The sequence below is a fragment of the Saccharothrix sp. CB00851 genome (assembly GCF_001905065.1).
Taxonomy (GTDB): Bacteria; Actinomycetota; Actinomycetes; order Mycobacteriales; family Pseudonocardiaceae; genus Actinosynnema.
Genome location: NZ_LWLC01000044.1, coordinates 1 through 51,705 on the forward strand (window position 1 = coordinate 1; position 51,705 = coordinate 51,705).

The following is a 51,705-nucleotide window of genomic DNA, read 5'->3' on the forward strand; positions in this document are numbered from 1 at the left end:
CAGCCTCCCAGCCACTGGCATCACAACTAAGCAGCGACACGCTACTAGAAGCGTTATTCAGAAGTGGGTTCACCAGCCGAGGCTCCGACGACGAGCACGTCGGACACCGCGGTCACGCCCGGTCCGCCAGCGTGATCGCCGCCGCCGGGCACACCTCGGCGGCCTCGCGGACCGCGGCGTGCAGGTGCGCGGCCGGTTCCGGGTCGAGCAGCACCACGACGCCGTCCTCGTCGCGCTGGTCGAACACGTCCGGCGCGGCCAGCACGCAGGAGCCCGCCCCGCAGCACTTGTCCTCGTCCACGGAGACCTTCATCTGTCGCACTCCTCCACTCGTCGGGCGGTCGGTCACCAGCGGACGGGCAGTTCCCGCAGCCCGCCGACGATCAGGCCGTCCACTCGCGCCAACTCCGCCGCGGGCACGGCCAGTTCCAGCGTCGGCAGGCGGCGCAGCAGCACGTCCAGCACGGCTTGCAGCTCGGTGCGGGCCAGCGACTGCCCCAGGCACGAGTGCCCGCCCGCGCCGAACGCCAGGTGGGCGTTCGCGGTGCGGGCCAGGTCCAGCCGGTCGGCGTCGGCGAAGGCGGTCTCGTCCCGGTTGGCGGCGGCCAGGTTGCACACCACGGTCGTGCCGCGCGGGATCACCGTGCCGCCGACCTCGGCGTCCTCGGTGATGTAGCGCGGGATGCCGAACCCGGGGTTGGCGTCGGCCCGCAACGCCTCCTCGACCGCCGTGCGCACCAGGGACGGGTCGGCGAGCAGCGCCTCCCACCGCGTGCGGTCGGCCAGCAGCATCCCGACCATCTTGCCGATCATGTTGGCCGTGGTCTCGTGCCCGGCGACCAGCAGGCCCTGCGAGGTGGCCAGCAGCGCCTCGTCCGGCATGACGTGCCCGGCGCCCGCCGCGGCGGTGATCAACTCGCTGATCAGGTCGTCACCGAGGTTCTCCCTGGTCACGGCGATGTGGGCGCTCATGTAGGCGGCGAACTCGGCCTGCGCGGCGTCGATCTCGGCCTGCGTGTAGCGGGTGAGGCTGAGCAGCGTGTTCGACCAGTAGGCGAACTTGTCCCGGTCGCTCTCGGGCACGCCGAGCATGTCGCAGATGACCCACACCGGCAGCGGGAACCCGAGCGCGGCCTTCAGGTCGGCGGGCGCGCCGTTCGCCACCATCTCGTCAATCAACCGCTCCGTCATCGCCTCGATGGCCGGCCGCAGCGCCGTCATGCGCTTGGCGGTGAACCACTTGCCGACCATGCGCCGCCACTGCTGGTGGTACTCCTCGGGCAGGGCGTTGCCCAAGCCGCTGTTGAACACGCCGCCGGACTCGTTCGCCGCGATCCTGGCCGCGTCCGGGGCGTCGAGGTTGCGGGTGAACCTCGGGTCGGACAGCACCTGCTTGACGTCGTCGTAGCGGGTCAGCAGCGAGGCCTGGTCACCGCTGGGCAGGCGCACGTGGGCGACCGGGCACCCCTGCCGCAGTTCGGCCCACTCGGCGGGCGGCTCCAGCGCGGCCGGACTCGGGATCGGGTAGTCCAGCACCTGGTCGGTGTCTCCGACTGCCACCGCAACCGCCTCCTCATACTTTCAGTCAATCAACTGACTTAAGACTGCCGGCCGTCCCATCACAACGCAACGTAATGGCTCGGGTGCGCAGCGAGAGGGTGAACTACTTGCTGCGTTCAGCTGTCCAGAGGCCGGTGATGGCGTCGATCAGGCTGGTGGCGGCCTCGTCCCAGGTGGCACTCGGCGTCGCCGTCCCCTCGGCGAGGGCGCGCTCCCGCTCGGCGCAGACTTGCACGATGAGGTGACCGACCATCGCGGCACGGTCCTCGCGCACGTCGGCGGGCAGGTCGGGCAGCAGCCGGACCATGGTGTCCACCACGTGCCGCAGCGACCGTTCCGCCAACGCCTCCTCGACCATGATCACCCGGAACGCGGGGTCGGTCATGACCTGCGCGCTGAACCGGGCGAACCAGGTGGGGTCGCCCAGCGAGGCCAGGTACGTGGTCACCGGGCGCACCAGGCACGCCACCCAGTCCCGCACGTCCCGCGACCCGGCCGCGGCGGTCACCGCGTCCTGCCGCAACTGCTCGATGCGGGACGTGTGCCGGCGCATGATCGCCCGGACCAGGTCGGCCTTGGTGCCGAAGTGGTAGCCGACCGCGGTGTTGTTGCCCTGTCCGGCGGCGGCGCTGATCTGCCGGTTGGACACCGCGTTCAGGCCCTGCTCGGCGAACAGCCGTTCCGCCGTGGTGAGGATCTGCCGCCGCGTCGCCCCGACCTGCTCGGCCCGCGAGGCCCTGCCGACGTCCGCCACCACGATCGACACGGTACCCGTCAGTCGACGGGATCGGCTCCGGTCGGCCGTTGGAACAGGGTGTAGAGGAACACCAGGGAGGGCACGAGCACGACCGCGCCGACGCCGAGCGCGACGAGCAGCGCCGTCATCGTGGTACGGCCCTGCGCGGCCTGCTCGATGGTGAGGCCGGGCAGCAGCACGTACGGGTACTGGCCCACGGCCCACCCGACCAGGATCGCCGCCACGGCCAGCGCCGACACGACCCGGGCCAGGGCGTACCGGCGGACGGCCAGCAGCACGATCGCCGCCACCCCCGCGGCCGCCGACAGCAGCACCACCGGCAGGCCGCGGCCCATGAGCCCGGCGTAGAGCAGCGGTGCGTCGGCCCGCAGCACCAGGATGCCCCCGAGGCCGACGGTGCCCGTGACGGCGGCGGTCACGAACGCGCGGAGGCGGAACGCCTCGGCCAGGTCCGCCTCACCGGCGCGGCGGGCGTCGGCGCACAGGAACACCGCCGCCAGGTACGCGCACACCAGCACCGCCAACGTGCCGCCGAGGAACGACGTGGGGTTCACCCAACTGGTGATCACGTCACCGGCCGCGATGCCCGGCGGCACCCGCCCCGACGCCACCCCGCCCACGACCGCTCCGAAGAAGAACGGCGTGAGCAGCGACGACAGCGCGAACGACGCGCCGAAGAACCGGCGCATGCCAGGGGTGCTCACGCTCTTGCGGTACGCGAACGCCGCTCCCCTGGCGATCATCCCGAACGCCGCCAGCGTCAGCGGGAGGTACAGGGTGGTGACGGCGGCGGCGAACGCGCCGGAGAACCCCGTCCACAGCACGACCAGCACGAAGATCAGCCACACGTGGTTGGCCTCCCACACCGGCCCGATGGAGCGCTCGACCAGCGCCCGCACCCGCCGTCCGCGCTCGGTGCCGCCGGCCAGCAGGTCCCACACCCCGCCGCCGAAGTCGGCGCCGCCGAACAACGCGTACGCGACCAGGCCGAGGAACGCCGCGCCGAGCACCACCTCCGCGAGCGTCACGACGCCTCCACGCGTTCCTGCGGCGCGAGCGTGTCGTGGCCGCGGGCCAACCGGCGCAGCACCACCACCGTGAACGCGGTCAGCACGGTGTAGACCACGACCACCGCGACCAGGCCGTACCCGAGACCGGGCGCCGGGCTGACCGCGTCGGCCGTGCGCAGGATCCCGTAGACGATCCACGGCTGCCTGCCGACCTCCGTGGTGATCCACCCGGCCTCCATCGCCACCGCCGCGGCCACCCCCGACACCGCGACCGCGCGCAGGAACCACCGCGTGTGCGGTATCCGGCGGCGACGCCACCACACGAGCCCGAACCACCCGGCGAGCAGCAACAACGCCGAGCCGATGCCGACCATCGCGTTGTAGGCGAGGTGCACGACGTTGACCGGGGGCCGTTCGTCGGCGGGCACCTCCGCCAGCCCCGGCACCACCCCGTCCGGGTCGTGGTGGATCAGCAGCGACAACCCGTACGGGATCTCCACCGCGTACCGCAGCTCGCCGTCCACGTAGATGCCACCCAACGACAGCGGGACACCGGCGGAGGTCTCGTGGTGCGCCTCCATCGCCGCCAGCTTCGTCGGCTGGTTGTCGGCGACCACGTTCGCGATCCAGTCGCCGACACCGATCTGCACGGGCGTCACCACGGCGGCGACCGTCAACGGGATGAGCAGGCCCAGCCGGTGGTAGCGGTCGCGCCGCCCGCGCAGCATCCCGACCGCGTACACCGAGGCGACCAGGAACCCGGTCACCATGAACGCCGCCAGCCACATGTGCACGAACTGCGGCCACGTCGACGGCCCGAACATCGCCGCCCACGGCCGCGCGTCCACCACGTTGCCCTGCTCGTCGAGCCGGAACCCGGTCGGGTTGTTCATCCACGCGTTCGCCGACACCACGAAGAACGCCCCGGCGACCCCGGCGACCACCATGGGTATCGCGCTGAGCACGTGCGCCCGCGGCGACAGCCGGTTCCACCCGAACAGGTACACGCCGACGAAGATCGCCTCCACGAAGAACGCGAACCCCTCCAGCACGAACGGGAAGCCGAACACCTCGCCGAACCGGTCCATCAGCCCCGGCCACAGGATCCCCAGCTCGAACGACAGCAGCGTGCCCGACACCGCGCCCGCCGCGAACAGCACGCCCATCGCCTTGGCCCACGTGTGCGCCAGCTCGGTGAGCACGGGGTCGCCGCGCCGGTGCCCGCGCCACTCGGTGAACACCACGATCGCCGGGAACGCGATGCCGAAGCAGGCGAAGACGATGTGCCAGCCCAGCGACAGCGCCATCTGCGTCCGGGCGGGCAGCAGGTTCTCCACCGCACCGGCGGCGACCAAGTCCAGCGCGGTCACACGACCTCCCAGGTAGCCGGGCCACTGCCGGCCACCCGTGTACCCCGGCACCCCGGTCCAGCGAACATCAGACCAGCGATCACCCGCCCCCGCGACCGGAGGACCGCCGACCGGCGCCGGCACCCGACTCGCACACACGTCGCCCCAGCCGGCTTCACCCGCCCCCAAGGCCCCGGGCCGCAGCCGAAACGCAGGCCACCCGCGGAGGCAGCGGACCAGCCCCGGACCACCCGTCCCGGCTCGAACCCCGGCCTAGCGGGACAGCGCGGCGGCCACCTCGCCGATCATCCCCGGACCCACCTGGCAGCAGCCGCCGACCAAACGGGCGCCACCCCCCACCCAGGCCGCCACCCGCCCCGGTTCGAACGCCGGGGTACCGGTCCAGCTCCTGGTGGCGGCGTCCCAGCTCTCCCCGCTGTTCGGGTACACGACGACGGGCTTGCCGGTGACCCGCCGCGCGATCGCCACGGCCTCGTCCACGTCACCCGGGTCGCAGCAGTTGACCCCCACCGCGACCACCTCGTCCACCCCGCGCGCCACCTCGAACGCCGAGGCCAGCGGCTGGCCGGCGCACGTCCGCGGGCCCCGCGCGCCGTACGACAGCCACACCGGGACGCCCGACCCGGCGACCACCCGCAGCACCGCCTCCGCCTCGTCGACGTCCGGGATCGTCTCCACCGCCAGCACGTCGGCACCCGCCCCGGCCAGCACCTCGACCCTCGGCCGGTGGAACGCCTCCAGCTCCCCCACCGACAACCCGTACCGCCCCCGGTACTCCGAGCCGTCGGCCCGCATCGCCCCGTACGGGCCGACCGACGCCGCCACCCACCGCGCTCCGTCCACTTCGGACGCGGCACGGCGCGCGAGCGTGACGCTGTCGCGCAGCAAGCCGGCCGTCTCGGACCGGCTGAGCCCGCGCTCGGCGAAGCCTTCGAACGTGGCCTGGTAACTGGACGTGATCACGACCTCGGCGCCGGCCCGGTAGTAGGCCAGGTGAGCGGCCCGGATCGCGTCCGGGTCGGTCAGCAGCAGCCGCGCCGACCACAGCGAGTCGGACAGGTCGTGCCCCGCCGCGGTGAGCGCGGTCGACAGTCCCCCGTCCAGCACCACCGCGCGGCGCGCCAGCACCTCGGGCAGCCCGGACATCAGGCCCCGCGCGCGGCGGCGACGAACTCGCGCATCAGCCCGTGGTCCTTCACCCCGCGGCTCGCCTCGATGCCGCTCGACACGTCCACACCCCACGGCCGGGCCTGCGCGACGGCTTCGGCGACGTTGTCCACGCCGAGACCGCCCGCCAGCAGCCACTGCCCCTCCGGTCGGGCGCCGTCGAGCGCGGCGAGGTCCCACCGGTGCCCCGACCCCGCCTGGGGCGAGTCGAGCAGCAGCATCCGCTCACCGTAGGCACCCACCCGCACGTCGGTGTCCGCCGTCAACGAGACCGCCCGCACCAGCGGCACCCCGGACGCGCCCACCTCGTCGAACGCCGCACGCGGGTAGTCGCCGTGCAGCTGGACCGCGCCGACACCGGACTCCTCGGCCAGCCGCCGCACGTCCGCCGCCGCCACCCCGCTGAACACGCCGATCGACAGCACGTGCGGCGGCACCTCGCGCACCAGCCGCCGCGCGGTGTCGACGTCCACCTGGCGCACGCTCGCGCTCAGCACGAAGCCGACCGCGTCGGCGCCCGCGTCCACGGCGGCGGCGACGTCGGCCGGGGTGCGCAGCCCGCACAACTTCACGTACATGCCGCAGACACTAGCGTCGGGCCACCCGCCGCCCGCTCTTGTGGTGATGTGGACTCGCGCTGCGTCCCCCGCGGCGGGGAGGTGGCGGCGGAGACCGAGGTGCTCGACCGCGCCCGGACGGGCACCGCGTGCCTCGTCGTGTCCGGTGAGGCGGCATCGGCAAGACCACCTTGTGGGAGCACGTGCCGCGGGACAAGGCACCGGCCCCTGCCTCTCAGGGTGCCGGGACCAGGCCCTCGTGCCGCACGGTCCACCGGTCGGGTGGGAAACCCGGCGTCGGCGGGCTTCCGTCCCAGCCCGCGGCCATCAGCGCGACCGCCGCCAGCAGCCCGCCGTTGCCCGGCAGGTACACCGGCAGCAGGTCGGACTGCCGGTTGTGGCCGTTGGGCAGGTAGGTGTTCTTCGGCGTGTCCAGCAGCAGCACGTCCACCGCGGTGGCGGGTTCGCCCAGGCGGGTGGCGGTCATCGCCATCGCCGGGAAGTCCCAGCCCCACGCGCTCGGCCAGTCCCAGTCCGCCAGCACGTGGTGCAGCGTGGCCCGCATGACCCCGTGGTCGATGACACCGGTCTCGGGGACGAACCCCAGCGCGTACAACATCGACGGGTGGTCCTCGCGCACGGTCCAGGGCGGCGTGCCGATCGCCGCGTACCGGCCGTCCCGCACGGTCGGCCGGACCAGGCCGTCCGCCACCGCCGTCCACAACGGGTCCTCCGCCGACCCCGACCACACCCGCCACCGCTGCGCCACCCGCAACGCCCACGCCCAGTACGCCAGCTCGAACGTCGGGTTCACCACCCGCGCCCGCTCCCGGTAGTACGACTCCTGCGCGGGCACGAGCGGCGGCCCGAGCGCGTACCCCGCCTCGGTCGCCACCGCGAAGTCCGCCATGAACGCCGCCGTCTCCAGCACGCACTCGCCGTAACGCGCCACCGCACCCCGGTCACCCGACCGGCGCACCAACTCCGCCAGGTGGATCAGGTGCGGCTGCTGCCACACCAGGAACGTGCCGATCGGGCTCGGGCTCTCCCGCCCGTCCGGCCCCACCTGCTTCGGCCACCGCGCGCCCCGGTACCCCTGAGCCCGCGCCGTCGCACGGGCCACGTCCAACGTCCTCGCGTACCAGTCCAGGCTCCTGACCAGCAACGGCGCCCGACCCCACAACGGGAGGTGAGCGCCGTGCCACCAGTGCATCTCCAGGTGGAACCGGCCGCGCCAGCTGTTCGCCGTCAGCCCCGTCTCGGCAGGCGGCAGCGAGCCCGCGCACTGGATCGCGGTCAGGTACTGCGACAGCACGATCCGCCGCTGGAGCTCCGGCGCGCGGGCGTCCGCGCTGGAGTCCACCTCGACCACCCCGCCGGACGACCAGAACCGCGGCCACCACCGCTCGCTCGCCAGCAACGCCTCGGTGAACGTCACCGGATCGGGATCGACGCCGAACCGCACCCCCAGTTCCAGCACCCCCGCCCCGGTCTCCACCAGGAACTCGTGCGGCCCGGTCCGCCGCACCGTCGCACCCGCGTTGACGTGGACGCGCACCGCGAACCGGGCCTCGTCCAGCCGCCGGTCGATCCGCGCGCCGTCCGCCGGCACGTGCAGCACGCTCTCGTGCCGGTCGGGGCTGTCCCAGTCGGCGGCGTCGTGCCACGACTCCGAGCCGTAGGGGAAGGCCAGCCGCACGGCGAACCGCCCCGGCGACGCCACTCGGAAGCCGAGGGCGTCGACCTCGGGGTGGCAGCACGTCGTCACCCGGAACGGCGTCCCCGCCAGCAGGAACGCGCTGGTGATCGTCCCGGTCCACAGGTCGAGCCGTTGCCGCGCCTCGCGCAGGTCGACCGGATCGGGTGAGGTCCCGTCGACCACCAGGCCGATCCGCGCCAGGTCCAGCCGGTGCGGGTTGGCGCGCAGCCACCGCTGGCCGGGCGTGGCCGCGTCGAAGTCGGCGAGGTCGACGTACGGCACGGGACCGCGTGGGGTGTCGTACCGGCGGACGCCGTCGGCCAGGGTCGGCGCCGGGTCGGGCGGCGGCGTGCTGTGCCAGCCCCACTGCGCCATCGTGCCGAGGTCGTAGAGCCGCGGGAACGTCTGCAGCCCCGTCACGTCGACCGTGCAGCACAGCTCACCGTTGCCCACCGACAGCGGCGAGCGCGGGTCGACCTCGGTCACCTCGACGGCGTAGCGGTCCACCAGCGCCCGGCGGTCGATCGGCGCCATCACCCGATCGCCGCCGCGACCTCGTCCACGAACCGCCGTGCCGCGTCCGGTGGGCCGATCCGGTCGAACAGCACGTCGGAGTTGACCCGCTGGAGGATCTGCGAGGTGTCGGTGGACCCGACCGGCCCCTGCACCAGCTCGTCGGTGACCTTGCCGCTCACCTCCTCGATGAACGCCACCTCGACCTCCTGGTGCTCGTTGAGCGAACCGGCGAGGCCCGCGCGGATCTCCCGGTTCGCCGGGATGCCCCGGTCCGTGCCGATGGCCGCACCCGCCGCCGGGTCGTCGACCAGGAACGAGATCAGCTTCGCCGCCGCCTCGGGGTGCTTCGTGGCGGCGTTGACGGTGTAGAGCTGCGAGGCCTGCAACCACATGCCCACCTGCCCGCCCGCGGTCTCCCCCGGCGCGCGCAGCATCACCAGCGGCTGGGCGGACGCGGTGCGCAGCGCGGTCAGCCGGTTGCTCCAGTCGAACCGCATACCGGCCAGCCCGCGCCCCATCAGGGTCTGCTCGGGAGCGGACAGGGCCGCCTGCTCGATGGTCACGGTCGCCTGCGGCGTGCTGCCCGCGTCACGCAGCCGCGTCGTCATCCGGAACCACTCCTCGACGCTGCCGGTGCTGATGCCCACCTCGCCGTCGGGCGTGTAGAGGCCCTCGCCGCGCTGCTTGGAGAAGATCTCCAACGTCTCCGGCGCGGTCGGGTCCTCCACGCCGACCGCGCCCTCCGGCGCCCGGTCGGCCAGCTCGCCCGCGATCCGCTCGAAGTCCTCCCACGTCCACTTGTCGTCGTCGGGCAGCGGCACGTCCGCGGCCTCGAAGATCGCCGGGTTGACCACGATCCCGTACGTGTTCACCCCGGTGGGCACGCCGTACTGGACGCCGTCGAACCTGCCGTTGGCCACCGCGGGCCCGTCGAGCCCGCCCAGGTCGAGCACACCGCCCACCTCGGCCAGGTCGAGCAACGCGCCCCGACCGCCGTACTCGCGCGGGTACACACCGCCCATCGTGATCACGTCCGGCGCGTCGTCCGCCGCGACTTGGGTGGCGATCCGGTCGAAGTAGGCGTTGAAGTCGGCGTACTCGCCCTTCACCGCGATGCCGGGGTTCGCGGCTTCGAAGGCGTCGATCGCCTTCTGGGTGGCCTGGGCGCGCTGCTCGTTGCCCCACCACGAGAAGCGCAGCTCGACCGGTCCCCCGGTGTCGCCGCCGGAACCCGACGAGCAGCCGGACAGGGTCAACGCCGCGACACCGACCAAGCACAGCACGAGCCTCGTCATGACCGTCTCCTCACTTGATGCCCGTCGTCGCGATCCCCTGGGTCAGGTAGCGCTGCCCGGCCAGGAAGAAGCCGAAGATCGGCGCCAGGCCGATCACCGACATGGCGAACAGCGGCCCCCACGAGCTGCGGCCCTGTCCGTCCACGAAGGTGCGCAGCGCCACCGGGACGGTGTGCAGGTCCCGGTCGGTCAGGAAGATCAGCTGGCTGAAGAAGTCGTTCCAGGTCCAGATGAACGTGAACACCGCCGTGGTGGCCAGCGCGGGCGTGCACAGCGGCATCACGATCCGCCAGAAGATCCGCCAGTGGCCGCAGCCGTCGATGCGAGCGGCCTCGTCCAGCTCGGTCGGCAACGACCGGATGAACTGCACCATCAGGAAGATGAAGAACGCGTCCGTGGCCAGGAACTTCGGCACGATCAGCGGCAGGTAGGTGTTGATCCAGCCCAGTTCGGAGAACAGCACGTACCGGGGCACGATCAGCACGTGGACCGGCAGCATGATCGTGGCCAGCATCAGCGCGAACAGGGCCTTCTTGCCGCGGAACTCCAGCCGGGCGAACGCGTACGCGGCCAGCGAGCACGACAGCAGGTTGCCCACCACCGAGGCCACCGCGATGACCGCCGAGTTGGCCAGGTACCGGTGGAACGGCGCGCCGAGCGCGGTCCAGCCCTCGACGTAGTTGGCCAGCGAGAACTCGCCCGGCCACAGCGACGGGTCGCGGAAGATCGTGTCGGTCGGCTTGAACGAGCTCGACAGCAGCCACAGCAGCGGGTACAGCATCACCACGCCGAGCACGACCAGCAGGCCGTGCCGCAGGGGCGCCGGCAGTCGGCGTTCGCGCGCGAACGGGTCAGTCACCGTAGAACACCCATCGCTTGGCCAGCAGGAAGTTCGCCGCGGTCAGCGCCGCGACGATCACCAGCAGCAGCCAGGCCAGCGCCGAGGCGTAGCCCATCTGGAACGAGCCGAAACCGCGCTGGTAGAGGTAGAGCGTGGAGAACAGGGTCTCGTCCGACGGACCGCCCGTGCCGCCGCTGACCACGAACGCCTGGGTGAACGTCTGGAACGCGCCGATCATCTGCAGCACCAGGTTGAAGAAGATGATCGGGGTCAGCAGCGGCACGGTGACGTGCCGGAACCGGGCCCAGCGCCCCGCACCGTCCACTGTGGCCGCTTCGTAGTACATCGCCGGTATCTGCCGCAGCCCGGCCAGGAAGATCACCATCGGCGCGCCGAACGTCCACACGTTCAGCAGCACCAGCGTGCCCAGCGCGAAGTCGGGGTGCGCGATCCAGCCGACACCTCGCACGCCGACCAGGGCGAGCAGGTCGTTGACCAGCCCGTCGGTGCCGAACATCTGCCGCCACAGGATCGCGATCGACACGCTGCCCGCCAGCAGCGACGGCAGGTAGTAGACCGAGCGGTAGAACGCCAGGCCGCGCAACCCGCGGTTGAGCAGCAGCGCCAAGCCCAGCGCCACGGCCAACTGCAGCGGCACGGAGACGAACACGTACCGGAACGTCACGCCGAGCGAGTTCACCAGCCGTTCGTCGCCGAACATCCGGGTGTAGTTCGCCAGGCCCGTCCACTTCGGCGGGCGCAGCAGCGAGTAGTTCGTGAACGACAGGTAGAGCGAGGCCAGGATCGGGCCGATGGTGATGGTGACCATGCCGACGATCCACGGCGCCAGGAACAGGTAGGCCGCCCGACCGTCACGGCGGCGCGAGCCACCCTTGGCCCGGGACCCGGCCATGCGCCCTCCTCGGCGACCTCACGCGCCGGGCACCCCGGCACCGCCTGTCGGGAAACCGCTTCCTGCGAATCTTGTCTACCATCCGAAAGGTATTCCTCCGCTCAGCTTCGATAATTTGCGCAAGTTTAAGAAAAGGGAGACGGTGGCCGGATGCGTGAATTGCCCTGGTTGCGGGTCGATGGCACCCGGTTGGTCGATGATTCCGGTGCGGCGGTGACGCTCACCGGCTACGGGCTCGGTGGGTGGATGAACATGGAGAACTTCATCACCGGCTACCCGAGCACCGAATCGTCGCAGCGGACGGCGTTGCGGTCGGCGTTGGGAGAGGAGGGGTACCGGCGCTTCTTCGACCGGTTCCTGGACGACTTCTTCGGCCCCGACGACGCCCGCTACCTCTCCTCGCTCGGCCTGAACGCGCTGCGCGTGCCGTTGAACTACCGCCACTTCGAGTCCGACGACCGGCCGTTCGAGATCCACGACGCCGGGTTCGCGCCGCTGGACCGGCTGCTCGAGCGGTGCGCCGACCAGGGGATCTACACGATCCTCGACCTGCACGCGCTGCCCGGTGCGCAGAACCAGCACTGGCACAGCGACAACCCGACCCACCGCGCGCAGTTCTGGGTGCACCGGCACTTCCAGGACCGGGTCGTGCACCTCTGGGAGGTGATCGCGGCCCGGTACGCCGACCGGCCGGAGGTGGCGGGGTACAACCCCGTCAACGAGCCGGCCGACCCGTCCGGTGAGGTGATCGGCCCGTTCTACCGGCGGTTGGAGCGGGCGATCCGGGCGGTGGACCCGCGGCACGTGCTGTTCCTCGACGGCAACCGCTATTCGACTGATTTCTCGGTTTTCGACCACCCTTTCGACAATGTGGTGTACAGCGCGCACGACTACGCGCTGCCCAGTATCGCGCGGGACGGCCGATACCCGGGCACGACGCGCGGCGAGTTCTTCGACCGCGGCGTGGTCGAGCGGACCTTCCTGCGGCGCACAGAGTTCATGCGGCGCACCGGCACGCCGATCTGGATCGGCGAGTTCGGCCCGATCTTCACCGGTGACGAGTCGGTCGACGCCTCGCGGTACCAGCTGCTGCGCGACCAGCTGGAGATCTACCACGAGCACGGTGCCGGGTGGAGCTTGTGGACGTACAAGGACACCGGCTTGCAGGGCCTGGTCCACACCCGACCCGACTGCGCCTACCTGCGACGCATCGCGCCCGTGTTGGCGAAGAAGGCACGGCTGGGTGCCGACGCCTGGGGTGGCGACGACCGCGGCATCCGCCACGTCCTCGACCCGATCGAGGCACTGTTCGACCGGGAGTTTTCCGCTTTCGACCCGTACCCGTGGGGCCGCCGGGCGTGGGTCGACACCCTCGTCCGCACCATCCTCCTCGCCGAGCCCCTGGTCGACGACTTCGAACGCTGTTTCACCGGCGTGACCCCCGACCAGGCCGAAGCCCTGGCCGGCGACTTCGCCTTCACCGCGTGCACCCCACGCGAACCACTCGCCGAGGTCCTACGACAACGCCCCGACTACCACCTCCCTTCCTGAACACGACCCGCCGAGGCCCCTTCGCCACCCCGTGGTCACCTCTTGCCGCCGTGACGACCGCCACCGAGGTCGCCGCGACACCGGTCCGCTCGCGATACTGGGTGCGTGACCGCGCGAGAGCCCCGCCTGGAGATCGAGTACTGCACGCAGTGCCGGTGGCTGCTGCGCGCCGGCTGGACGGCGCAGGAACTGCTGACCACCTTCACCACCGAACTGGGCGAGGTCGCGCTCGTCCCCGGCACGGGTGGCGTGTTCGACGTCCGGCTGGGCGCCGAGACGCTGTGGTCGCGCAAGGAGCAGGGCGGTTTTCCCGACCTGGCCGTGCTGAAGCAGCTCGTCCGCGACCGGATCGCCCCCGACCGCGACCTCGGGCACTCCGACCGGCACCGCAAGGCCTCGCCGGAGTAGGGCGTGTCCGCCGGGTCATGGTTGTGTTCTGTCGGGTTTGGCGCGGATCCAGTCGGTGGTCTCCACGATGTCGTTGGTGGCCTGCCAGTGCGGGGCGAGCTTGTCGTAGCGGGTCGCGACTGCGCGGAACCGCTTGCGGCGGTTGAACCCCCGCTCGACCTGGTTGCGCCGCTTGGAGGCGTCGGCGTCGAAGGACGGGGCCGCCCGCCGGCCGATCCCGTGCGCAGCCGGTTGGCGACCTGATCCCGCCGCCGGGGAATCACCGCCTTGATCTTCCGGCGGCGCAGCGAGGCCCGGTTCGCCCTGCTGCCGTAGGCCTTGTCCGCGGTCAGCGAGTCCGGGCGCTTGCGGGGCCGGCCCACGCCACCGGGCCGGGCACGGCGACGCCCTCCAGCAGCGCCTCCCACCGCTTCGTGCCCGCGGCCTGGCCGGGGGGTGACGTGGGTGGACAGCGAACGGCCCCGGCCGTCCGCGATCCCGGCGGACACGCCCTAGGTCACGGGCGCGGTAAGTAGGCGGCCACCTCGGCCAGGGCGTCCAAGGTCTCCCGGTCGACGTGGCCGGCGGCGGGTTCGGCCTCGGCGATCGTGATGGTGGTGCCGTTGACGTCGGTGCCGTAGTTGTCGCCGGTGAACCTGATGTCCGCCAGGCCGAGCAGCGACGCGCCCAGCGGGTGGATGTCGCCGCTGCCGTGCCGGTCCTCGATCCGCTTGAACGCACGCAGGTCCCGGGTGGTGCGGAAGCCGACCCACGCCACCGACACGACGGCGTTGTTGCCGGCACCGTCGCCCACCGCGATCACCACCCGGTCCAACGACGTGCACGGCGTGTGCGCGAAGAACTCCCTGACCTCGCCGTGCGACACCGACAGGCACTCGACCTGCCGCTGCCACCGGTCGTCCAGCCGCCGCATCCCCAGCCGCTGCCACGCGCCGTCGCGGTCGCCCCGCTTCGCCGCCTTCTGCCCGTCCAGCTTGCGCGCCGTCACGCCCGACGACCCCGCCGAACCGCCCGCGCTCGACCCGAACACCCCTCCCCCACCGGCCGCGCCCGCGGAACCGACCAGGCCCAGCACCAGCACCCCGGCCGCCACCACGGTTCCCGCACCTCCCTTCTTTCCGTTGATCGGGATGACCCGCCCGTTCTTGGTGATGAACCCGGTCGCCATGTCTGCTCCCCCTGATCGGTTCGTACTCCTGATCGGCAAGCTAGCGACGGGCACCGACAATTCCGGCCCCTTCCGCCGACCGGTCACCCGATCGAGCGACCAAAGAGAAAACGGGGAAACGGGGCCCCGCGCGTCGCCGCGGGGCCCCGTCCTCTGTGGAGCGTGGGTCAGCTGGTCGGGAAGTTGTCCGTGGTGCTGATCCGGCTCTTGAGCAGCGCACCCGACTCCGTCAGCACACCGCTGCTGGAGTAGTCACCGCCGTTGCACGTGCCCGGCCGCAACGCCGCACTGCTCTCGTTGGCGTCCGAGTACGTCCAGTTCGCGTAACCGATCTTGAGCGAGTCCAGCAGGTCCAGCCAGGCCACCGTGCTCGCCCGGTCGAACGTGCCGCCACCCGTCGCCAGCACCGTGCCGAACTCGGTCACGAACAGCGGCAGGCGCTGCGCCGCCCGGCTGACCGTGGCGCGGTAGTTGTCCTTGTGGGACGCGGCGTAGAAGTGGAACGCGTACATGATGTTGGTGGCGTTGACCGGGTTGTTGATGACCTCGGTCTCGTTGGAGCCCTCCGACACGCCCAGCGAGGACCACGCACGCGTGCCGACGATGACCACGGCGTCCGGGTCGGCGGCGCGGATCACCGGGATGACCTGCTCGGCGTAGCTCTTGATCGCCGCCCAGCTCACGCCGTTCGGCTCGTTCGCGATCTCGTAGATCACGTTCTTCTTGGCCGCGTTGCGCTGCGCCACGGCCGCGAAGAAGGTCTTCGCCCGGTCGATGTTGTAGTTCGGGTCACCCGGCGTGAGGATGTGGAAGTCGATCATCGCGTACATGCCGCGCGCCTCGGCCATGTCGACCAGGCTGTTCACCCGGCTGGTGAACCCGGACGGGTTCGTCTCGTAGCCCTGCTCCTGCACGTACATCGCGATGCGGAACAGGTCGGACTTCCAGTCGTTCGCCAGCGCGTTCAACGAGTTGGTGTTGTAGCACTTGTCGAACCACTGGATGCCGTGCGTGCTCATGCCGCGCAGCTGGATCGGGCGGTTGTACTGGTTGCACAGGTTCACGCCGCAGACCCGCAGCTGCCCGTTGATCTCGACCGGCGTGCGGCCGACGGGCGGGTTCGTGGTCGTCGTCGTGGTGGTGGTCGTCGTCGACGTGCTGGTCGACGTCGTGGACCCCGTGCAGACCACGCCGTTGAGCGCGAACGACGTGGGCGTCGGGTTGCTGCCCGAGTACGAGCCGACGAACCCGAGGTCCGCGGACCCGCCGGTGCCCAGCGTCCGGTTCCAGTCGACGTTGGTCGCGGTGGCCGTGGAGCCCGACTGGGTCCACGTCGCGTTCCAACCCTGGGTCACCCGCTGCGAGGTGTTCGGGAAGGCGATGGTGAGCGACCAGCCGGAGATCGAGTCACCGAGGTTGGTGACCTTCACGCCCGCCTGGAACCCACCGGACCACTGGCTGGCGACGGTGTAGTCAACCTTGCAGCCCTGAGCGGCGGCCACGGCGTTCGGCAACGTGATCGTCGCCGCGGAACCGAGGGCCACCGCGCAAGCCGCAAGAACTGCGGTGGAGCGCTTCACTGAGCCCCTCCTCATCTGGGTACATGTCTGGGAGCGCTCCCAGACCCGCCGCGAAACGTACACCGATCGATGCGTTCACGTATAGAGCCTGTCTCGCAGAGTGACACGGCGCGTGACGGTCCGTGTCGGTTCAGCGAGGTCAGGCCGAGGTCGGGCTGGGGTCGGGCCGTGGTCAACCGGACCGCGGCACCCAGTGGTAGTCCATCTGGCGTGCCGTGGCGACGGCCAGGTCAACGGTGGTCAATCGGCCGACCAGGTGCAGCGACAGGTCGAGGCCGGCGCTGATCCCGGCACTGGTGGCCAGGTCGCCGTGGTCGAGGAACCGGACCTCCTCGCGCACGTCCAGGTCCGGCCACCGGCGGCGCAGGTCGGCGACGTCCTCCCAGTGCGTGGTGACCGGGCGTTCGTCCAGCAGACCGGCGGCGGCCAGCACGAACACCCCCGTGCACACCGAGGCGACGACCTCGGCGTGCGGACGTGCCCGGCGCAGCCAGGCGGACACCTCCGGCATCGCCTCGACCTCGTCCACCACGCCGCCGGGCACCAGGACCACGTCGCACGCGGGCGCGTCCGCGAGACCGACGTCGGGCACCATCCGCAGGCCACCCCTGGCGCGCACCGGCCGCGCGCCGGCGGCGCCGATCGTCACGACCTCGAACGGCGCGGCCGAACCCTGGCGCGCGGCGACGCGGTTGGCCACGGAGAACACCTCGAACGGCCCGCCCGCGTCCAACACCTCGACCTCGTCGAACAGCAGCAACCCGACGCGCCTGGTCATCAATTCCCCTCCCCGGCACGCACGCACCGGCGGCACTCGCGGGCCGATGCGGCGACCACCCCGTGCGCCGCGATGGCGAGCACACCGGCGAACGCGGTCAACGGCCAGTCGGTCGACAGGGCCGAGGTGACACCCAGCGCGACGGCGGCGAGCGCCATGCCCACCGCGGCGGCGGACGCCGTCCACGCCACCGCCGACGGCAGCCGGTGCGGCGTGGGCAGCAGGCGGGTGAGCGGGCCGGTGACCACCAGCGCCGTCACGGCGAGCAGGCCGGACGCGGTCGCCACCGCGGCCAGGTGGACGGCGAGCGCGCCCAGTCGCCAGTCCGGGTCACGGGCGACGACGTGCACCAGGAGTTGGCACACCACCAGGACCGGCACGGTGACGGCGGCGACCCGGGCGGTGCGGCGGGTCTGGGCGATGGTCAGCTCCCGCTGGAACGACGGCGCGATCTCGTCCGCCGCGCCGAAGTCCAGCACCGCGCGGCGGGCCGCCTGGGCGCGCGGCACGCCGAAGCGGGTCTGCGCCTCCACCGCGTCGACCAGGCCGTCGCGCACCTCGCGCATCATGGCGGCCTTGGCCCGCGCCGGGCCGTGCAGGGAGGTCGTCAGCGTCGCCAGGTAGTCCTCGACCGGGTCGACGCGCCGCGCGGTGCTCACGTCACCCGCCTCGCCGACGCGGTCAGGCCGAGCACGGCGTCGATCGCGGCGGTGAACTCCTGCCACGTCGACCGCGCGCCCGCCAGATCGCGCCGGCCCGCCTCGGTGAGCTCGTAGCACCGCCGGAGCCGGTCGGACACCGGCTGCCGGCGGCTGCGCAGCAAACCCAGCCGCTCCAACCGGTTCAGCGCCGGGTAGACGGTGCCGGTGCGCAGTTCGAGCACGCCACCGCTGCGCCGCTGGACCGCGGTGATGACCGCGTACCCGTGCAGCGGCCCCGGTTCGAGCACCGCCAGCAGCATCGCGTCCAGGTGCCCGCGCACCGCGTCCGCCTTCATGGGTTGGCAGCCTACACAACGACTACGTAGGTGTGGTACCTATTGGCAGTCGACATATGTTGGCTGTCTACGCAACAAGGAGTCACCCGGTGACCAAGCTGCTGCTCTCGGTCCACGTCATCGCCGCGATCCTGGCCGTCGGGCCGATCGCCGTGGCCGCCTCGCTGTTCCCCCGCTTCGCGCGCGAGTCGCCGACCGGGACAGCGGTGTTCTTGCACCGCACGTGCCGCACCTACACCGTCGTGGGCGTCGCCGTGCCGGTCTTCGGCGTCGCCACCGGCGCGAGCCTGGGCGTGCTCGGTGACGCGTGGCTGCTGGTGTCGGTGCTGTTGACGGCGGTCGCGGCGGGACTGCTGGCGCTGGCGATCCTGCCCGCGCAGCGGCGGATGCTCGACGGCGCGACCGCGCTGGGCAAGCGACTGGCCATGACGACCGGCGTGTTCAACCTGCTGTGGGCGGTCGTGGTCGTGCTGATGATCGTGCGCCCCGGTTCGACGACGGGGGCGTGACGTGCGCGCGTTGCGGATCGCGGCCGGGGTCGAACTGCTGTCACTGGCGGTCCTGCTCTGGTCAACCTGGTGACCGTGCACGCGAGGCCGGTGACGTCGCTGACGGGGCCGGTGCACGGCACGGCCTACCTCGTCGTCATCACGGTCACCGCACTGCTCCCGGGCGTGTCCGCCGGTATACCCGGTGGCGTTCGGTGGTCCCGGGCGTCGGCGGGCTGCTCGTACTGCGCCGCCTGCCGCGGCGTCCGGGTCGCGACGGGGACGCACAAAGCCGACCGCCTGGTGCGGGGACGCGGTGTCCCCGCACCAGGCGGCCGTTGACTACTCGATCAGCTGGCGGCGCAGGTCGGCGAAAGACCCGCCGCCGAACCCGTGCCCTGGAAGCCGAACTCGGTCGACATCCCGGCCGCGATGCGGCCGTTGTAGCTGACGTTGCGCCACTGCACGGCACCGGAGTTGCCGCTGCGGTCGGCGTTCCACGCGTTGGTGACCGACACGCCGGACGGCAGGTTGGTCGTGACCGTCCACCCGCTGATCGCCGACGAACCGGCGGTCACCTTCACCGTCGCCACGAACCCGCCGTTCCAGGAGTTCAGCGACACCGAAGCGGTGCAGCCACCCGGACCGTTGGTCGTGGTCGTCGTGGTGGTGGTCGTGGTGTCGGTCGTCGTCGTGGTCGACGTGGTCGACGTGGGCACGCTGTTGAGGGCGTTCAGCGTCGAGGTGTACGCGGCCTTCTTGTTGCCCGAGCCGTCGAACAGCAGCGGGGTGCCCGAGGCACGCCACGAGTCGGTGTCCCGGATGCCCCACACCGTGATGCCGGTGCAGCGCGTCACCGCGAGGCACGCCCTGACGACGCGGTCGTAGTTCTGCGCCTGCGCGGTGCCCGAACCCTCGATGTCGAGCTCGGTGATCTGCACGTCCACGCCGAGGTTCGCGAAGTTCTGCAGCGTGGTCTGGTAGTTGGACGGCACCGGGCTCTGGCTGTTGAAGTGCGACTGCAGGCCGACGCAGTCGATCGGCACGCCGCGCTGCTTGAAGTCCTGGACCATCCGGTAGACGGCCTGGGTCTTGGCGTGCGTCCAGTCGTCGGTGTTGTAGTCGTTGTAGCAGAGCTTCGCGCCCGGGTCGGCCGCCCGCGCCGCGCGGAACGCCGCCTCGATCCAGTCGTTGCCCGTGCGCTGCAGGTTCGAGTCACGACGCGCGCCGGTGGAACCGTCGGCGAACGCCTCGTTCACCACGTCCCAGGAGTGGATCTTGCCCCGGTAGTAGGTGGCCACCTGCGTGACGTGGTTCAGCATCGCGCTGCGCAGCGCCGTGCCGGACATGTTCTGCATCCAGCCGGGCTGCTGCGAGTGCCACGCCAGCGCGTGCCCGCGAACCCGCATGCCCTGGCTGCGGGCGTGGTTGACGATCCGGTCCGCGTTGCCGTAGCTGAACTGGTTCTGCTGCGGCTCCGTCGCGTCCATCTTCATCTCGTTCTCAGCCGTGACCATGTCGAACTCACGGTTGAGGATCCCGACGTAGGTCGAGTCGCTGAGCTTGTTCGCGGCGACCGCCGTGCCGAAGTAGCGGCCGCTCTGCTGGGCCGCCGCGGCGAGCGTGGACGCGGCGCCGCTGGCTGGTGACGCCACCAGGACCGCGGCGCCCGCGGCGGCGGCGACCAACGTCGACACGAGCGCTACTCGTGCGACTGACTTCGCTGTCAGCGTCATGTTTGCACCTTCTGGGAGCACCTGCGGGTTCGGCAGGTGGTGGGTTGGTTCCTCGGGCGACCCGGACCGCCAGGGCGGGGTGGTCCGGATCCGCACACTTGACCTCGGAGGGCCCGGTGCCACGAGACACCTCCGCGCCAACGACAAGTCCTCTGAGTCCTCCAGAGCGTGCGCAACGCAGGCGGAAACCGTCGGGGGTGGCACCCGACCGCGTCCGGCCTGAAACTTTTAGAAGTATTAACCGAAACAGATCGGTCTGGCAAGCACTGAAGTTCCGCGCCGTTGCGGACTCGCGGAGAGCGCTATCCAGACCCTCGGTCCGCTAGGCTTACCCGATTCCCCCACGTCACACGGCGCTCGCACTATCAAAAAGCCTGCTGAGCCGCCTTGGCATCACCACCTGAACCGATACCGGATTCGACCGAATGGCCGCCGCGACCACTCTCGGCCACCTTCGAAAGTATTCGAAACAAAGTTCGCAACTTTATCGCGGGTTGTGGTCCGAATACCGGTAGGCGGAGTAGGCCGATCGCCATTCAGCCCATCGGCCAGCCCGTGTACGCCTCCGCCAGGTGCGTGGCGGCGGCCGTGCTGGAGGTGACCAGCTCCAGTTCGCCGAGCTGCCGCTTGAGGTCGAACGGCGACCCGGCCGGGTCGGTGTGCAGCATGGACGTCATCCACCACGAGAAGTGCTGCGCCCGCCACACCCGGCGGGACGCGGTCGGGCCGTAGGCGTCCAGCGGCTCGGTTGCCCCGGTGGCGAAGTGCTCCTCCAGCGCACGGGCCAGCACGACCACGTCCGCCACCGCGAGGTTGAGCCCTTTCGCGCCGGTCGGCGGCACGACGTGCGCGGCGTCGCCGGCCAGGAACAGCCTGCCGTGCCGCATCGGCTCGCACACGTAGCTGCGCATCGGGATCACGCCGCGGTCGAAGATCGGGCCCTCCGCCAGGCTGAAGCCGTCGCCCGCGACCCGGGCGTTCAGCTCGGCCCAGATCCGGTCGTCGCTCCAGTCGTCGGCGCGTTCGCCCGGATCGCACTGGAAGTACATCCGCTGCACTTGGGGCGTCCGCGTGCTGATGAGCGCGAACCCCCGTTCGGAGTGCGCGTAGATCAGCTCCTTCGAGGACGGTGGCGCCTCGGCCAGGATGCCGAACCACCCGAACGGGTAGGCGCGGAAGTAGTCGGTGCGCACGCCGTCGGGGATGGCGCGCCTGCTGATGCCCGAGGATCCGTCGCAGCCGGCGATCACGTCGCAGCGCAGCTCCACCGGCGTGCCGTCGGCGTCGGTGAACGAGATGACCGGCGCGTCGGAGGTGACGCCGTGCAGCGCCACGTCGGTCGCACCGAACCTGATGTCCGCGCCGCCCGCGAGCCGTGCCGCGATCAGGTCCTTGAGCACCTCGTGCTGCGGGTAGAGCCAGACCGCCCGGCCGGTGAGCCCGGTGAAGTCGATCCGGTGGCCGCGTTCGCCGAACCGCAGCTCGATCCCCTCGTGCCGCGCGCCCTCGGCCAACGCCCGCGCGCCGACGCCCATCGCGGTCAGCAGCTCCACCGTGCCCTGCTCCAGCACGCCGGCGCGGATCGTCTGCTCGATCGCCGCACGACTTCGCGTCTCGACGACCACGGAGTCGATGCCGCGTTCGGCCAGCAAGTGGGACAGCACCAGTCCGGCGGGACCGGCGCCGACGATTCCGACTTTCGTTCGCATGGGCCAAGCCAAGGGCGGTGTGCGGCCGTTCGCCAGGCCGGACTTCCACTGCGTGGAAGTGGCGGCGATTTCGGCACGGCACCGCGGTTACGTTCGGCACCCGGCCCCCGGTGCCGGGCGTTCGGAGGAGAACCCGCATGGCGGTCAACGGTGACGCACCCCGGCGGTCGATGGCCGGCCGGGCGCTGGCGCTGCTGGGTGTGTTCGACCCGGCCCACCCCCGGCTCAGGCTCACCGAGCTCGCGCGGCGGGCGGACCTGCCCCTGGCGACCGTGCACCGGCTGACCGGCGAGCTGGTGTCGTGGGGTGCGCTGGAACGTGACGCGGACGGGTACTACAGCATCGGCCTGCGGCTGTGGGAGGCGGCGACGTTGGCGCCGGTGGCCGGTCGGCTGCGGGAGGTCGCGCTGCCGTTCATGCAGGACCTCTACGAGGCGACCCGGGAGAACATCCACCTGGCCGTGCACGACGGCTTCGACGCGCTGTACGTGGAGAAGCTGTCCGGCCACCGTTCGGTGCCCGTCATCTCGCGGATCGGCGCACGGCTGCCGCTGCACTCGACGGGGGTCGGCAAGGCCCTGCTCGCCCGTGCCGGCGCGGAGTTCCTGCGCGCCTACGTGGAACGCCCGCTGCCGCGCTTCACCCGTTACACGATCACGGAGCGGGCACGGCTGGTGCGCGAGGTGCGTGCGACGGCTCGACGCGGGTACGCGTTGACCAACGAGGAGATGACGCTCGGCTCGTGCTCGGTCGCCGTGCCGATCCCGGCCGACGGGCAGGAGCCGGCCGGTGCGCTGGGCATCGTGGTCCGCTCCGTGCGCACGGACCTGCACCGGCTCGTACCCGACCTGCGTGCCGCCGCGGACGCGATCGCGCGGCGGCTGGACGACCGCGTCGGTGGGGTGTTGGCGTAGCGGCTTGAGGGCTAGTGGCGGAGGGCGGGTTTGTGCACCTTGCCCGAGGCGGTCCGGGGTAGGTGGTCGACGATGTCGATGTGGACCGGGACCTTGTACTTCGCCAGCCGGGTCAGCAGGAACGCCCGCAGTTGCGCCGGGGACGGGCCGCCGACGGCACAGCGGACGAAGGCCCGGCCGACCTCGCCCCACCTCGGGTCCGGCACGCCGATCACCGCCGCCTCGACCACGTCCGGGTGCTCGACCAGCGCGTTCTCCACCTCGGCCGGGTAGACGTTCTCGCCGCCGGAGATGAACATGTCCTTCAGCCGGTCCACCACGAACAGGTGGCCGTCGGGGTCGAACCGCCCGATGTCACCCGTGTGGAACCACCCGTCCGGGTGGAACGCGGCGGCCGTCGCACCGGGGTCCCGCCAGTAGCCGGGCATGACGTTCGGGCCGCGCACCAGCACCTCGCCCGGCTCGTCCACCGCGGCGTCCACGCCGTCGTCGCGCACCACCCGCACGTCGCCGAAGAACACCGGCACCCCTGCCGAGCCGACCTTGCGGGCGCTCTCCCCCGCCTCCAGGAACGTCGCGCCGGGCGCGGTCTCGGTGAGGCCGTAGCCCTGGCAGAACGTCAACCCGCGCGCTTGGTAGGCGCGGATGAGCGAGTCGGGCACGGCCGCGCCGCCGCACAGCAGGTGCCGCAACGACGACAGGTCCGCGGTGTCCCAGCGCGGTGACGCGGCCAGGTCGGCGTACATCGTGGCGACGCCGAACGCGTACGTGATCCGCTCGCGCTCGATCACCTCGTACACCCGGTCGACCTCCCACGAAGAGGTGATCACCACTCGGCCGCCCTTGATGAACGTGGGCAGCAACGTCTGCGCGAGCGCGGCGACGTGGAACAGCGGCGCGGACACCAGGGTGCGCTCCGAGCTGGTGATGTCCATGCCGACCAGCAGGTTGTAGGTGTTCCAGATCAGGTTGGCGTGGGTGAGCACCGCGCCTTTCGGCCGACCGGTCGTGCCGGACGTGTAGAGGATGAGAGCGTCGTCGTCGACGTCCACCACCTCGTCGATCGGATCGGCGGGTCCCTCGGCCAACCACTGCTCGTAGTCCGCGTCCACCGCGACGACCACACCGGTGAAGCCCGACCCCCGCACCAGGTCCGCGTACCACGGCGCGTGCACCAGCACTGACGGCCCCGAGTCCGCCAGCACGTGCTCGACCTCGGGCGCGGTGAGCCGGAAGTTCACCGGCACGAAGATCGCGCCCAGCACGTGCGCGGCGAACATCGCCTCCACGAACGACGGGTGGTTGGGCCCCAGGTAGGCGACCCGGTCACCCGAGCCGACGCCCGTCGCGCGCAGCCGGTGCGCCAGGCGCGTGACGCGCACGGCGAACTCCGCGTAAGTGACGTGTCCGGAGTGGACGACCGCGACCCGGTCCGGCGACATCCGCGCCCGCCGGTAGGGCCAGCTCCCGAGCCCCGCGTTCCGCACTTCGGTCCTCCTGTCAGGGAAGGGCGACCGGTTGGAGGTCGCGGGCGCTGGTCTCCTTCAACGCCAGCACGCACACGACCGTGAGCAGGCAGAACCCGGCGACCGTGGCCGAGATGAGCGTCAGCCCCTGTCCGCCACTGGCCCGCTGGATCCCGGCGAACAGCAACGGCGCGAGGCCCGCGCCCAGACCGGCGATCTGATAGCCCAGGGACGCGCCCGTGTAACGGTTCTCCGTGCTGAACAGCTCGCTGTACAGAGCCGCCAGCGGCCCGTACATCATCGGGTGGATGACACCCTGGCCGAGCACCAGCGCGAGCGTCAGCAACACCGTGTCACCGCTGTCCACCAACGGGAACAGCACGAACGCGTACACCGCCATCGCGACCGCGCCCGCCACCACGACCGGCCGCCTGCCGAACCGGTCCGACGCCGCCGACCACGCGAGGATGCCCACGACCGCGCACGCCGAGGCGAGGGTGAGCGCGTTGAGCACGGTCTGCCGGGCGTGGCCGGCCGCCACGCCGTGCGCCACGACGAACGTCGTCAACGTCGACTGCGCGACGAACGCGGCCAGCCCCACGCCGATGCCCAGCAGCAGCACGCGCGGGTGGTCGCGCAGCACGTCCAGCAGCGGCACCCGCCGCTTGCCGCCCTCCTGCCGCACCGCCCGGAACGCCGGTGTCTCCTCGACCCGGTGCCGCACGAACAGCCCGAGCCCGAGCAGCACGACGCTGATCAGGAACGGGATCCGCCAGCCCCACTCCAGGAACGCCCGCTCGCCCACCGCGGCGGCGGTCGCGGTGAGCGCCAGCGTCGACAGCACCAACCCGCACGGCGCGCCCGCGTTGGTGAACCCCGCCCACAGCCCGCGCCTGCGGGTGGCGTGCTCGGCGGACATCAGCACCGCACCGCCCCACTCGCCGCCGACCGCGATGCCCTGCACCACGCGCAGCACGACCAGGCCGACCGGCGCGAGCCCGCCCACCTGGGCGTAGGTCGGCAGCAACCCGATGAGGAAGCTGGCCACCCCCATCAGCGCCATGGTCAGCACGAGCATCCGCTTGCGGCCGAGCAGGTCGCCGAAGTGCCCGAACAGGACTCCGCCCAGCGGTCGGGCCAGGTAGCCGGTGGCGAACGTGCCGAAGCTCGCGATGGTGGCCACGAGCGGGTCGAGGTTGGAGAAGAAGACCTTGTTGAACACCACGGCGGACGCGGTGGCGTAGAGCAGGAAGTCGTAGTACTCGATCACGCTGCCGAGGAAGCTCGACGCGACGGCGCGACGCAACTGGACGTTCGGCGTGTTCGACATGGTGGCCTTCAGGTGTAGTGCCGGTACACGGCGCGCGCGACGCACGCCGGTTTGTCCGAGCCGTCGACCTCGACGGTGAAGTCCAGTACCAGCGCGACGCCGCCGCCCTCGACCTCGTCGGCCGAGACGACGCGGCCCCTGAGCCTGATCTTGTCGCCGACGCGCACCGGGCTGGGGAAGCGGACCTTGTCCAGGCCGTAGTTGACGCTCATCCGGACGCCCTCGACGGCCAGCAGCTCGGAGAACATCGGGATGATCAGCGACAACGTGAGGTAGCCGTGCGCGATGGTGGTGCCGAACGGCCCGGCGGCGGCCCGCTCGGGGTCGACGTGGATCCACTGGTGGTCGTCGGCGGCGTCGGCGAAGGTGTCGATCCGGTCCTGGGTGATCTCGCGCCACCCGGTGTGCCCGAGGTCCCGCCCGGCCAGGGCGAGGAGTTCGGCCGATCCGGTCACGGTGGTGGTCATGTGCGCTCCGCGTCGTCGGTGGCGAGGCCGAGCAGCCTGGCCGCGTTGTGCTTGAGGATCTTGGGGCGGACGGCCGGCTTGAGGTCGAGCTCGGCGAAGTCGGCCAGCCAGCGGTCCGGGGTGATCACCGGGTAGTCCGAGCCGAACAGCACCTTGTCCTGCAACAGGGAATCGGCGTAGCGGACCAGCTGCGGCGGGAAGTACTTCGGCGACCACCCGGACAGGTCGATGTGGACGTGCGGCTTGTGCGTGGCCACCGCCAGCGCCTCGTCCTGCCACGGGAACGACGGGTGCGCCAGCACGATCCGCAGTTCCGGGAAGTCCACCGCCACGTCGTCCACCAGCATCGGGTCGGAGTGCTTCAGGCGGATGCCGCCGCCGCCGGGCACGCCCGCGCCGATCCCGGTCTGCCCGGTGTGGAACAGCGCGGGCACGCCGAGTTCCTCGATGACCTCGTACAGCGGGTAGGCCATCGGGTCGTTGGGCGCGAAGCCCTGCAGGCTCGGGTGGAACTTGAAGCCGCGCACGCCGTGCCGCTCGACCAGCCGGCGCACCTCCCGTGCGCCCGCACGCCCCTTCCACGGGTCGACGCTGCCGAACGGGATCAGCACGTCCGCGTGCTCGGCGCAGTTCGCCGCGACCTCTTCGTTCGGGATGCGCGGGTGGCCGGTGGCGTGCTCCGCGTCGATGGTGAAGACCACGGCCGCCATCCGCCGTTCCCGGTAGTGGGCGGCGATCTCGTCGACGGTCGGCCTGCGGTGGCCGTGCGCGCCGAAGTACTTCTCGGAGGCCGCCATCAGCACCGGGCTCAGCGACGGGTGCCCGTCCCTGGACACCTCGGCGTGGGTGTGGAAGTCGATGGCGACCAGCTCGTCCAACGCGATCTCCACGTCACACCGCCGGTGGTGTCGGTGCGGGAATCCCGTAGGTCTCCGGTTCCGCGCCGACACCGGTGGCCCACGACTCCGCGATGGCCGCCGCGGTCCACCCGCCGTCGGCGAACGCCACCGCCTTCTCGCCGGGGTGCGACCAGAGCGACAACCGGTCGCCGCCGATGCCGATGGCCTGGCCGGTGATGTGCCGGGCCGCGTCGGAGGCCAGGAACACGATCAGCGACGCGACGTCCTCGACCGTGCCGAGCCCTTCGTCCTTGCGCAGCCGGTCCGGGAACGGCGCCCCGGTGCGTTCGGCCTCCTCGATGACGGGCGCGAACGCGGGGATCGTCCTGGTCATGTCGGTCGCCGCGACCGGCACGACGGCGTTGACCGCGATGTCGGCGCGCGCCAGTTCCAGCGCCCAGGTGCGGGCCATGGCGACGATGCCCGCCTTCGCCGCCGCGTAGTTGGTCTGCCCGAAGTTGCCCCGCTGCCCCGCCGGTGACGAGATCAGCACCAGGCTGCCGCCGCGACCCTGCTCCCGCATCCGCACCGCCGCCGCGCGGGCGCACGTGAACGTGCCGCGCAGGTGCACGTCGACCACGGCGTCGAAGTCCTCGTCGGACATCTTCCACAGCACCTTGTCGCGCAGGATGCCCGCGTTGGTCACCAGCACGTCGAGCCCGCCGAACTCCTCGACGGCGGTCGCCACCAACCGGTCGGCGACCTCGGCCGGGCCGACCGGCGCGACCACGGCGACCGCCCGCCCGTCGTCCGCCTCGATCGCCTTCACGACCGCGCCCGCCGCCTCCGCGTCCACGTCGTTGACCACGACCGCCGCACCGGCCCGCGCCAGGGCTTCCGCGTACGCCCGGCCCAGCCCCCGGCCACTGCCGGTGACCACCGCGACCTTCCCTCGCAAGTCCATGACGGCGAAGCTACGGCACTTTTATGACGACCGTCCAGAGTCTGCCCGATATCGAATCGCCCCGACCGCCCCACCGCCGACACCCTCGGGCCCTCGAGCCGACAGGCCGTCGCGGGGGCCGTGCCACCGCTCAGCGCCCCGGGGTGGTCCTTTCGGCGAGGAACTCGGTGGGTGTGCAACCGGTGAGCGCGCGGAAGTCCCGGTTGAGGTGGGACTGGTCGGCGTAACCGCACGCCTGCGCGACGTCCGCCCACGCGGGCGGCGCGGCCCTGGTCATCAGGGACACGGCGTGGTGCAGCCGGGCGACGCGGGCGATGGCTTTGGGAGGCAGGCCGATCTGCTCGCGGAACCGGGCCGCGAGGTGGTGGCGGGTCCAGCCGACCTCGTCCGCGAGCGCATCGACGCGCAGGCGACCCGCCGACGCGGTGAGCCGCTGCCACGCGCCGTGCACCTGCCTGGTCAGGACGGGGCCGTGGCGCACGCGCGCGGCCAGGTGGTCGTCCAGCAGCCGGAACCGGGCCGGCCAGTCAGGAGCTTCGGCGATCCGCTCGGTCAGCAGCCGCGCCCGCGCGCCGAGCAGGTCGTCCAGCCCGACGGCCGCGTTGGCCAACTCCCGCAGGGGCAGGCCGAACAGCGCGTAGGCACCGACGGGCGTCATCGCGATGGTGATCCCCCGGGACGGTCCGGCCTGCTCCACGGTACTTCGCCGCGTACGAACGGGCGATGGCCGAGTGCCCGACGCCCGACGACGTGGTCGACGTCGAGACCCGGCACGGCACCACCCGGGTCTACCGGTTCGGCGGCGGCGACGCGCCGCCGATCGTGCTGCTGCCGGGCCTCATGGCCACGTCGGCGTGTTACGCGCACCTGATCCCGGCGTTCGCGGCGCACCACCCGGTGTACACCGTCGACACGCTGGGCGAAGCGGGCCGGAGCGTGCGAACCGCGCCGTTGCGGGACATCCCGGACCGCGCGCGGTGCCTCGACGACGTGCTCGACCGCCTGCGGCTCACCGACGTCCACCTGGTCGGCGCCTCCACCGGCGGGTGGCACGCCCTCAACCAGGCCATCCACGCGCCGGACCGGATCGCGTCGATCAGCCTGCTCGACCCGACCACGGTGACCGCGCCGTTCCGCCCCTGGGTGGCCCTGGTCGGCCTGGTCGGGGGCGTGCTCGACCAGGAGTGGCCGTGGCGGCTGTTCCTGCGCCGGTCCGCGGGCGCGGACGTCGCGAGTCGACCGGACGCGCGACTGGTGCTCACCGCGTTGCGCACCTACCGGCCGCGGGTGCCGTTCCAGACGCGTCCCGGTGACGACCGGATCCGGTCCGTGCGGCTGCCCGTGCTGGCGGTCTTCGGCGCACGCAGCGTCGTGCAGGACTCGGTCGCCGCCGCCGACCGCCTCCGGGCGCTGCTCCCCCACGCCGACGTCGACACCCTGCCGGACGCGGGCCACGACGTGACCCTGCGACCGGAGGACCGCGACCACGTCGTGGAACGGGTGCTGGACTTCGTGTCGCGCACGTCCGCGTGACCGGAACGAGCCCCGGCTCCGGTTACCATGGCCATTCGGTCAGGACGCCACGACCAGGTGGGTGGGACGTTGGCCCGCAGAACACGAGTGCTGCTCGCGCTGGGTGTGATCTCGCCGGTCGGGTACTGGCTGATCGCCCGGTACGGCGTGCCCGGGATCGGGTGGTCGGCGCTCGCCGTCGGCGCGGCCGTGGCCGTGGCGCTCCGGTTACCCGGGCCGACGACCAACCAGGTGTCCGGCCAGGTACACGGTTCCGTCGTCCAGGCCGGACGGATCGGCACGGTGGTGTTGTCCGGGCCGCCGGCCGCGCCCACCGGTCCGCACCAGGTCGTCGTCGGCGAGATACCGAAGGAACCACCGGACTTCCAGGCACGCCCGTCGGCCGGTCGCCACCTGGCCTCGCTGGCCGGGCGCAGCGGCGTCGTCGTGGTGTGCGCCATGACCGGTCAGCGGGGCGTCGGCAAGTCCCAGCTGGCCGCCGCGTACGCGCGCGACCGCATCCGCGAGGGTTTCCCGCTGGTGGCGTGGATCGCCGCGGAGACACCGGCCCTGGTCCTGGCGGGCATGGACGAGGTCGGTGTGCGGCTCGGCCTGCGCGGTCCGCAGGACGACGTGCGCAGCACCGCCGCGAGGGTCCGCTCCTGGCTGGAGAACAGGAACGAGCCCGCCTTGCTGGTGTTCGACAACGCCACGGACGCCGACGAGCTCATCCCGTTCATCCCGGCGTCCGGCGGCACGCAGGTCGTGATCACCAGCACCCACCAGTCGATGGGCAACCTCGGCGCGTTGTTCGTGCTGGACGTGTTCACCGAGGAGGAGGCGCTGGCGTTCCTCGCCTCGGCCACCCGCCGCCACGACCAGCGCGGCGCCGACGAACTCGCCCACGAGCTCGGACGGCTGCCGCTGGCACTGGCGCAGGCCGCGGCGGTCGTGCGGTCGCAGCGGCTGGACTTCCCCACCTACCTGGCCCGGTTGCGGTCCACGCCCGTCGAGCAGTACCTGGTGCGCCGTCCCGGCGAGTCCTACCCGCACGGCGCCGCCGAGGCGATCCTGCTGTCCTTGGACGAAGTCGGGTTCACCGACGGAGACCTGGCCGCGCGGATGCTGCAACTGCTGGCGGTGCTGTCACCCGACGGCGTGCCGCACGCGGTGCTGCGCCTCGGCGCCACGGCGGCCGAGGCGGACGCCGAGCTGGAACGCCTCGCCGCGGGCTCGGTGGTGACGTTCAGCGTGGACGGCGAGAACGTCATCATGCACCGCTTGGTGCAACGCGTGATCCGCGACCGGTGCGCGTTCGACGGCACGCTGGAGGCCGTCGTCGACACCGCGATCACCCGGTTGCGGGTCCTGCTGCACGACGAGTCCGAGGCGTTGCAGCGGCGCCGCGAGTCCGACGCCCTGATCCGGCAGGTCTCGGCGCTGTGGGAGCACTGCCCGGTCGACCGGGTCCGCTCCACGGGGTTGTTCGGCGAGTTGATCGAGCTGCGCACGTGGGCGGTGCGCCAGCTCATCCAGACCACCGACCTGGGTCGGGCCGAACTCGTGGCCGACGAGGTCGCCGCGGACGCCGAACGGCTGTTGCCGCCGGACGACCTGCGCCTGCACGAGGCCCGCCACGACCTGGCCACCGTCTACCTCTACTCCGGACGCGTCGAGGTCGCGATCGACCTGCGCGAGCGCACGGCGGCCGAGGTCGAGCGCCTGCTCGGCCGCGACCACGCCACCACGCTGCGGTTCCGCCGCGACCTGGCGGCGGCGTACGTGCTCACAGGCAGGTTCGACCAGGCCATCGCGCTCTACGAGAGCGTCGCCGCCGACGCCCGGCGGCTACCCGTCGACCGGGCGACGCTCGTCGCCTACCTGCACGAACTGGCCTCGGCCTACGACCGGGCGGGCAGGCTCACCGAGGCCAGAACCGCGTTCGACCACGCCCTGCACGAGGCGGAGGCCGCCTTCGGCGCCGACCACCCGTCCGCCGCGCTGATCCGGGAGAACCGGCGGTGGGTGGTGGAGTCCGAACCACCGGCCCACGCCGCGCCCGCGCACGGTGTCGCGGTCCGGCCCCGGCTGCTGGGCGCGACGGTGGGCGCCGTCCAGGAGGGCTGGGTGAGCGGTCGGGCGCACGCGGAGCTCTCCCAGTTGCGCGACCGGCTCGACCGGTTGCAGGCCCGGATACCGGACGACGACCTGGTCGTGCGGGTGCGCGGCGAGCTGGTCCGGGCCTACGTCCGGGTGGGCCGCACCGAGGAGGCGGTCGCCCTGGCCGAGCACAACCTCCGGGTCGCCGGGCGCCGGGCGAACCCGGTCGGCATCGACCTCGGCGAGGTCCGCGACGAGCTGGCCCTGACCCGCGAAGCCGCGGGCGACTTCGCGGAGGCCGCCCGCCTGTACGCCGTGACGCGGGACGAGCGGGCCGCCCGCCACGGACCCGGCAGCGCCGCCACGCTGGTGAGCGAGGACCACCTCGCCCGCGTCACGCTGGCGTCCGGGCAGGTGGAGGAGGCGGTCGAGCGGTTCCGCCGCAACCTCGCGGCGGCCCAGCGCGTCTTCGGCGCCGACGGGCGGGTGACCGCGCCCTACCACAACAACCTGGGTCGGGCGCACGAGGCGGCGGGCCGACCGGACCAGGCGTTCGACTGCTACGCCGAGGCGGCGTCGATCTCACGGGAGCGGCTGGGCATCAATCACGCGGACACCGGTTTCTACCAGTCCAACGCCGCCCGGGTCCGACCGATCAAGTCCCTCCAGCAGGCACCGAACGTCCGGGCTCCCGCACCCGGTGACAGCCCGTTCACCACGCCGCGCCTGGCCGCCCCGCCGGTCATCGGGGAGTAGGTGGCGGCCACCGCGTGACCGCCACCTCGTCACCACCTCACAAGGTCCGCTCCAGGTGCTCGGACAGCAGCCGGACGAAGCGGGACGGGTCGGGCAGGTCGCCGCCCTCGGCGAGCAGCGCCAGGCCGTGCACCAGCTCGGCCGACTCGACCAGCGACGCGTCCTCACCACCGCGGTCGGCGAAGGCCTCGTGCAGGCCGGTGATCAGCGCGTGGTCCGGGTTGAGCTCGAGGATCCGCTTGACCGGCGGCAGTTCCTGGCCCATCGCCCGGTACATCTTCTCCAGGGTCGGGGTCAGGTCGTGGGCGTCGCCGACGACGCAGGCCGGCGAGGTGGTGAGCCGCGAGGACAGCCGCACCTCCTTCACCCGGTCGGCCAGCGTCGTGGTCATCCACCCGAGGAAGTCGGCGAAGTCCTTCTGCCGCTCCTGCGCCTGGGCCTTCTCCTCGTCGGTCTCCAGGTCGACCTGGCCCTTGGCGATCGACTGGAACGTCCTGTCCTTGAACCCGGGCACCGCGTCGACCCACATCTCGTCGATCGGGTCGGTGAGGATCAGCACCTCGAAGCCCTTGGCCCGCAGTGCTTCCAGGTGCGGCGAGTTCTCCACGGTGGCCCGCGAGTCACCCGTCATGTAGTAGATGTGCCGCTGGTCGTCCTTCATCCGCTCGACGTACCCCGCGAGGGTGGTCGGCTTCCCGGCGTCGGCGGTGGAGGCGAACGAGGCGATGTCGAGGATGGTGTCCCGGTTGTCCGGGTCGCTGAGCAGGCCTTCCTTGACCGCGCCGCCGAACTCGCGCCAGAACGTCTCGTACGACTCCGGCTTGTCCGCCATCAGGCCCTTGACCGTGGACAGCACCTTCTTCACCAGCCGGCGGCGCACCAGCTGGATCTGGCGGTCCTGCTGGAGCAGCTCGCGCGACACGTTGAGCGACAGGTCCTGGGCGTCCACCACGCCCTTGACGAACCGGAGGTACTCCGGCATCAGCTCTTCGCAGTCGTCCATGATGAACACGCGCTTGACGTAGAGCTGCACGCCGCGCTTGCGCTCGCGCATGAACAGGTCCAGCGGCGCCTGGGACGGGATGAACAGCAGCGCCTGGTACTCGAACACGCCCTCGCCGTGCATGCGGATCGTCTCGAGCGGCTTGTTCCAGTCGTGGCTGACGTGCCGGTAGAACTCGGCGTACTCGTCCTCGGTGACCTCGGAGGCGGGCCGCGCCCACAGGGCCTTGCGCGAGTTGATCGTGGTCGGCTCGGCGCCGTCCTCCTCGGTCAGCCGGATCGGCCAGGTGATGAAGTCGGCATAGCGCTTGACGATCTCGGTGATCTTCGCGGTCGACGTGTAGTCGGCCAGGTGGTCCTCGGGGTCGGCCGGCTTGAGGTGGAGGGTGACGGAGGTGCCCTGCGGCGCGTCCTGGACGTCCTCGATCGTGTAGGTGCCCTCGCCGGTGGACTCCCACCGGACGCCCTCCGCGCGCGGGTGCCTGGTCACCAGCGTGACCTTGTCGGCGACCATGAACGACGAGTAGAAGCCGATGCCGAACTGGCCGATGAGGTCCTGCGAGGCGGCGGCGTCCTTCGACTCCTTCAGCTTCTGCAGGAACTCGGCGGTACCGGACTTCGCGATCGTGCCGATCAACCCGATCACGTCGTCGCGCGTCATGCCGATGCCGTTGTCCCGGATCGTGAGCGTGCGCGCCTCCCGGTCGACCTCGATGGCGACGTGGAGGTCCGACGTGTCCGCGACCAGGTCCTTGTCGCGGAACGTCTCCAGCCGGAGCTTGTCCAGCGCGTCCGAGGCGTTGGACACGAGCTCGCGCAGGAACGTGTCCTTGTTCGAGTAGACCGAGTGGATCATCAGCCGCAGGAGCTGACGCGCCTCCGACTGGAACTCGAGCGTTTCCACGTTCGTCCTTTCTCTTCCGACCTTCGTCGACCCGTCATCGTATCCACTCGCGCGGCGGGGTCGGTGCGACACCGAAAACCGGTCGATCGACCCGGCCGCGCTCCTTATCGTTCACCCGGGATCCGGGTGGTGGGAGGGGTAATGCGCACGCCGTACCCGCGCACGCCGCACCTGCCGTGGTCACCCGGCGCGTCCTCCGACGACGTGCGGGTCGCCGACCTGGACGCGTGGCGCGGCCGTGAAGTGGTGGTCACCGAGAAGCTCGACGGGGAGAACACCACGCTCTACCCGGACGGGCTGCACGCGCGGTCGGTCGATTCCGCGCACCACCCGTCGCGGTCGTGGGTCAAGGGGCTCCAGGGGCGGATCGGGTCGCGGTTGCCGCGCGGGTGGCGGATCTGCGGCGAGAACGTCTACGCACGTCACTCGATCGAGTACGCGGGGCTGGAGAGCTGGTTCTACGGGTTCTCGGTGTGGGACGGCGACCGCTGCCTCGACTGGGACCGGACGGTGCGGTTCCTGCGCGACCTGGGCGTTCCGGTGCCGCCGGTGCTGTGGCGCGGGGTGTTCGACGAGCGGGCGTTGCGGCGGCTGCGCGTGGACACGGCGCGGCAGGAGGGGTTCGTCGTGCGGACCGTCGACGGGTTCGCGCGCGACGAGTTCGGGCGGCGGGTGGCGAAGTGGGTGCGCGCGCACCACGTCCGGACCGACACGCACTGGATGACCGCGCCGGTGGTGGAGAACGGGCTCGGGTCCGCCTCGGTGCTGTGGGACGTGCGGTCCGGCGCGCCGGTCGACGTGCCCGCGCTGCTCGACGTGGTCGGAGTCGGGGGTGACGTCGAACCGGCCGCGGCGGTGGCGTCGGAGTTGGTCGGCGAGGCCCGGCTGACCGGTGTGCTGGCGGCGGCGCTGCACCGGGTCCGGCGCGGGCGGGTGATGTCGCGGCTGGCGGGGTCGGTCGGGGTGGAGGTGGCGCGGCGCGTCGGCGATCTCGTGGGGCTGCACCGGCTGCTGCACGAGCCGTTCCCGGACGAGGCGCGGCGCCCGGGGTTGCTGCGCCTGTCGACGGCGGTGGACCTCGGTGTGCTGCACGCCGTGTCGGCGGCGGTGGCGCGGGACGCGGACGCGCGTGACCACGTGGCCTGGTCCGCCCTGCACGCCGAGGACGTCGAGGCGTTCGACGGGCTGCGCTCGGGGTTGCGGGAACGGCTGTCGGGTCCGGCGGCCGAGCGGTGCTGGGCCGAGGCGCGGGACGCGAGCGTCCGGGCCGGGCGGGTGCTCGGCGTGGACGAGGCGGTCGCGGCGACGTGGCGGTGGCGGTCCGGCGACTTCCCGTCCCTCGTGCAGCTGGTGGGGCTGTCGGGCAGCGGCAAGTCGACGTTCGCCGCCGGTGTGCCCGCGGACGTCCGCGTGTCGTTGGACGACCTGCGCGAGGAGGCGGGTGACCGGGCGGACCAGCGGGTCGAGGTGCTGCGGGCCGGGCTCGACCGGCTCGACGCCGCGCTGCGCGACCGCCGGACCGCGGTGTGGGACGCGACTTCGCTGATCGAGCAGCAGCGCGCCGTGGTGCACGCGGTGGCACGGCGGCACGATGCGATGGTGACGCACGCGGTGCTGCTGGTCGACGAACGCGAGGTCGCCCGGCGCAACAGAACGCGGGCACACGCGGTGCCGGCCGCGGTGCTCGACGCGCAGGCCCGCCGGTTCAGCCCGCCGTACCCGTGGCAGGCCCACCGCACTTGGTACATCGGCGCCGGTGGTGCCGTGGACGACGACGCCGGGGAGCCGTGATGCGCACGAGCGAGGAGGTCTACCACCAGATCCGCTGGGACCCGCGGCTCGACCCGGCCCGGTTCGTGGTCGGCGTGCAGCAGCGCGGGGCGCGGCCGAAGCGGGTGGCGTTGCCCGCGTTCACGCCGGGCGGTGAGGTGCCGTGGCACCGGGTGCTGTTCGTGGAGGCGGACGGCGAGGTGGTGTGGGACCGGGCCACCGGGCTCGACCGGGTCGGTGAGTCGGGTGCGGGGCGGGTACGCGCTCCGCGCCGCCTGCGTGCGCCGTCGTTCAGCGCGAGCACGCCGCACTCCTGGGACCCGCTGCACGGCTGGGTCCCGACCCGCGAGGTCGTTCCGGTGGCGTCACTCGACACCGTGACGGTGCTGACCTGGAACGTGTTGTGGGACCGCTATGACCGCGACCGCATCGACACGGCGCGCCGCCGTCCGCTGCTGCTCGGCGAGCTGGCGGCGGCCGACGCGGACGTCATCGCGTTGCAGGAGGTCGAACCGGACCTGCTCGCGGCGCTCCTCGCCCAGCCGTGGGTGCGGGCGGGTTACACGGTCGACGTCGACCCGACCGGACCGGACGTCGACCGCACCGGGCTGGTGGTGTTGAGCCGGTTGCCCGTGGTCGAGGCCGCGCGGTTGCCGCTCGGCGCGCACAAGGCCGTGAGCGCCGTCGTGGTCGAGACCGGCGGCGGGCCGCTCGTGGTCGCGGCCACCCACCTGACCAGTGATCACACCGCGAACGGACCGGCCAAGCGGCGCGCCCAGCTGGTTCGCGTCGCGGAGGCGTTCGCCGGGGTGGAGGGCGAGGTGGCGCTGGTCGGCGACTTCAACGACGGCGGACGGCGACCGGGCACGGCCCTCGGGATGCGTGACGCGTGGCTGGAGGCGCGTGACGACGAGCCGCCGACGTTCGACCCGGCGGTGAACCCGCTGGCCGCCGTGTCCTCGCTGACCGGGCGGCGGTCGCGGCTGGACCGGGTGTTCGTGCGCGGGCGGGTGCGGTGCGTCGGTGCGCAGCTGGTGGGCGACCGGCCCGTGGACGGCCTGTTCGCGTCCGACCACTACGGGGTGCTGGCACACTTGACGCCGGGCGTGCCGGCCGCGGAGGTGCCCAGCCCACCCGACCACCGGGGGCCGCTGGATTCACCCGGTCCAGCGATCATGTCCGGCAACTTTTCCGCCGACGATTTCGTTGCCGGGAAAGAAGGAGGCGGCGGCGCGGCACCCGAACTCGGCTCACCGCCCACACCGCGGACCGCGGTGGTGTGGCTGCCGGGGCCGTGGGAGGAGGTCGAGCGGGTCCGCCGCGCGCACGACCACCGGTCCGACCGCTGGCCACCGCACGTGACGCTGCTGTTCGGGTTCGTCCCCGAGTCGGACTTCGAGCGGGCCGTGCCACTGCTGGCCGAGGCGGTCGCCAAGGTCCCACCGTTCCCCGTGCGGGTGGCGGGCGTGCGGGAGTTCGGGCCCGACGTGGTGTGGCTGGACCCGGCGGCGGCCGGCACCGCGCCGTGGACGGCGCTGCACGACGCGGTCCGGCGGCCGTTCCCCGCCTGCCGGACCCGGGACGACTTCACCCCGCACCTCACGGACTTCACCCCGCACCTCACGGTCGGCAGCTCACGGCAGGCGGCGGAGCGGGTCGGCGCGCGGGCCGACCGCGTGGACGAGGTAGTGGTGCTGTCTCGGCGCGGTGACGGCCCGATGCTCCCCCGCGCGGCGATCGCGCTGGGCACCGGCGAGGTCCGGTGGATCGAGGAACCCGCCACGCCGCCCGGACCGTCGTTGGACGCGGTGGCCGACCAGGTCACCCGTGCGTTGGCGGACGCGCTGGACGTGGTGCACGTCGTCGGGTCGCGGCGGATGGGCTGTGCGTTGCCCGACGCGGACCTGGACCTGGTGGGCGAGGGCGATCCGGCCACGGTCGCCGAACGGGTGGCCGCCGCGCTGCCCGGGGTGGCCGTCCGGCCGGTGGTCGGTGCCCGGTCGCCGGGGTTCCGGCTGGCCGTGGCCGGGCTCGGGGTCGATCTCGCGGTGGCCGGTGGCGACGGGGTGGCCGGTGCGGACGGGATGGTCGGTGCCGGCGGGGTGGCGTTGAGCGCGGTCGGTGATGCGGAGGCGGTGGCGGCGGCGGTCGGTGAGCGGGCCGGGGAGTTCGCGCGGCTCGCTCGTGCGGTGAAGGCGTGGGCACGGGCGCGTGGTCTGGATTCGGCGCCGTTCGGGGGTGTGCCGGGGTTGGGGTGGTCGGTGCTCGCGGCGCGGACCGTGCGCGAGTGGCACGGGCCGGACCTGCTCGTCGGGTTCTTCGCGACCTGGGCGGCGTGGGACTGGCGTGACCCGATCGGGTTGATCACGTCACCCGGACGCACCGGCGCACCGGTGACGATCATGACACCGACCGCGCCCGTGCGCTCGTGCACCGAGCAGGTCGGACCGGGGTTCCGCGACCTGCTCACGGCCGAGCTGTACCGGGCGTGGGAGATCGTGGACGCGGGCGGTGACACGCTCCTCGCGCCACCTGACGCCCACCGCGCACACGCCGCGTGGGCGCTGGTCACCGTGCCGCCCGACCTGGTCGGCCCGGTCCGCGGCCGGGTGCGGGCGTTGCTGACGGCGCTGGAACTGGCAGGCGCACCGGACGTCCGCGCGTGGCCGCGACCGGTCGAACGCCGGCCGGACGCCGTGACGTTCGCGATCGGGCTGGGCCACCATCCGGTGTCTGCCGCCGTGCTCGCCGATGTGGTTGCCTCGTGGAGGAGTGGACTGCGCGGTGTCGACGTCGTCCGGGTGGCCAACGGCGACGTGCCGACCTTGCGCTGAGCAGGAGGGGTATTCGTGGAGTTCCAGGACGTGGTGCGCCGCAGGCGGATGGTGCGCGAGTTCACCGACGAGCCGGTGCCTGACGAGACCGTGCGGCGGATCATGCGCAACGCGCTGCGCGGCCCGTCGGCCGGGTACTCGCAGGGCCAGGCGTTCCTCGTGCTGCGGGGCGAGGAGCAGGAGCGGTTCTACGAGTCGATCAGCCACCTGTGGGCCGTCGACACGGTGAAGACCGCGCCGGTGCTCGTGATCGCGTTCGCGGTGAAGGACGCCTACCTCGACCGGTACGCCGAGCCGGACAAGGGGTGGACCGACCGCAGCGAGGACCACTGGCCCGTGCCGTACTGGTACATCGACACCGGGATGGCCGTGCTGCTGGTGCTGCAGACCGCGGTCGACGCGGGGCTCGGCGCGGTGTACTTCGGCGTCGGGGCGGACGACTTCGACCCGGTCCGCGCGGCGTTCGGCGTGCCGGCGAGCCACGTGCCGGTCGGGGCCATCGCGATCGGGCACCGCGCCGAGGACGACGTCACGGCGGGCGCGTCACCGCGGACCCGCAAGCGCCGGCCGTTCGAGGAAGCCGTGCACTTCGGGCGGTGGTAGTGCGCCACGGGTTCCCGGGGCTCGCCGCCCCGGGAACCCGTGGTTCAGTTGACCTTCTCGCCGTACACCTTGTCGACCTTGATGGTGAGGAGCACGTGCCGCTCCTTCACCACGGCTGTCCGGTACTCCTCCCAGTCGGGGTGCTCGCCGGCGGCCTGGCGGTAGTAGGCCACGAGCGCGTCGACCTCGGGGCCGTTCGGGTCGGTGGGCGGTCCGGTGATCGTCGCCGTGCCTTCGGCGGTGGCCCACTCCCAGCCGTCCTCGCTGGTCACCTCCAGCGCGACCCGCGGGTCACGGCGCAGGTTCGCGACCTTGGCGGTCCCGGCACCGGTCGCGATGAGGACGACATCGGACTCCCGGTCGTACGACGGCATGATCGGGGAGAGCTGCGGCCTGCCGTCGGCCTTGATCGTGGCGAGCACGGCGAGCCGGCTCTTCGCGAGCAACGCGCGCGGGTCGAATGCCTTCTCGGTCGTCTCGGTCGTCTCGGTCGTGTCGGTCATGCCGGCACCAACCTGCGGTCCACGGTCCGATATTCCCGTTTCTCGCCGTCCTTTCGGGTGAATCGAGCGTACTGCGACCGTCTCAGCGCGATCTACTCGTGGAATGTGCCCCCACCAGGATTCGAACCTGGACTGGACGCGTTCTGAGCGCGTTGCCTCTTCCGTTGGGCTACGGGGGCGTGATGCGGTTCCGGGGATTCGAACCCCGACTGGACCGGCCCTCAACCGGACGCCTCTACCACTTGGGCTAGAACCGCGGGAATCGCCAGTGGAACGACGAAGCCGCCCGGATCGGTTCTCCCGATGGGCGGCTCCACAATCCCTGACGAGGTCACGTCACGGCGGGGAGTCCGCGCAGCTCAGCAGCAGGAGCACAAGCTCTGGCGTCCGCGACTGCGTCATGACCCGATCCCTCCTCCGTGATGTTGTCGTCAGCCTGCACCGAATCGATCGGTGCGCGCAACGGCTTTTCCAGGGCTCAGCGCCGTACCGGTCGCGCGGCGGACGACAGGGTGGACAGCGAAACCGCGAGGATGGCGAGCAACAACAGCATCGCCGTCGGCGCGAGGGCCGCCCACGGCGCCCGTTCCAGGTACGGCAGGGATTCGGCCGACATCAGGCCCCACTCCGGCGCGGGCGGCGGTGCACCGAGGCCGAGGAAACCCAGTGACGCCAACGCGAGCGCGATACCGGGCAAGCGCAGGACGGCGTGCCGGACGACCGGACCGGCCACGGCGGGCAGGACGTGCCGGGTCAGGACCCACGTCGGGCCGGCAGCCAGCGCGCGCAACGCGGTGACGTGCGTGGCCGCGCGGTTCTCGCGGACCAGGGCCGCCGCGTGGGCGGCGAGCGGTGGCCACGAGACCAGGCCGACCGCGATGGACGCGCCGACCGTGCCGGGACCGACGGTCGCGGCGACCAGGATGCCCGCGATCACGGGCGGCACGGCGTTGGCGGTCTCGGCGGCGCCCTCCGCCATGCCCGGCAGGAAACCGACGACCAGCGCCACCACCACCGAGCACAGGCACACCAGCACCGTGGCGGTGAGCGTGGCCGCCGCACCGTGCCCCACCCTGGCCAGCACGTCACGGCCCAGCGCGTCGGTGCCCAGCGGGTGCGCCCAGCCCGGTGGCGCGAGCCGGGCGGCCGGGTGCACCCGCAGCGGCTCGCGCAGCAGTCCCCAGCAGACCACCACCGCGGGCACGGCCGCGCTGACGGCGACGACCACGCGGTGCCACCGACCGGCGGCGACCGGCACGGGCGGCGGCGCGGGCAGTGCCGCGGCACGCAGCGCCGGTCCGAGCATCCGCCGCCGGGCACCGGCCACGAGCACACCGCCCACGAGCCCGAGCAGCACGAGGACGAGCACGGACCCCTGCAACAGCGGGAGATCCTGCGCCTCGGCGGCACCCAGCGCGGTCCGGCCGAGCCCCGGCACGGCGAACACCACCTCCACCGCGACCGCTCCCCCGGTCAGCCCGACCGCGACCAGCCCGAACTGCGGCAGCACGGCGGGCAGTGCACGACGTGCCGCGGCCCGGCCGATCACTCCCGGCGAACAGCCCCACGACCGCCACAGCACGACCCAACGTTCCTCGAACACGGCGGGCACCGCGTCGTCCACCAACCGCCCCAGGATGCCGCCCGCGGGCAGGCCCAACGCCAACGCGGGCAGCACCAGGTGTTGCGGCCCTTGCCACCCGTACGGCGGGAACCAGCCCGACCACACCGACAGCACCACCAGCAGCACCGTGGCCACCAGGAACTCCGGCAGCGCGGCGAGCACGGCCGCCGAGGCACCGGTGCGCGCACGTGCCGTCCCTCGCGCGCCGCGCACGAACGTCGACGCCGACAGCGCGGCGGCCGACACCAGCGCCACGACCAGCGCCGCGCCCATCAACGCCACCGACACGCCCGTCGCGGCCAGCACCGACGGCAGCACCTCGGCGCCACCGACCCACGACCGGCCCAGGTCGCCGCGCAGCGCACCGCCCAGCCAGTCGCCGAACAACGCCACCGGCCCGGCGTCCAGCCCGAACTCGCGGCGCACCGCGTCCAGTGCCTCCGCGGTCGGCTCCTGCTCGGCGGAACGGGCGCGCAGCACCGACAGCGCCGGGTCGCGCCCGGACAGCCACGGCAGCAGCCCGATCACGGCGACGACCGCGGCGAGCCCGCCGACGCGGGTGATCGACGACGCGGTCACCGCAGCCGGGTCGCGGAGGTGATCAGCGTCCGCTCGCGCGGGTCCTTGGCCGAGTCGACCACCGACGTCGCGTCACCCTGGATCACGCGTTCGTGCAGCATCGGGATCGCCGCGTCGGTCCGCAGTACCGCCGCCTCGGCCGCCAGGATCGCGGCCCGGCGCCCGTCGCCCGCCTCGGTGGCGGCGGCGGTCCGCACGGCGGCGTCCACGTCACCGTCGCACAGTTGCGCGATGTTGAACGAACCGGCGCAGGTGAAGTCCGACTGCACGTAGGCCACGGGGTCGCCCGAGTCGAGCACGGTCGCCCGGGACAGGATGAACGCGTCGAACTTCCCGGCCAGCGCGTCCTCCTCGATGTGCGCGTACTCGCGCACGACCTGGGTCACGGTGAACCCGGCGTCCTCCAGTTGCTGTTGCAGCACCGAGGCGACCTCGGGCAGCTCGGCGCGGTCGGAGAACGTGGCCAGGGTGATCGCGGTGCCCTTCGGGTCGGCGGCCCCGGTGCGGCCGGTGAGCGGGGTGCGTCCGGCGGCGGCCCACGGCAGCGCGGGTCCGAGCAGCCCTTCGGCGACGTCGGCCCGGCCCTCGTAGACGCTGCGCACGATCTCGTCCGCGTCGATCGCCTCCCGTGCGGCGGCACGCAGACCCCGGTCCCGGAACGGTCCCGCCTTCGTGTTCAGGTACAGGGTGTTGGTGCGCGGCATCGGCACCTCGCTGATCGTCGCCGGGTCGAGCAGCGCCGCCTGGGAGACCGGCACGGCCTCCGCGATGTGCGCCTCACCGCCGCGGATCGCGGCGGCACGGGCGGTGCCGTCGGGGACGAACGAGACGTCGATGCCCGCGGCGGCGGCCTTCTCGCCCCAGTAGCCGTCGTAGCGGTCGAGCGTGGCGGTCGTGGTGCCGTTGACCGCGACCAACTCGAACGGCCCGGTGCCCGTGCCGACCGGGTCGACCTTGCCGTCCGCGCGGTAGGCGCTCGCCGCGAGGATCGCCAGCTGGGGTGACGAAAGGCGTTGCGGCACCAGGGGGTCGGGGGTGGCGGTGGTGACGACGACGGTGTCCCCGACCGTTTCGGCGGTCAGCTGGACCCCGTCGAGGATGCGCGGTTTGGGCGTGGCGGCGGTGGCCCGGGTGAGCGTGTTGGTGACGGCCGCGGCGGTCAACGCGGTGCCGTCGTGGAACGTCACGCCTTGGCGGACGGTGAACTCCCAGGCGTGGTCGGAGATCCGCCGCCACCCGGTGGCCAGCCCCGACCGCGCGTTGCCGTCCGCGTCGAGGGTGACCAGCGTTTCCGCGGTGGACCAGCGGGAGAGCTTGAACGCGTCGTCGCTGAACGGTGTGAGGCCGGAGCGCGGCGGTTGCAGCATGGCGAGCTTGATCCGACCGCCGGACGGTTCCGCGCTCGGGGCGAAGCACCCGGTCAGCAGCAGGGCGCAGGCGGCGATCAGGGTGATGCGGTGGCGCACGGGGTGTCGTCCAAGTGTTCGGTGACGGGGCCCCGGGAACCTAACAAAATGGTTATCGTTCTCAACAGTGGATGTGCGCACCGCCACGCGGCGCCCCGACTACGATCCCGGCATGCGTGAACCCCGGGCACTCGCGGACCTGCCGTTCGCCGCCTACCTGGAAGACCACGACGGCGTCCGGTTGGAGTCGGGTGGGGACTACAACGTCGTCCACGTCGCCGACCAGGAGTTCGAGGAGCTCTCGGCGGGCAACGCGCGGTTCAGCGAGTCGGCGCTGTCCGGGGTCCGGTTCACCGACGGGTCGCTGCGGCGGGCGCGGTTCAACGACGTGTGGCTGCACGGCGTCCAGGTCATCGGCACCGACCTGGCCGAGACCGGCTGGCTCGACGCGGAGGTCGTGAACAGCGCGTTCGCCGGGGTGGCCCTGTTCGAGGCCGGGATGAGCCGCGTCACGTTCTTCGGCTGCAAGCTCGTCTCGCTCAACCTGCGCGGCGCCACGCTGCGCGACGTGGCGTTCGTCAACAGCGTCCTGCGCGACGTGGACTTCACCGAGGCGAAGCTGACCGGCGTGACGTTCCCCGGCTCGACGCTGGAAGACCTCCGGTTCGAGGGTGCCGAACTGGCGAAGGTGGACTTCCGCGAGGCGGCCGAACTGGGTATCCGCAACGGTTTCGCCTCGCTGCGCGGCGCGACGATCACCTTGGCGCAGGCGCTCGACCTGGCTCCGGCGTTCGCCCAGACGCTCGGCATCACGATCAAGGACTGAGGTCGGGATCGAGGACCGGGGGTCACGCCACGGGCAGGGTGATGCGGAACGTCGCACCGGCGCCGGGTTCGCTGGTGACGGTCACGGTGCCGCCGTGCGCCTCGACCAGGTGCCGGGTGATCGCCAGGCCGAGCCCGCTGCCGCCGGTGCTGCGGCTGCGGGACTTGTCGGCCCGCCAGAACCGGTCGAACACGTGCGGCAGGTCGTCCGGCGCGATGCCGACGCCGGTGTCGGCCACCTCGATCACCACCCCGCCGTCGAGCCGGGCCGCGACGGACACCGCACCGCCCGCCGGGGTGTAGCGGATGGCGTTGGTGACCAGGTTCTCCACCGCCTGCCGCAGCCGCACCGGGTCGGCGACGCAGAACAGCTCCCCCTCGGTCCGCGCGGTGACGGTGACGTCGCGGTTGGCGTGCGCGGCCACGACCTGCTCGACCACGTCGGCCGCGTCGATCGGCTCCGGGTGCAGGCGCAGCGTGCCCGCGTCGGCCTGCGCCAGGTCGTGCAGGTCGTCCACGAGGCGTTGCAGCACCAGCGACTCCTCCGCCAGCAACGCCACCAGCCGCTGGTCGGTCGCGGCGACACCGTCCTGGGCCGCCTCCAGCCACCCGGTGACGTTGCTCAACGGCGTCCGCAGCTCGTGCGCGACGTCGCCGACCAGCGCCTGGCGCTGCCGCTCGGTGTCGGCGAGCTTGGCCGACATGGCGTTGAACGACCGGGCCAGCTCGCCGATCTCGCCCTTGGCCGCGCTCACCCGCACCTCCCGGTCGCCCGCGCCCATCCGCTGCGTCGCGGCGGTGAGCGCGCGGATCGGCCGGACCAGGTGGTTGGCCGTCAACCAGGACGCGACACCGGCCAGGGCGAGGATGCCCAACGCGGTCCACGCGATGCGCGTGACGCCCGCCGTGGACAGGTCGACGGTCGGCGGCACCGCGCCCGTCGGCTCGGTCAGGAACAACAGGGCGGCGGGCGCGACGTGCGGGCGCAGCTGCTCGCGGCGCGCCGAGGCCAGGCACGCCGATTCCGCCGGCGAGCCCACCGCCCGGTAAGACCCGGGCAGCTCCGGCGCCAACCACGGCATGGGGAACGGTTTGAGGTTCGGCGTGCGGCCGAGGCACTCCCGGACCAGCTCGATCAGCGCGGCGCCCGCCTCCCGCTCCGTCGCGGTGGCACCGTTGAGCCGCTCGTCGAACGCGCAGTCCGCGCCCGCCGAGCTCGCTCTCGTCGGGACCAGCGTCGGCCGTCCGTTCGGCTGCACCACGACCGTCCGCCCGTCGCACGCGGCGATGGCGTCGGCCCGTGCGCGCAGGTCGTCACGCTCCCGCTGGGTCAGCGCGAACGGCCCGACCGCGCGCGGGTCGATCTCGTCCACGCCGCCGGGCTTGAGCACCGGGTTGACGTGCAACGGGTCCACCACGACGGTCGGGTCCACCGGCAGCGGCGGCGAGCCCGCGTCACCGGAGTCGGCGATGGGCGTGCGGTCCCAGCCGGTCAACGCGATCCGCCTGCCGGTCCCCGCGGCCAGCGCGTCCACTGTGGACTGCACGCCCGCCCAGCCCGGGTTGGCCGCCGCGTACCCGAGCAGCCGGTCGTAGATCGTCGCGTCGGTGGCCAGCGCCTCGCCCCGCTCCTGCCGGATGCTGCCGGTGGTGGCCTGGGTGGCGAGCCAGGCGGTGACCGCGATGGACGAGGCCGCGATCAGCAGGGACACCGCGAAGAACCGGAAGAGCAGGCTCATACCAGCTTGTAGCCGATCCCGTAGACGGTCAGCAGCCTGCGCGGCCGACGCGGGTCGTCCTCGATCTTGCGCCGCAGCTTGACCACGTGCACGTCCACCGTCCGCTCGGTGGTGAAGCCGTCCTGCAGCAGCTGGCCGCGGGTGAACACCCGGTGCGGCCGGGCGGCCAGCGTCGACAGCATGCGGAACTCCGTCGGGGTCAGGCCGACCGGCTCGCCCGCCAGCGTCACCTCGTGCCGGCTCGGGTCCACCACGATGTCGCCGACCGTCAGCACGGCGGCGTCTGCGACCTTCGCACGGCCGGCGCGGCGCAGGATCGTGCGTACCCGGGCGACGAGCTGGCGCGGCCGGAACGGCTTGGTCACGTAGTCGTCCGCGCCGAGGTCGAACCCGAGCAGCACGTCGTCCTCGGCCGACCGCGCGGTCAGCAGGACGATCGGCACGTCGGAGTCGGCGCGCAGCACGCGGAGCACGTCCAGTCCGTCCACCGCGGGCATCATCACGTCCAGCACCAGCAGGTCCGGGTCGCGCCGACGTGCCTCGTCGATGGCGGACCGGCCGTCGTGCACGACCACCACCGAGTGCCCGTCGTGCTCGAGGTAGCGGCGGACGAGTTCCGCCTGGTGGGTGTTGTCCTCGGCGACGAGGATGTGGGCGCACACGAGAAGCGAGTATGCCGACCTTCACGGCCATCGAGCAGGACGACAACAGGTTCTTCACAGTTCGTCCCGATCTTGGAGGCCATGAACGTCCGCGTGGTTTTGGTCGCCTGCGCCGTCACGGCCCTGGTGTTGACGTACGTGCGGTTCGCGGCCGAACGCCCGGCGGCGCGGTCCGCCCAGCCCGTCCAGTCGGCGGTGATCGCCACTCACCGGGCGATGACAACCGCGGTCCGGACGACGACAACGGTGCAGACGACAACCACCAAGCGAACCTACGCGTCCAGTGCGGACCTGCCCGACGGCGGGCCCATCCCGACCGACGGCCACGGGACGTTCCACGCCGTGCCGGGGACGTCACCGGTCGTCGGGACGGGCGCCGTGCGCACGTACGCGGTGGAGGTCGAGGACGGGGTGGCCGCCGACGAGCGGGCGTTCGGCGCGTTCGTGCAGGAGACGCTGTCCGACCCGCGTGGCTGGACGGCGCGCGGTGACGTCGCGTTCCGGCGGGTGACCGGGCCCGCGGCCATCCGGGTCCGGCTGACCTCGCAGAACACCGCCCGCGCGGTGTGCGGGTACGAGATCCCGGTGGACGTGTCCTGCCGCAACGGCGGCGTCGTGCACCTCAGCGCCGCCCGGTGGGTGCGCGGCGCGGTCGCGTTCGACGGCGACCTCACCGCGTACCGCCGGTACATGGTCAACCACGAGGTGGGGCACGCGCTGGGCGAGGGCCACCGGCCCTGTCCGGCGCACGGCGGGCCGGCACCGGTGATGATGCAGCAGACGTTCAGCACGTCGAACGACGAGGTCGCCGCGATCACCGCCGGTGTGCCGCAGGGCGTGGTGGTCCCGGTGGACGGCAAGGTGTGCCGTCCGAACGGGTGGCCGTTTCCCTAGTTCTTGGGGCTCTTCGGTGCGGCGCGCATGCTGAAGTGCAGGTACGGCGAGCCGTCCGGCAGCGTGTAGAACACCACGGGCGCCCACGGCTCGTGCGCGTTGCGCCGGGCGGCGAACAGGCCCTCCTCCACCGGCACGAGCACCGCGTTGGTGACCGCGTTGATGGCGGCCAGCTCGCCGGTGCTCTCGCCGCGCAGGTTCAGCACGCCGTCCCGCTCGGTCACCTCCACGTCGTAGCCCTCGCGCACGTAGGAGCCGACGTACCGGCCGAGGTCCACCGCGGGAGGCTCGGCGGGAGGCTCGAACTCCGGCACCGCGACACCGGCGTGCTCGGTCAGCAGTTCGGTGAACAGCCGCTGGTAGACCTCGGCGGGCACGCCGCCGTTGGTGAGCAGCGCGACCGCCACCCCCGCCTCGGGCACGACCCGCAGGAACGCCTTCTGGCCGATCGTCGCGCCGTCGTGCCCGATCACGCGACCACCGGGCCAGTCGTAGGTGATCCACCCGAGGCCCCAGCACATGCGGTGCGCGTGGCTCGCGGGCAGCTGCACGAACGGTTGGCACATCGCGGCCACGTGCTCGGCGGGCAGGACGACCGTGCCGTCCGGGGTCCGGCCGCCGTCGAGGTACAGGCGGGCGAAGCGGACGACGTCGGCGGCGGTGGCGTTGATCGTCCCGGCCGGACCGGCGGAGCGGGACAGCCCCCACACCGGTGCGGGCACCGGGTCGTCGCCCGGTTCACCGAGGTGGCCGAGGGCGGAGCGGAACCTCAGCACGTCCTCGGCCAGGGTCACGGTGCTGCGCGCGCCCAGCGGGTCGAGCAGGCGTTCGCGCAGGACGTCGTCCCAGACCTGGCCGGTCAGCACCTCGACGATCCGGCCGAGCACGGTGAAGCCGGTGTTGCAGTAGGACATCGTGGCGCCCGGCGGGTGGTTCTGGCCGAGCCGGGCGCACGACGCGACGTACGCGGCCAGGCAGTCGTCACCGCGCCCGGTGTCGTGGAAGTAGTCCCCGTCGATGCCGCTGGTGTGCGACAGCAGTTGCCGGGTCGTCACGGTCTTGGTCGCCACCGGGTCCGCCACGGCGAACCCGGGCAGCACGGAGGCCACCGGCGCGTCCAGGTCGAGCGCACCTTCGGCGACCAGCTGCATGACCAGCGTGGCCGTGTAGAGCTTGGTGATCGAGCCGATCTGGAACAGCGAGTCCGCGGTGGCCTCGACGCCGGTGCCGAGGTGCAGCACGCCGGTCGCGCACTCGTGGACCTCGCCGTCGATCAGGACCGCCAGTGACGCACCGGGCACCTGGTGCGCCTCGCACAGCTCCGCCAGCCGTTGCTGCCAGTGGTTGATGTCCATCGCCCGCTCCCCCCGGATGGCGCGAAACTTTCGCGAAAACCCTTCGCGATTTCTCCACCGTACCGACTTCGGATCTACGGCAGGGGCTTGTCGTCGGTCCAGGTGTAGTCGGGGGTCCGGAATTCACGACATCGGGTGAGCAGGCGGTCGAGATCGTGGTCCACCAGCAGCATGTCCCGGTACGGCGGCTTGAGGAACCCCTCCTCCACCATGTGGTCGACCATCTTGATCAGGTGCGTGAAGTAGCCGTCCACGTCCAGCAGCGCGACCGGCTTGGTGTGCAGGCCGAGCTGGGCCCACGTCCACACCTCGAACAGCTCTTCCAACGTGCCCGCGCCGCCCGGCAGGGTCACGAAGGCGTCCGCCAGCTCGGCCATCAACGCCTTGCGCTCGTGCATGGACGCGACGACGTGCAGTTGTGTGAGATTTTCGTGTGCGACTTCCCAGTCGACCAGGCTGCGCGGGATGACTCCGACTACTGACCCGCCCGCGGCCAGGGCGCTGTCGGCGAGGGCGCCCATCAGGCCGACCCGGCCGCCGCCGTAGACGATCTCGACCCCTTGTCCGGCCAGCGTGCGGCCGGCTTGGCGTGCCGCCTCGACGTGCCGCACCCGGCCGCTGGAGGAGCCGCAGAACACGCACACCCGCATGGGGACACGGTAGGTGTGTTGGGTGCGGGTGCGGGGCGTGGGGTGGGTGTGGGGCGTGGGGTGGCTGTTGTCCGGTCCGGCTCGATTTGACATGGGGCCCCTTACGGGTACTCCAGGCAGGCCAAAGCCGGGCAGGCCTGGCGGATAAAGCGCCCGCCAAGCCTGCCCGGCTTCGACCAGCCTAAAGCACCCGAACCCCATGTAAAATCGGGCCTCTGCGGTTGGTTGCGGGTCCGTTGCGGGTCCGTTGTGGGCCGTTGCCGGGTGTTGCGGGCCCGTTGGGGTGTCGCTCGATAGGGCGATAGATGCAACCTTTGACAACCTAAATCGCATTTCTCACGTTAGCCGGAGAAAACGGCCGGCCCGGCGGCGGGGAGGCGTGGGCGGGCGTAGACAGGGGGCGGTGGGTTGGTCGTCGGGTCCTGTCGGTTGGTGGTCGGGTCAGCGGCCGAGGCCTGCGCCGCCGTTGACGCCGATGACCTGGCCCGTGATGTGACCGGCCTCCGGGGAGGTCAGGAACGTGACGGCCGCCGCGACGTCGGCGGGGGTGCCGGTGCGGCCGTTGGCGGGGTTGCCGACCAGCTTCTTGCGCCGTTCCTCGGACAGCGTGCCGCCGAAGAACTCGGTCTCCTCGGTGACGCCGGGTGAGACGACGTTGACCGTGATGCCCCGCCCACCCAGTGCGAAGGCCAGGTCGGCGGTCCACGCTTCGACGGCGGCCTTGGCGGCGCCGTAGCTGCCGGAGCCGCGGCGGGCGGCGATGGAGCCGATGGTGACCACCCTGGCGTCGTCGGCCAGGCGTGGTTCCAGGGCGGTGGTCACCAGGACGGCGCTGAGGACGTTCGACTCGAAGTTGGCCAGCCACAGGTCGCGCACGTCGGCCAGGCCCTCGGGGGCGGGGCGGCGGCGGGTTTGGTTGCCGCCCGCGTTGTTCACCAGCACGTCGACGCGGCTGAGGAGGGTGGCCAGTGCGGCCTGTACCTGTGCGGGGTCGGCGGCGTCGAAGGTGACCGCGCGGGCGCCGATCTCGGCGGCCGTGGTGGTGAGGACGTCCGTCCGCCGTCCGGTGATCACGACGTCCGCGCCCTGCTTGACCAGTGCGGCGGCCACCGCCTTGCCGATACCCGTCCCGCCACCGGTCACGACCGCTGTTCTCGTCATGCCTGGTTCGTATCAGCGGAATTCCAGTGGGTCGATCCGCTTCTCGGCCCAACAATCGCCGTGATGGTTCACATTTGTGATCGGCACACGGTCGGGTGATGTGTTGTCACACGGTCGTTGCTCAATTTTCAGCCCAACGAGGAGTTGACCCGCTGTGCGCGCCGACGCGGAACTATCTTCCGGCGGAAAGGGGTTCCACCGCGCTACCCGGAGGTGTCGTCGTGCAGGTCAACCCTTGGCTGGTCCTCGCGCTCGTGGGCGGTCTCGTGGGCGCCGACCAGGTCCGCGCCGAAGAAACAGCCCGAGAGGCGACCGTGGAAGTGGTCGCGAAGCGCAGCCTCATGTCCGCGACCAGCACGCTCGCGGTCGGTGGGGGGTTCGTCGCCGGTGGTGAGCTGTTCGCCGCCGACGGCACGACCAGGGTGGGCGACGGCTATTCGCACTGCGGCGCGCTGACCGTGTCGGTGGCGGTGCCGCCGGAGGTGACCGCGCAGTGCGCGTCGGTCTACCGGCTGAAGGAGGGAGAGATCTACTTCTCCGGCATCCGCACGTACAAGTCGATCGCGGCGGGCTTCGGGGACACGACCGTGGGCGTCACGGGCGGTACCGGCGCCTACGCCAACGCCCGCGGTGAGGGCAAGGTGACCCGGTTGGGCGGGCAGGAGGTCGGCTACAAGATCGTCTTCACCGTGACGACGGACTAGGCGGCGTCTCCTAATTGTGGGAAGCGGTGCGGCAGATCATGA

The 51,705-nt window shown here is 72.1% G+C and carries 45 protein-coding genes and 2 tRNA genes; 12 read left to right on the plus strand and 35 right to left on the minus strand.

Annotation, left to right across the window (positions count from 1 at the left end):
• Positions 1 to 112 precede the first annotated feature (112 nt).
• The 11 genes from A6A25_RS33900 to A6A25_RS33950 all read right to left on the minus strand — a co-directional run bounded on the left by A6A25_RS33900 (position 113) and on the right by A6A25_RS33950 (position 11,685).
• Entirely contained in the window at positions 113 to 313 is a 201-nt protein-coding gene (locus A6A25_RS33900) for a ferredoxin (RefSeq protein WP_073897195.1), read from the minus strand.
• A gap of 32 nt (positions 314 to 345) precedes the next feature.
• Positions 346 to 1,560 carry a cytochrome P450 gene (locus A6A25_RS33905; protein ID WP_073897196.1) on the minus strand — a complete coding sequence of 405 codons (1,215 nt, stop codon included), beginning with the start codon at positions 1,558 to 1,560 and terminating at the stop codon, positions 346 to 348.
• A gap of 103 nt (positions 1,561 to 1,663) precedes the next feature.
• On the minus strand, positions 1,664 to 2,326 hold the full coding sequence (locus A6A25_RS33910; RefSeq protein WP_380735977.1) for a TetR/AcrR family transcriptional regulator: 663 nt from the start codon (positions 2,324 to 2,326) through the stop codon (positions 1,664 to 1,666).
• An 8-nt stretch (positions 2,327 to 2,334) separates the two neighbouring features.
• Complete coding sequence (locus tag A6A25_RS33915; RefSeq protein ID WP_073897198.1) at positions 2,335 to 3,345, minus strand: cytochrome d ubiquinol oxidase subunit II; 1,011 nt, start codon at positions 3,343 to 3,345, stop codon at positions 2,335 to 2,337.
• Positions 3,342 to 4,697: a cytochrome ubiquinol oxidase subunit I gene (locus A6A25_RS33920; RefSeq protein ID WP_241829069.1), complete on the minus strand. Its 1,356-nt coding sequence runs from the start codon at positions 4,695 to 4,697 to the stop codon at positions 3,342 to 3,344. The genes A6A25_RS33915 and A6A25_RS33920 overlap by 4 nt, the downstream gene beginning before the upstream one ends.
• 252 nt (positions 4,698 to 4,949) lie before the next feature.
• The gene (gene mmuM, locus A6A25_RS33925; RefSeq protein WP_073897201.1) at positions 4,950 to 5,843 is read right to left on the minus strand and encodes a homocysteine S-methyltransferase; all 894 of its coding nucleotides are present in this window, start codon (positions 5,841 to 5,843) and stop codon (positions 4,950 to 4,952) included.
• The gene (locus A6A25_RS33930) at positions 5,843 to 6,442 is read right to left on the minus strand and encodes a phosphoribosylanthranilate isomerase (RefSeq protein WP_073897202.1); all 600 of its coding nucleotides are present in this window, start codon (positions 6,440 to 6,442) and stop codon (positions 5,843 to 5,845) included. Before A6A25_RS33930 ends, mmuM begins: the two co-directional genes overlap by 1 nt.
• A 214-nt stretch (positions 6,443 to 6,656) precedes the next feature.
• Positions 6,657 to 8,654: a hypothetical protein gene (locus A6A25_RS33935; RefSeq protein WP_073897204.1), complete on the minus strand. Its 1,998-nt coding sequence runs from the start codon at positions 8,652 to 8,654 to the stop codon at positions 6,657 to 6,659.
• Positions 8,654 to 9,931 carry an ABC transporter substrate-binding protein gene (locus A6A25_RS33940; RefSeq protein WP_073897205.1) on the minus strand — a complete coding sequence of 426 codons (1,278 nt, stop codon included), beginning with the start codon at positions 9,929 to 9,931 and terminating at the stop codon, positions 8,654 to 8,656. The genes A6A25_RS33935 and A6A25_RS33940 overlap by 1 nt, the downstream gene beginning before the upstream one ends.
• A 10-nt stretch (positions 9,932 to 9,941) precedes the next feature.
• Positions 9,942 to 10,790: a carbohydrate ABC transporter permease gene (locus A6A25_RS33945; protein WP_073897207.1), complete on the minus strand. Its 849-nt coding sequence runs from the start codon at positions 10,788 to 10,790 to the stop codon at positions 9,942 to 9,944.
• Complete coding sequence (locus A6A25_RS33950; protein ID WP_073897208.1) at positions 10,783 to 11,685, minus strand: carbohydrate ABC transporter permease; 903 nt, start codon at positions 11,683 to 11,685, stop codon at positions 10,783 to 10,785. The genes A6A25_RS33945 and A6A25_RS33950 overlap by 8 nt, the downstream gene beginning before the upstream one ends.
• Before the next feature lie 150 nt (positions 11,686 to 11,835).
• Between A6A25_RS33950 and A6A25_RS33955 the strand changes: the two genes are divergently transcribed.
• Positions 11,836 to 13,236, plus strand: coding sequence for a glycoside hydrolase family 5 protein (locus A6A25_RS33955; RefSeq protein ID WP_073897210.1), 1,401 nt, complete (start codon positions 11,836 to 11,838; stop codon positions 13,234 to 13,236).
• 105 nt (positions 13,237 to 13,341) lie between these two features.
• Positions 13,342 to 13,644 carry a SelT/SelW/SelH family protein gene (locus A6A25_RS33960; protein ID WP_073897212.1) on the plus strand — a complete coding sequence of 101 codons (303 nt, stop codon included), beginning with the start codon at positions 13,342 to 13,344 and terminating at the stop codon, positions 13,642 to 13,644.
• A 496-nt stretch (positions 13,645 to 14,140) separates the two neighbouring features.
• Here the strand turns inward: A6A25_RS33960 and A6A25_RS46030 are convergent, their stop codons facing one another.
• The 5 genes from A6A25_RS46030 to A6A25_RS33990 form a co-directional block, all read right to left on the minus strand.
• A complete protein-coding gene (locus tag A6A25_RS46030; protein ID WP_073897214.1) occupies positions 14,141 to 14,812 on the minus strand; it encodes a hypothetical protein in 672 nt (223 codons plus the stop codon).
• A 167-nt stretch (positions 14,813 to 14,979) separates the two neighbouring features.
• A complete protein-coding gene (locus A6A25_RS33975) occupies positions 14,980 to 16,392 on the minus strand; it encodes a cellulase family glycosylhydrolase (protein WP_073897216.1) in 1,413 nt (470 codons plus the stop codon).
• Positions 16,393 to 16,564: 172 nt separating this feature from the next.
• On the minus strand, positions 16,565 to 17,170 hold the full coding sequence (locus A6A25_RS33980; protein WP_073897217.1) for a DJ-1/PfpI family protein: 606 nt from the start codon (positions 17,168 to 17,170) through the stop codon (positions 16,565 to 16,567).
• Positions 17,170 to 17,829: a permease prefix domain 1-containing protein gene (locus A6A25_RS33985; protein WP_073897219.1), complete on the minus strand. Its 660-nt coding sequence runs from the start codon at positions 17,827 to 17,829 to the stop codon at positions 17,170 to 17,172. The genes A6A25_RS33980 and A6A25_RS33985 overlap by 1 nt, the downstream gene beginning before the upstream one ends.
• Entirely contained in the window at positions 17,826 to 18,167 is a 342-nt protein-coding gene (locus tag A6A25_RS33990; protein WP_073897221.1) for a PadR family transcriptional regulator, read from the minus strand. The genes A6A25_RS33985 and A6A25_RS33990 overlap by 4 nt, the downstream gene beginning before the upstream one ends.
• 89 nt (positions 18,168 to 18,256) lie before the next feature.
• On the opposite strand from A6A25_RS33990, the gene A6A25_RS33995 reads away from it, so the two are divergent.
• The gene (locus tag A6A25_RS33995) at positions 18,257 to 18,676 is read left to right on the plus strand and encodes a hypothetical protein (RefSeq protein WP_073897223.1); all 420 of its coding nucleotides are present in this window, start codon (positions 18,257 to 18,259) and stop codon (positions 18,674 to 18,676) included.
• A gap of 329 nt (positions 18,677 to 19,005) precedes the next feature.
• Here A6A25_RS33995 and A6A25_RS34005 read toward each other — a convergent pair whose 3' ends face one another.
• Both A6A25_RS34005 and A6A25_RS34010 read right to left on the minus strand, forming a co-directional pair.
• Positions 19,006 to 20,391 (minus strand): endo-1,4-beta-xylanase, encoded by a 1,386-nt coding sequence (locus A6A25_RS34005; RefSeq protein ID WP_073897226.1) that lies wholly within the window; start codon positions 20,389 to 20,391, stop codon positions 19,006 to 19,008.
• Between the two features lie 536 nt (positions 20,392 to 20,927).
• Positions 20,928 to 22,100, minus strand: a complete 1,173-nt coding sequence (locus A6A25_RS34010) for a 4-hydroxybenzoate 3-monooxygenase (protein WP_073897228.1) — start codon at positions 22,098 to 22,100, stop codon at positions 20,928 to 20,930.
• A gap of 137 nt (positions 22,101 to 22,237) precedes the next feature.
• Between A6A25_RS34010 and A6A25_RS34015 the strand changes: the two genes are divergently transcribed.
• Positions 22,238 to 23,014 (plus strand): IclR family transcriptional regulator, encoded by a 777-nt coding sequence (locus tag A6A25_RS34015; RefSeq protein WP_073897230.1) that lies wholly within the window; start codon positions 22,238 to 22,240, stop codon positions 23,012 to 23,014.
• An 11-nt stretch (positions 23,015 to 23,025) separates the two neighbouring features.
• On the opposite strand, the gene A6A25_RS34020 is transcribed toward A6A25_RS34015, so the two are convergent.
• The 6 genes from A6A25_RS34020 to A6A25_RS34045 all read right to left on the minus strand — a co-directional run bounded on the left by A6A25_RS34020 (position 23,026) and on the right by A6A25_RS34045 (position 28,738).
• Complete coding sequence (locus A6A25_RS34020; protein WP_073897232.1) at positions 23,026 to 24,501, minus strand: acyl-CoA synthetase; 1,476 nt, start codon at positions 24,499 to 24,501, stop codon at positions 23,026 to 23,028.
• Between the two features lie 13 nt (positions 24,502 to 24,514).
• Positions 24,515 to 25,810, minus strand: a complete 1,296-nt coding sequence (locus A6A25_RS34025; protein WP_073897233.1) for an MFS transporter — start codon at positions 25,808 to 25,810, stop codon at positions 24,515 to 24,517.
• 8 nt (positions 25,811 to 25,818) lie between these two features.
• Positions 25,819 to 26,277: a MaoC family dehydratase gene (locus tag A6A25_RS34030; RefSeq protein WP_073897235.1), complete on the minus strand. Its 459-nt coding sequence runs from the start codon at positions 26,275 to 26,277 to the stop codon at positions 25,819 to 25,821.
• Positions 26,274 to 27,167: an amidohydrolase family protein gene (locus tag A6A25_RS34035; protein WP_274534370.1), complete on the minus strand. Its 894-nt coding sequence runs from the start codon at positions 27,165 to 27,167 to the stop codon at positions 26,274 to 26,276. The genes A6A25_RS34030 and A6A25_RS34035 overlap by 4 nt, the downstream gene beginning before the upstream one ends.
• Before the next feature lies 1 nt (position 27,168).
• Positions 27,169 to 28,080, minus strand: a complete 912-nt coding sequence (locus tag A6A25_RS34040) for an SDR family oxidoreductase (protein WP_073897237.1) — start codon at positions 28,078 to 28,080, stop codon at positions 27,169 to 27,171.
• Between the two features lie 130 nt (positions 28,081 to 28,210).
• Positions 28,211 to 28,738: a helix-turn-helix transcriptional regulator gene (locus A6A25_RS34045; RefSeq protein ID WP_083668895.1), complete on the minus strand. Its 528-nt coding sequence runs from the start codon at positions 28,736 to 28,738 to the stop codon at positions 28,211 to 28,213.
• Between the two features lie 65 nt (positions 28,739 to 28,803).
• Between A6A25_RS34045 and A6A25_RS34050 the strand changes: the two genes are divergently transcribed.
• Complete coding sequence (locus A6A25_RS34050; protein ID WP_073897241.1) at positions 28,804 to 29,613, plus strand: alpha/beta fold hydrolase; 810 nt, start codon at positions 28,804 to 28,806, stop codon at positions 29,611 to 29,613.
• Positions 29,614 to 29,682: 69 nt separating this feature from the next.
• A complete protein-coding gene (locus tag A6A25_RS34055) occupies positions 29,683 to 32,448 on the plus strand; it encodes a tetratricopeptide repeat protein (RefSeq protein ID WP_158073869.1) in 2,766 nt (921 codons plus the stop codon).
• A 37-nt stretch (positions 32,449 to 32,485) separates the two neighbouring features.
• On the opposite strand, the gene htpG is transcribed toward A6A25_RS34055, so the two are convergent.
• Positions 32,486 to 34,354, minus strand: coding sequence for a molecular chaperone HtpG (gene htpG, locus A6A25_RS34060; protein ID WP_073897245.1), 1,869 nt, complete (start codon positions 34,352 to 34,354; stop codon positions 32,486 to 32,488).
• A gap of 141 nt (positions 34,355 to 34,495) precedes the next feature.
• Between htpG and A6A25_RS34065 the strand changes: the two genes are divergently transcribed.
• Genes A6A25_RS34065 through A6A25_RS34075 form a run of 3 tightly spaced genes read left to right on the plus strand, consistent with a single transcriptional unit; the run spans position 34,496 to position 39,561 of the window.
• A complete protein-coding gene (locus A6A25_RS34065) occupies positions 34,496 to 36,145 on the plus strand; it encodes an RNA ligase family protein (RefSeq protein ID WP_073897247.1) in 1,650 nt (549 codons plus the stop codon).
• Positions 36,145 to 38,958, plus strand: coding sequence for an RNA repair domain-containing protein (locus A6A25_RS34070; protein ID WP_073897249.1), 2,814 nt, complete (start codon positions 36,145 to 36,147; stop codon positions 38,956 to 38,958). The genes A6A25_RS34065 and A6A25_RS34070 overlap by 1 nt, the downstream gene beginning before the upstream one ends.
• A gap of 15 nt (positions 38,959 to 38,973) precedes the next feature.
• The gene (locus tag A6A25_RS34075) at positions 38,974 to 39,561 is read left to right on the plus strand and encodes a nitroreductase family protein (protein WP_073897251.1); all 588 of its coding nucleotides are present in this window, start codon (positions 38,974 to 38,976) and stop codon (positions 39,559 to 39,561) included.
• 44 nt (positions 39,562 to 39,605) lie between these two features.
• Here the strand turns inward: A6A25_RS34075 and A6A25_RS34080 are convergent, their stop codons facing one another.
• The 5 genes from A6A25_RS34080 to A6A25_RS34100 all read right to left on the minus strand — a co-directional run bounded on the left by A6A25_RS34080 (position 39,606) and on the right by A6A25_RS34100 (position 43,733).
• The gene (locus A6A25_RS34080) at positions 39,606 to 40,064 is read right to left on the minus strand and encodes a PPOX class F420-dependent oxidoreductase (protein ID WP_073897253.1); all 459 of its coding nucleotides are present in this window, start codon (positions 40,062 to 40,064) and stop codon (positions 39,606 to 39,608) included.
• A gap of 106 nt (positions 40,065 to 40,170) precedes the next feature.
• A tRNA-Leu gene (locus A6A25_RS34085) sits at positions 40,171 to 40,243 on the minus strand.
• A gap of 4 nt (positions 40,244 to 40,247) precedes the next feature.
• A tRNA-Leu gene (locus A6A25_RS34090) sits at positions 40,248 to 40,321 on the minus strand.
• Between the two features lie 221 nt (positions 40,322 to 40,542).
• Positions 40,543 to 42,267: an ABC transporter permease subunit gene (locus A6A25_RS34095; RefSeq protein ID WP_073897255.1), complete on the minus strand. Its 1,725-nt coding sequence runs from the start codon at positions 42,265 to 42,267 to the stop codon at positions 40,543 to 40,545.
• On the minus strand, positions 42,264 to 43,733 hold the full coding sequence (locus A6A25_RS34100) for an ABC transporter substrate-binding protein (protein ID WP_073897257.1): 1,470 nt from the start codon (positions 43,731 to 43,733) through the stop codon (positions 42,264 to 42,266). The genes A6A25_RS34095 and A6A25_RS34100 overlap by 4 nt, the downstream gene beginning before the upstream one ends.
• Before the next feature lie 112 nt (positions 43,734 to 43,845).
• On the opposite strand from A6A25_RS34100, the gene A6A25_RS34105 reads away from it, so the two are divergent.
• Positions 43,846 to 44,499 (plus strand): pentapeptide repeat-containing protein, encoded by a 654-nt coding sequence (locus A6A25_RS34105; RefSeq protein ID WP_073897276.1) that lies wholly within the window; start codon positions 43,846 to 43,848, stop codon positions 44,497 to 44,499.
• 22 nt (positions 44,500 to 44,521) lie between these two features.
• On the opposite strand, the gene A6A25_RS34110 is transcribed toward A6A25_RS34105, so the two are convergent.
• Positions 44,522 to 46,237, minus strand: coding sequence for a sensor histidine kinase (locus tag A6A25_RS34110; RefSeq protein WP_073897259.1), 1,716 nt, complete (start codon positions 46,235 to 46,237; stop codon positions 44,522 to 44,524).
• Positions 46,234 to 46,899 (minus strand): response regulator transcription factor, encoded by a 666-nt coding sequence (locus tag A6A25_RS34115; protein ID WP_073897261.1) that lies wholly within the window; start codon positions 46,897 to 46,899, stop codon positions 46,234 to 46,236. Before A6A25_RS34115 ends, A6A25_RS34110 begins: the two co-directional genes overlap by 4 nt.
• An 81-nt stretch (positions 46,900 to 46,980) precedes the next feature.
• Here A6A25_RS34115 and A6A25_RS34120 point away from each other — a divergent pair, with 81 nt between their 5' ends.
• Positions 46,981 to 47,793: a DUF3152 domain-containing protein gene (locus A6A25_RS34120; RefSeq protein WP_073897263.1), complete on the plus strand. Its 813-nt coding sequence runs from the start codon at positions 46,981 to 46,983 to the stop codon at positions 47,791 to 47,793.
• Here A6A25_RS34120 and A6A25_RS34125 read toward each other — a convergent pair.
• The 3 genes from A6A25_RS34125 to A6A25_RS34135 form a co-directional block, all read right to left on the minus strand.
• Positions 47,790 to 49,148 carry a serine hydrolase domain-containing protein gene (locus tag A6A25_RS34125; protein ID WP_073897265.1) on the minus strand — a complete coding sequence of 453 codons (1,359 nt, stop codon included), beginning with the start codon at positions 49,146 to 49,148 and terminating at the stop codon, positions 47,790 to 47,792. The two genes, A6A25_RS34120 and A6A25_RS34125, sit on opposite strands and share 4 nt — an antisense overlap.
• 74 nt (positions 49,149 to 49,222) lie before the next feature.
• Entirely contained in the window at positions 49,223 to 49,798 is a 576-nt protein-coding gene (locus A6A25_RS34130) for a TIGR00730 family Rossman fold protein (RefSeq protein WP_073897267.1), read from the minus strand.
• 441 nt (positions 49,799 to 50,239) lie between these two features.
• Positions 50,240 to 50,959 (minus strand): SDR family NAD(P)-dependent oxidoreductase, encoded by a 720-nt coding sequence (locus A6A25_RS34135; protein WP_073897269.1) that lies wholly within the window; start codon positions 50,957 to 50,959, stop codon positions 50,240 to 50,242.
• A gap of 221 nt (positions 50,960 to 51,180) precedes the next feature.
• Here A6A25_RS34135 and A6A25_RS34140 point away from each other — a divergent pair, with 221 nt between their 5' ends.
• Positions 51,181 to 51,663 (plus strand): hypothetical protein, encoded by a 483-nt coding sequence (locus tag A6A25_RS34140; RefSeq protein ID WP_073897271.1) that lies wholly within the window; start codon positions 51,181 to 51,183, stop codon positions 51,661 to 51,663.
• Positions 51,664 to 51,705: the final 42 nt, after the last annotated feature.

Coding starts and splice junctions, on each gene's coding strand:
- A6A25_RS33900 (WP_073897195.1), bottom strand. CDS start 313: ATGAAGGTCTCCGTGGACGAGGACAAGTGCTGCGGGGCGGGCTCCTGC.
- mmuM (WP_073897201.1), bottom strand. CDS start 5,843: ATGTCCGGGCTGCCCGAGGTGCTGGCGCGCCGCGCGGTGGTGCTGGAC.
- A6A25_RS33930 (WP_073897202.1), bottom strand. CDS start 6,442: ATGTACGTGAAGTTGTGCGGGCTGCGCACCCCGGCCGACGTCGCCGCC.
- A6A25_RS33935 (WP_073897204.1), bottom strand. CDS start 8,654: ATGGCGCCGATCGACCGCCGGGCGCTGGTGGACCGCTACGCCGTCGAG.
- A6A25_RS33940 (WP_073897205.1), bottom strand. CDS start 9,931: ATGACGAGGCTCGTGCTGTGCTTGGTCGGTGTCGCGGCGTTGACCCTG.
- A6A25_RS33950 (WP_073897208.1), bottom strand. CDS start 11,685: ATGGCCGGGTCCCGGGCCAAGGGTGGCTCGCGCCGCCGTGACGGTCGG.
- A6A25_RS33955 (WP_073897210.1), top strand. CDS start 11,836: ATGCGTGAATTGCCCTGGTTGCGGGTCGATGGCACCCGGTTGGTCGAT.
- A6A25_RS46030 (WP_073897214.1), bottom strand. CDS start 14,812: ATGGCGACCGGGTTCATCACCAAGAACGGGCGGGTCATCCCGATCAAC.
- A6A25_RS33980 (WP_073897217.1), bottom strand. CDS start 17,170: ATGACCAGGCGCGTCGGGTTGCTGCTGTTCGACGAGGTCGAGGTGTTG.
- A6A25_RS33990 (WP_073897221.1), bottom strand. CDS start 18,167: ATGAAGGCGGACGCGGTGCGCGGGCACCTGGACGCGATGCTGCTGGCG.
- A6A25_RS34005 (WP_073897226.1), bottom strand. CDS start 20,391: ATGACGCTGACAGCGAAGTCAGTCGCACGAGTAGCGCTCGTGTCGACG.
- A6A25_RS34010 (WP_073897228.1), bottom strand. CDS start 22,100: ATGCGAACGAAAGTCGGAATCGTCGGCGCCGGTCCCGCCGGACTGGTG.
- A6A25_RS34015 (WP_073897230.1), top strand. CDS start 22,238: ATGGCGGTCAACGGTGACGCACCCCGGCGGTCGATGGCCGGCCGGGCG.
- A6A25_RS34025 (WP_073897233.1), bottom strand. CDS start 25,810: ATGTCGAACACGCCGAACGTCCAGTTGCGTCGCGCCGTCGCGTCGAGC.
- A6A25_RS34030 (WP_073897235.1), bottom strand. CDS start 26,277: ATGACCACCACCGTGACCGGATCGGCCGAACTCCTCGCCCTGGCCGGG.
- A6A25_RS34040 (WP_073897237.1), bottom strand. CDS start 28,080: ATGGACTTGCGAGGGAAGGTCGCGGTGGTCACCGGCAGTGGCCGGGGG.
- A6A25_RS34045 (WP_083668895.1), bottom strand. CDS start 28,738: ATGACGCCCGTCGGTGCCTACGCGCTGTTCGGCCTGCCCCTGCGGGAG.
- A6A25_RS34050 (WP_073897241.1), top strand. CDS start 28,804: ATGGCCGAGTGCCCGACGCCCGACGACGTGGTCGACGTCGAGACCCGG.
- A6A25_RS34065 (WP_073897247.1), top strand. CDS start 34,496: ATGCGCACGCCGTACCCGCGCACGCCGCACCTGCCGTGGTCACCCGGC.
- A6A25_RS34070 (WP_073897249.1), top strand. CDS start 36,145: ATGCGCACGAGCGAGGAGGTCTACCACCAGATCCGCTGGGACCCGCGG.
- A6A25_RS34080 (WP_073897253.1), bottom strand. CDS start 40,064: ATGACCGACACGACCGAGACGACCGAGACGACCGAGAAGGCATTCGAC.
- A6A25_RS34105 (WP_073897276.1), top strand. CDS start 43,846: ATGCGTGAACCCCGGGCACTCGCGGACCTGCCGTTCGCCGCCTACCTG.
- A6A25_RS34110 (WP_073897259.1), bottom strand. CDS start 46,237: ATGAGCCTGCTCTTCCGGTTCTTCGCGGTGTCCCTGCTGATCGCGGCC.
- A6A25_RS34120 (WP_073897263.1), top strand. CDS start 46,981: ATGAACGTCCGCGTGGTTTTGGTCGCCTGCGCCGTCACGGCCCTGGTG.
- A6A25_RS34125 (WP_073897265.1), bottom strand. CDS start 49,148: ATGGACATCAACCACTGGCAGCAACGGCTGGCGGAGCTGTGCGAGGCG.
- A6A25_RS34130 (WP_073897267.1), bottom strand. CDS start 49,798: ATGCGGGTGTGCGTGTTCTGCGGCTCCTCCAGCGGCCGGGTGCGGCAC.
- A6A25_RS34135 (WP_073897269.1), bottom strand. CDS start 50,959: ATGACGAGAACAGCGGTCGTGACCGGTGGCGGGACGGGTATCGGCAAG.